The sequence below is a fragment of the Paucibacter sp. XJ19-41 genome, from assembly GCF_028462495.1.
Classification (GTDB): Bacteria; Pseudomonadota; Gammaproteobacteria; order Burkholderiales; family Burkholderiaceae_C; genus Roseateles_E.
Genome location: NZ_JAQOWX010000028.1, coordinates 1 through 52,513 on the forward strand (window position 1 = coordinate 1; position 52,513 = coordinate 52,513).

57 protein-coding genes, 1 pseudogene and 1 riboswitch are annotated in these 52,513 nt (G+C 68.1%); of the genes and pseudogenes, 24 read left to right on the forward strand and 34 right to left on the reverse strand.

Going from position 1 to position 52,513, the window contains the following annotated elements; genetic code table 11:
• From PO768_RS09670 to PO768_RS09695, 6 genes and pseudogenes are all read right to left on the reverse strand, one after another.
• Positions 1-210 (reverse strand): annotated as a pseudogene (locus PO768_RS09670) (GlxA family transcriptional regulator); the annotation flags it as partial.
• Positions 211-220: 10 nt separating this feature from the next.
• Positions 221-793, reverse strand: a complete 573-nt coding sequence (locus tag PO768_RS09675) for an isochorismatase family protein (protein ID WP_272645888.1) — start codon at positions 791-793, stop codon at positions 221-223.
• 101 nt (positions 794-894) lie between these two features.
• The gene (locus PO768_RS09680) at positions 895-1,440 is read right to left on the reverse strand and encodes a DUF1415 domain-containing protein (RefSeq protein ID WP_272645889.1); all 546 of its coding nucleotides are present in this window, start codon (positions 1,438-1,440) and stop codon (positions 895-897) included.
• A complete protein-coding gene (locus PO768_RS09685) occupies positions 1,437-2,519 on the reverse strand; it encodes a M14 family metallopeptidase (protein WP_272645890.1) in 1,083 nt (360 codons plus the stop codon). The genes PO768_RS09680 and PO768_RS09685 overlap by 4 nt, the downstream gene beginning before the upstream one ends.
• Positions 2,519-3,715, reverse strand: coding sequence for a M20 aminoacylase family protein (locus PO768_RS09690; protein ID WP_272645891.1), 1,197 nt, complete (start codon positions 3,713-3,715; stop codon positions 2,519-2,521). The genes PO768_RS09685 and PO768_RS09690 overlap by 1 nt, the downstream gene beginning before the upstream one ends.
• 93 nt (positions 3,716-3,808) lie before the next feature.
• Positions 3,809-4,927: an ABC transporter substrate-binding protein gene (locus PO768_RS09695; protein ID WP_336297758.1), complete on the reverse strand. Its 1,119-nt coding sequence runs from the start codon at positions 4,925-4,927 to the stop codon at positions 3,809-3,811.
• Between the two features lie 92 nt (positions 4,928-5,019).
• On the opposite strand from PO768_RS09695, the gene PO768_RS09700 reads away from it, so the two are divergent.
• The 3 genes from PO768_RS09700 to PO768_RS09710 are packed head-to-tail and all read left to right on the forward strand — an operon-like array spanning position 5,020 to position 8,438.
• Complete coding sequence (locus PO768_RS09700) at positions 5,020-7,074, forward strand: molybdopterin-containing oxidoreductase family protein (protein ID WP_272645892.1); 2,055 nt, start codon at positions 5,020-5,022, stop codon at positions 7,072-7,074.
• A complete protein-coding gene (locus PO768_RS09705) occupies positions 7,071-8,096 on the forward strand; it encodes an aminopeptidase (protein WP_336297759.1) in 1,026 nt (341 codons plus the stop codon). The genes PO768_RS09700 and PO768_RS09705 overlap by 4 nt, the downstream gene beginning before the upstream one ends.
• A 9-nt stretch (positions 8,097-8,105) precedes the next feature.
• On the forward strand, positions 8,106-8,438 hold the full coding sequence (locus PO768_RS09710) for a polyhydroxyalkanoic acid system family protein (RefSeq protein WP_137943704.1): 333 nt from the start codon (positions 8,106-8,108) through the stop codon (positions 8,436-8,438).
• A gap of 36 nt (positions 8,439-8,474) precedes the next feature.
• On the opposite strand, the gene PO768_RS09715 is transcribed toward PO768_RS09710, so the two are convergent.
• Positions 8,475-8,726 (reverse strand): acyl-CoA-binding protein, encoded by a 252-nt coding sequence (locus tag PO768_RS09715; protein WP_137943705.1) that lies wholly within the window; start codon positions 8,724-8,726, stop codon positions 8,475-8,477.
• 118 nt (positions 8,727-8,844) lie between these two features.
• On the opposite strand from PO768_RS09715, the gene PO768_RS09720 reads away from it, so the two are divergent.
• Entirely contained in the window at positions 8,845-10,248 is a 1,404-nt protein-coding gene (locus PO768_RS09720) for a wax ester/triacylglycerol synthase family O-acyltransferase (RefSeq protein ID WP_137943769.1), read from the forward strand.
• A 3-nt stretch (positions 10,249-10,251) separates the two neighbouring features.
• On the opposite strand, the gene PO768_RS09725 is transcribed toward PO768_RS09720, so the two are convergent.
• From PO768_RS09725 to PO768_RS09735, 3 genes are all read right to left on the reverse strand, one after another.
• Complete coding sequence (locus tag PO768_RS09725; protein ID WP_137943706.1) at positions 10,252-10,557, reverse strand: hypothetical protein; 306 nt, start codon at positions 10,555-10,557, stop codon at positions 10,252-10,254.
• A gap of 92 nt (positions 10,558-10,649) precedes the next feature.
• Positions 10,650-11,423 carry a hypothetical protein gene (locus tag PO768_RS09730; RefSeq protein ID WP_137943707.1) on the reverse strand — a complete coding sequence of 258 codons (774 nt, stop codon included), beginning with the start codon at positions 11,421-11,423 and terminating at the stop codon, positions 10,650-10,652.
• Positions 11,424-11,432: 9 nt separating this feature from the next.
• Positions 11,433-12,095, reverse strand: coding sequence for a TetR/AcrR family transcriptional regulator (locus PO768_RS09735; RefSeq protein WP_272645893.1), 663 nt, complete (start codon positions 12,093-12,095; stop codon positions 11,433-11,435).
• 102 nt (positions 12,096-12,197) lie between these two features.
• On the opposite strand from PO768_RS09735, the gene PO768_RS09740 reads away from it, so the two are divergent.
• The 17 genes from PO768_RS09740 to PO768_RS09820 all read left to right on the forward strand — a co-directional run bounded on the left by PO768_RS09740 (position 12,198) and on the right by PO768_RS09820 (position 22,869).
• Entirely contained in the window at positions 12,198-13,127 is a 930-nt protein-coding gene (locus PO768_RS09740) for an ABC transporter ATP-binding protein (protein WP_272645894.1), read from the forward strand.
• An 11-nt stretch (positions 13,128-13,138) separates the two neighbouring features.
• Positions 13,139-13,894 (forward strand): ABC transporter permease, encoded by a 756-nt coding sequence (locus PO768_RS09745; RefSeq protein WP_137943770.1) that lies wholly within the window; start codon positions 13,139-13,141, stop codon positions 13,892-13,894.
• 16 nt (positions 13,895-13,910) lie between these two features.
• Positions 13,911-14,174, forward strand: a complete 264-nt coding sequence (locus PO768_RS09750; RefSeq protein WP_137943710.1) for a BolA family protein — start codon at positions 13,911-13,913, stop codon at positions 14,172-14,174.
• Positions 14,175-14,273: 99 nt separating this feature from the next.
• Positions 14,274-14,912 carry an ATP phosphoribosyltransferase gene (gene hisG / locus PO768_RS09755; protein WP_272645895.1) on the forward strand — a complete coding sequence of 213 codons (639 nt, stop codon included), beginning with the start codon at positions 14,274-14,276 and terminating at the stop codon, positions 14,910-14,912.
• An 8-nt stretch (positions 14,913-14,920) separates the two neighbouring features.
• Positions 14,921-16,264, forward strand: coding sequence for a histidinol dehydrogenase (hisD, locus tag PO768_RS09760; protein ID WP_442953209.1), 1,344 nt, complete (start codon positions 14,921-14,923; stop codon positions 16,262-16,264).
• Between the two features lie 41 nt (positions 16,265-16,305).
• On the forward strand, positions 16,306-16,530 hold the full coding sequence (locus PO768_RS09765) for an addiction module protein (RefSeq protein ID WP_272645897.1): 225 nt from the start codon (positions 16,306-16,308) through the stop codon (positions 16,528-16,530).
• Positions 16,527-16,829: a type II toxin-antitoxin system RelE/ParE family toxin gene (locus PO768_RS09770; RefSeq protein WP_272645898.1), complete on the forward strand. Its 303-nt coding sequence runs from the start codon at positions 16,527-16,529 to the stop codon at positions 16,827-16,829. The genes PO768_RS09765 and PO768_RS09770 overlap by 4 nt, the downstream gene beginning before the upstream one ends.
• Before the next feature lie 71 nt (positions 16,830-16,900).
• A complete protein-coding gene (locus PO768_RS09775; protein ID WP_272645899.1) occupies positions 16,901-17,122 on the forward strand; it encodes a CopG family transcriptional regulator in 222 nt (73 codons plus the stop codon).
• Positions 17,119-17,559 carry a PIN domain-containing protein gene (locus tag PO768_RS09780; protein WP_272645900.1) on the forward strand — a complete coding sequence of 147 codons (441 nt, stop codon included), beginning with the start codon at positions 17,119-17,121 and terminating at the stop codon, positions 17,557-17,559. The genes PO768_RS09775 and PO768_RS09780 overlap by 4 nt, the downstream gene beginning before the upstream one ends.
• Positions 17,547-18,626, forward strand: a complete 1,080-nt coding sequence (hisC, locus tag PO768_RS09785) for a histidinol-phosphate transaminase (RefSeq protein ID WP_272645901.1) — start codon at positions 17,547-17,549, stop codon at positions 18,624-18,626. Before PO768_RS09780 ends, hisC begins: the two co-directional genes overlap by 13 nt.
• A complete protein-coding gene (gene hisB / locus PO768_RS09790; RefSeq protein WP_272645902.1) occupies positions 18,623-19,219 on the forward strand; it encodes an imidazoleglycerol-phosphate dehydratase HisB in 597 nt (198 codons plus the stop codon). Before hisC ends, hisB begins: the two co-directional genes overlap by 4 nt.
• Positions 19,219-19,956, forward strand: a complete 738-nt coding sequence (gene hisH / locus PO768_RS09795) for an imidazole glycerol phosphate synthase subunit HisH (protein WP_272645903.1) — start codon at positions 19,219-19,221, stop codon at positions 19,954-19,956. Before hisB ends, hisH begins: the two co-directional genes overlap by 1 nt.
• Before the next feature lie 74 nt (positions 19,957-20,030).
• Entirely contained in the window at positions 20,031-20,774 is a 744-nt protein-coding gene (gene hisA / locus PO768_RS09800) for a 1-(5-phosphoribosyl)-5-[(5-phosphoribosylamino)methylideneamino]imidazole-4-carboxamide isomerase (protein WP_137943716.1), read from the forward strand.
• Between the two features lie 7 nt (positions 20,775-20,781).
• Positions 20,782-21,543 (forward strand): imidazole glycerol phosphate synthase subunit HisF, encoded by a 762-nt coding sequence (gene hisF / locus PO768_RS09805; RefSeq protein WP_272645904.1) that lies wholly within the window; start codon positions 20,782-20,784, stop codon positions 21,541-21,543.
• Entirely contained in the window at positions 21,540-22,097 is a 558-nt protein-coding gene (gene rsmD, locus PO768_RS09810) for a 16S rRNA (guanine(966)-N(2))-methyltransferase RsmD (protein WP_272645905.1), read from the forward strand. Before hisF ends, rsmD begins: the two co-directional genes overlap by 4 nt.
• A gap of 13 nt (positions 22,098-22,110) precedes the next feature.
• Complete coding sequence (gene coaD, locus PO768_RS09815) at positions 22,111-22,608, forward strand: pantetheine-phosphate adenylyltransferase (RefSeq protein WP_262970149.1); 498 nt, start codon at positions 22,111-22,113, stop codon at positions 22,606-22,608.
• Positions 22,609-22,614: 6 nt separating this feature from the next.
• A complete protein-coding gene (locus PO768_RS09820) occupies positions 22,615-22,869 on the forward strand; it encodes a YfhL family 4Fe-4S dicluster ferredoxin (RefSeq protein ID WP_272645906.1) in 255 nt (84 codons plus the stop codon).
• Here the strand turns inward: PO768_RS09820 and PO768_RS09825 are convergent, their stop codons facing one another.
• Entirely contained in the window at positions 22,870-23,412 is a 543-nt protein-coding gene (locus tag PO768_RS09825; RefSeq protein ID WP_272645907.1) for a histidine phosphatase family protein, read from the reverse strand. It lies immediately after the preceding gene.
• Complete coding sequence (locus PO768_RS09830) at positions 23,405-24,193, reverse strand: adenosylcobinamide-GDP ribazoletransferase (RefSeq protein WP_272645908.1); 789 nt, start codon at positions 24,191-24,193, stop codon at positions 23,405-23,407. Before PO768_RS09830 ends, PO768_RS09825 begins: the two co-directional genes overlap by 8 nt.
• Before the next feature lie 149 nt (positions 24,194-24,342).
• Between PO768_RS09830 and PO768_RS09835 the strand changes: the two genes are divergently transcribed.
• The 3 genes from PO768_RS09835 to PO768_RS09845 all read left to right on the forward strand — a co-directional run bounded on the left by PO768_RS09835 (position 24,343) and on the right by PO768_RS09845 (position 27,347).
• Entirely contained in the window at positions 24,343-25,056 is a 714-nt protein-coding gene (locus PO768_RS09835) for a PEP-CTERM sorting domain-containing protein (RefSeq protein ID WP_272645909.1), read from the forward strand.
• Positions 25,056-25,514, forward strand: coding sequence for a hypothetical protein (locus PO768_RS09840; protein WP_272645910.1), 459 nt, complete (start codon positions 25,056-25,058; stop codon positions 25,512-25,514). The genes PO768_RS09835 and PO768_RS09840 overlap by 1 nt, the downstream gene beginning before the upstream one ends.
• A 75-nt stretch (positions 25,515-25,589) precedes the next feature.
• Complete coding sequence (locus tag PO768_RS09845) at positions 25,590-27,347, forward strand: monovalent cation:proton antiporter-2 (CPA2) family protein (RefSeq protein WP_137943725.1); 1,758 nt, start codon at positions 25,590-25,592, stop codon at positions 27,345-27,347.
• Between the two features lie 8 nt (positions 27,348-27,355).
• Here the strand turns inward: PO768_RS09845 and PO768_RS09850 are convergent, their stop codons facing one another.
• From PO768_RS09850 to PO768_RS09955, 22 genes are all read right to left on the reverse strand, one after another.
• Positions 27,356-28,690 (reverse strand): sensor histidine kinase, encoded by a 1,335-nt coding sequence (locus PO768_RS09850; protein WP_272645911.1) that lies wholly within the window; start codon positions 28,688-28,690, stop codon positions 27,356-27,358.
• Positions 28,683-30,233: a DUF3369 domain-containing protein gene (locus PO768_RS09855; RefSeq protein ID WP_137943727.1), complete on the reverse strand. Its 1,551-nt coding sequence runs from the start codon at positions 30,231-30,233 to the stop codon at positions 28,683-28,685. Before PO768_RS09855 ends, PO768_RS09850 begins: the two co-directional genes overlap by 8 nt.
• An 84-nt stretch (positions 30,234-30,317) precedes the next feature.
• Positions 30,318-31,358: a nicotinate-nucleotide--dimethylbenzimidazole phosphoribosyltransferase gene (gene cobT / locus PO768_RS09860; protein WP_272645912.1), complete on the reverse strand. Its 1,041-nt coding sequence runs from the start codon at positions 31,356-31,358 to the stop codon at positions 30,318-30,320.
• Positions 31,346-32,143, reverse strand: a complete 798-nt coding sequence (locus PO768_RS09865) for an ABC transporter substrate-binding protein (RefSeq protein WP_272645913.1) — start codon at positions 32,141-32,143, stop codon at positions 31,346-31,348. The genes cobT and PO768_RS09865 overlap by 13 nt, the downstream gene beginning before the upstream one ends.
• Entirely contained in the window at positions 32,140-33,591 is a 1,452-nt protein-coding gene (locus PO768_RS09870) for a cobyric acid synthase (protein WP_272645914.1), read from the reverse strand. Before PO768_RS09870 ends, PO768_RS09865 begins: the two co-directional genes overlap by 4 nt.
• Positions 33,588-34,562, reverse strand: a complete 975-nt coding sequence (locus PO768_RS09875; protein ID WP_272645915.1) for an aminotransferase class I/II-fold pyridoxal phosphate-dependent enzyme — start codon at positions 34,560-34,562, stop codon at positions 33,588-33,590. The genes PO768_RS09870 and PO768_RS09875 overlap by 4 nt, the downstream gene beginning before the upstream one ends.
• The gene (gene cbiB, locus PO768_RS09880) at positions 34,559-35,497 is read right to left on the reverse strand and encodes an adenosylcobinamide-phosphate synthase CbiB (protein ID WP_272645916.1); all 939 of its coding nucleotides are present in this window, start codon (positions 35,495-35,497) and stop codon (positions 34,559-34,561) included. Before cbiB ends, PO768_RS09875 begins: the two co-directional genes overlap by 4 nt.
• The gene (gene cobO / locus PO768_RS09885; protein WP_272645917.1) at positions 35,497-36,066 is read right to left on the reverse strand and encodes a cob(I)yrinic acid a,c-diamide adenosyltransferase; all 570 of its coding nucleotides are present in this window, start codon (positions 36,064-36,066) and stop codon (positions 35,497-35,499) included. The genes cbiB and cobO overlap by 1 nt, the downstream gene beginning before the upstream one ends.
• Positions 36,056-36,727, reverse strand: a complete 672-nt coding sequence (bluB, locus tag PO768_RS09890) for a 5,6-dimethylbenzimidazole synthase (RefSeq protein WP_272645918.1) — start codon at positions 36,725-36,727, stop codon at positions 36,056-36,058. The genes cobO and bluB overlap by 11 nt, the downstream gene beginning before the upstream one ends.
• Positions 36,728-36,731: 4 nt before the next feature.
• A complete protein-coding gene (locus tag PO768_RS09895; protein WP_272645919.1) occupies positions 36,732-38,825 on the reverse strand; it encodes a TonB-dependent receptor in 2,094 nt (697 codons plus the stop codon).
• Positions 38,822-42,805: a cobaltochelatase subunit CobN gene (cobN, locus tag PO768_RS09900; protein ID WP_272645920.1), complete on the reverse strand. Its 3,984-nt coding sequence runs from the start codon at positions 42,803-42,805 to the stop codon at positions 38,822-38,824. The genes PO768_RS09895 and cobN overlap by 4 nt, the downstream gene beginning before the upstream one ends.
• Positions 42,802-43,116: a DUF2149 domain-containing protein gene (locus PO768_RS09905; RefSeq protein WP_272645921.1), complete on the reverse strand. Its 315-nt coding sequence runs from the start codon at positions 43,114-43,116 to the stop codon at positions 42,802-42,804. The genes cobN and PO768_RS09905 overlap by 4 nt, the downstream gene beginning before the upstream one ends.
• Positions 43,113-43,577 (reverse strand): MotA/TolQ/ExbB proton channel family protein, encoded by a 465-nt coding sequence (locus tag PO768_RS09910; RefSeq protein WP_272645922.1) that lies wholly within the window; start codon positions 43,575-43,577, stop codon positions 43,113-43,115. The genes PO768_RS09905 and PO768_RS09910 overlap by 4 nt, the downstream gene beginning before the upstream one ends.
• Entirely contained in the window at positions 43,574-44,869 is a 1,296-nt protein-coding gene (locus PO768_RS09915) for a cobyrinate a,c-diamide synthase (RefSeq protein WP_272645923.1), read from the reverse strand. Before PO768_RS09915 ends, PO768_RS09910 begins: the two co-directional genes overlap by 4 nt.
• 8 nt (positions 44,870-44,877) lie before the next feature.
• Entirely contained in the window at positions 44,878-45,645 is a 768-nt protein-coding gene (locus PO768_RS09920) for an ABC transporter ATP-binding protein (protein WP_272645924.1), read from the reverse strand.
• Positions 45,642-46,637, reverse strand: coding sequence for a FecCD family ABC transporter permease (locus tag PO768_RS09925; RefSeq protein WP_272645925.1), 996 nt, complete (start codon positions 46,635-46,637; stop codon positions 45,642-45,644). Before PO768_RS09925 ends, PO768_RS09920 begins: the two co-directional genes overlap by 4 nt.
• Entirely contained in the window at positions 46,637-47,548 is a 912-nt protein-coding gene (locus PO768_RS09930) for an ABC transporter substrate-binding protein (protein ID WP_272645926.1), read from the reverse strand. Before PO768_RS09930 ends, PO768_RS09925 begins: the two co-directional genes overlap by 1 nt.
• Entirely contained in the window at positions 47,545-48,117 is a 573-nt protein-coding gene (gene cobU / locus PO768_RS09935; protein ID WP_272645927.1) for a bifunctional adenosylcobinamide kinase/adenosylcobinamide-phosphate guanylyltransferase, read from the reverse strand. The genes PO768_RS09930 and cobU overlap by 4 nt, the downstream gene beginning before the upstream one ends.
• 3 nt (positions 48,118-48,120) lie before the next feature.
• Complete coding sequence (locus PO768_RS09940) at positions 48,121-50,013, reverse strand: TonB-dependent receptor domain-containing protein (RefSeq protein WP_272645928.1); 1,893 nt, start codon at positions 50,011-50,013, stop codon at positions 48,121-48,123.
• A 74-nt stretch (positions 50,014-50,087) separates the two neighbouring features.
• Positions 50,088-50,325: riboswitch (cobalamin riboswitch) on the reverse strand.
• Between the two features lie 2 nt (positions 50,326-50,327).
• Complete coding sequence (locus tag PO768_RS09945; RefSeq protein WP_272645929.1) at positions 50,328-50,762, reverse strand: hypothetical protein; 435 nt, start codon at positions 50,760-50,762, stop codon at positions 50,328-50,330.
• The gene (pth, locus tag PO768_RS09950; protein ID WP_272645930.1) at positions 50,759-51,394 is read right to left on the reverse strand and encodes an aminoacyl-tRNA hydrolase; all 636 of its coding nucleotides are present in this window, start codon (positions 51,392-51,394) and stop codon (positions 50,759-50,761) included. Before pth ends, PO768_RS09945 begins: the two co-directional genes overlap by 4 nt.
• A gap of 41 nt (positions 51,395-51,435) precedes the next feature.
• Positions 51,436-52,506, reverse strand: coding sequence for a TolC family protein (locus tag PO768_RS09955; RefSeq protein WP_442953210.1), 1,071 nt, complete (start codon positions 52,504-52,506; stop codon positions 51,436-51,438).
• Positions 52,507-52,513: the final 7 nt, after the last annotated feature.

The window sequence follows — 52,513 nt, forward strand, 5'->3', positions numbered from 1 at the left end:
CGCCGCCGGCAGCGGCTCCAGCCCGGCGACCGCGAGGCCTACCGAGCTGAGGCATTGCGGCTGCGCCGCGATGAAGCGCAGCCGAAAGGCCGGCGGCCGGCCGCGCCCGGCCAGGGCCTGGTTGGCCAGCCGGAAGGCCTCGGCCGGCCCGGCCAGGTCCAGCAGCAGCGCGCGCGGCTGCACCAGCATCAAGACATCAATTGCGGACATGACCGCCAGCTTAACGCCCGAGCGCCTGCCGGGCCCGCTGCAGCGCCTGCTCGGCCGTGCAGACCTGGGCGAAGCGGTCCTGCAGCACGGTCTCGGTGCGCAGCTTCAGCTCGGCCGCGCTGAGCGTGGTACCGCTGGCGTGCGTCATCGCGAAGGTCAGCGTCGCCTCGCTCACATAGTCGACCAGCCAGCCCTCGTCGCTGGCATGGCGGGTGGTGGTCTCGCAGCATTGCTCGCTGCGGATGCCGCTGACGATCAGACGCTGGATGCCGTGCTGGTGCAGCCAGACCGCCAGGCCGGTGCCGACCAGGGCGCTGTGCCGGTGCTTGATGAACTCGGCGGCCGCCTCGTAGCGCGGCAGTTCTTCCAGCGGCGTGACCAGGCCCGAGACCAGCGCGAAGGCGTTGTCGGCGCGCTCCGGGCCGTCGCTGTGCAGGATGCGGACGATGGGCAGGTCCAGGGCCTGTGCGCCTTCTATCAGGCGGGCGTTGGCGGCCAGGAAGTCGGGCAGATCGACCCCGCTCCAGTAGGGGCGGTGGCGAAAGGATTCCTGGATGTCTATCAGCAGCAGGGCGGTTTTCATGACGGGCACTCCGATGGGTTTGAGTGCATCGATCTTGCCGCCGGGAGCCCACCGCGTCGCGCCGGGTCCGGACCGCCTGCGGTCAAATCAGGACATCATGATCAGGGCTTCAGCCCGAGCGCCTTCCAGCCGTCCAGACCGAGCTTCTCCAAGGTCGCCATATTGGCTTCGTAGATCGCATCGGTGTCGGCCATGGTGTCCACCGCGCGCTCGATGCTGCTCTCACGCAGGATGTGCAGGGTCGGGTAGGGCGCGCGATTGCTGTAGTTGCTGATGTCGTCCGGCGCGGTGCCATCGAACTGGTACTGGGGATGGAAGCTGGCGATCTGCAGCTCGCCGTCCAGCTCCAGGTCTTCGACCAGGGCATCGGCGGCGCCGATGAAGTCGTTGAAGTCGAGGAAGTCCTGCAGCACCTGCGGGTGTATCACCAGCGTGGTCTCGATCTCGTCGGGATCGCTGCGGCGCAGCAGCAGCAGCTCCTTGGCCAGCTCCTTCAGCAGTTCCTCGGGCGTGGTCGCGCTGCTAACCACATAGCGCAGCCGATTATTGACATGCACGCTCTTGGCGAAGGGGCAGAGATTCAGGCCTATCACGGCCTTCTCCAGCCAGGCGCGGGTGTCGGCTTCGATCGGTGCGGCGGTCGTCATGCGCTCAGCCCCCGGATCGCCTGGCGGGCGGCTTGCTGGGCCTGGTCCAGGATCTGTTGTTTCCACTCGTAGCTATCGATATAGAAGGCATCACGGATCTGGCGCTTGATCTGGGCGGCCTGCTCGGCCGGCGCCTCGGGATGGGCCTCCAGCCAGTGGTCGGCGCGCAGCGCGCCAATCATCTGATCCAGCGGCAGGGTGCCGTATTCCAGCGCGATGCCAGTGTAGGCGGCATCGGGGCAGGCATCGGCGACGGCGGTCCACATCAGGCCCACCAGCGGGGCCGAGCTGGAACTGCCGTCGTAGATCGAGGTCACCTCGGGGCCCCACCAGGCGCGTGCGCGCGCCAGCGCGGCCGCATCGTTCTTGCAGGCAAAGATGCGCTCGCCATGGCCGCTGGGGCCCAGGCCGGTGTGCAGATCGATCCAGGCGATCGCCTCGGCAGCCTGGCCCTGTTCTTCGAGCACATGGCGCAGGGTGACATTGCTCCAGGTCGGCGCATGGCCGCCGTAGAACAGGCCCAGCTCATGGGCGTACTGGCCGCTGGTGATCGAGGTCTGGAGCCCGCGCTCGCCGTGCCGGGCGGCATAGTCGGACAGTACCGCCTCGTCGGCCGGCGTCGGCGGCCAGTGCGCCGGGATCAGCGCAGCGGCGATCTCGTCGTAGCCGGCGTTGTGCGGTAGCGGCTGGTGGAAGTCGTGGAAGTTGCGGTTCAGGTCCACCCCCTCCTGTGTGACGCGGCGCCACCAGGAGAAGCCATGCGGGTTCAGCGCGTGGATATAGAGCACGGCCACGCCGCTGGTCTTGACGGCTTCATGCCAGTCCGGATCGGACAGCAGGCCGGTCTGCACGCCCGAGCCGCAAAAGCCCTCGACGCCGTGACAGGCGCTGCTGATGATCAGCAGCCGCTTCGCATCGCGCGGGCCCTGGCGCACCACATCCATGGCCAGGCGCTCACCGTCGCGACCCAGCAGCGGATGCCAGTGCGGCTCATTGTCCAGCCCGGCGGCCTCGACGGCGGCCAGGAACTTGCCGCGCGCCTCGGCGTAGCTCTGCGAAAAGAAGAGGGCAGCGGACATCAGGGCTTGGGCGAGTTCAACCAGGTTTCGGCCATGCGCACCCACATCGAACCGCCCAGCGGGATCAGCTCGTCGTTGAAGTCATAGCTGGGGTTGTGCAGCATGCAGGGGCCCAGGCCATGGCCGCCTTCGCGGTGCGTGCCGTCGCCATTGCCGATCAGGAAATAGCAGCCGGGTTTTTCGAGCAGGAAGAAGCTGAAGTCCTCGGCGCCCATGGTCGGCTCGAACTCCTGCACGTTCTGCGCGCCGACCACATCGCCCAGCACTGCGCGCACGAAGTCGGTTTCCTTTGCGTGGTTGATCGTCGGCGGGTCGTTGCGGTGGAAGCTGAATTCGCAAGTGGCCTCGAAGGCCTGGCAGGTGGCTTCGGCGATGGCCTTCATGCGGCGCTCGATCAGGTCCAGCACCTCCAGGGTGAAGGTGCGCACCGTGCCCTGGATCTCGCAGCTGTCGGGCACGACATTGGTGGCCTCGCCGGTGTGGATCATCGTCACCGAGATCACGCCGGCGTCGATCGGCCGCTTGTTGCGCGTGATGATGGTCTGGAAGGCCTGCACCATCTGGCAGGCCACCGGCACCGGGTCGATGCCGTTGTGCGGCAGCGCCGCGTGCGAGCCCTTGCCGCGAATCACGATCTTGAATGCGTTGCTGGACGCGACCACCGGGCCGCTCCTGACGGCGAACTGGCTGGCCGCCATGCCGGGCCAGTTGTGCGCGCCGAACATCGCCGCCCTCGGGACCTTGTCGAACAGGCCGGCCTTGATCATCACGCGGGCGCCGCCGCCGCCCTCTTCAGCGGGCTGGAAGACCAGATAGACGGTGCCATCGAAATTGCGGTGCTTGGCCAGATGCTTGGCGGCAGCCAGCAGCATCGCGGTGTGGCCGTCATGGCCGCAGGCGTGCATCTTGCCGGGGTGCTTGCTGGCATGGGCGAACTGGTTGTGCTCGGTCATCGGCAGCGCGTCGATGTCGGCGCGCAGGCCCACCGCGCGGTCGCTCGTGCCGTTCTTGATGATGCCGACGACGCCCGTCTTGCCCAGGCCCCGATGCACGGGAATACCCCATTCGGTCAGCGCACGCGCGATCACATCGGCGGTGCGTTCTTCCTGGAAACAGAGCTCTGGGTGGGCGTGAATATCTCGTCGCAGGGTCGCGATGCTTGGCGCATCGGCCAGGATTGAGTCGATCAACTTCATGGCGGCACTCCGTAGGATGGGAGGCGCGCGGCGGCAGGCCGGCGCCGGTGTCGGGTCAGTTTACCCGGGGGTGGCGCCGTCTGCAGCGGGGGCTCAGCGCCTGACCTTGCCGTCCCCGGTCAGCATCGACAGCTCGACAAAGCTGGATCCCACATGCTTGCCGGGGCCGAACTTCACCGTGAAGCCGCCGGCGTTGTAGTTCTGCATGCCCTCCAGCGCGGCCACCAGGCCCTCGCGGCTGGGCCGCCCCATGCGGCGCAGGCCTTCGCTGAACACCTTGGCGGCCAGAAAGCCCTCCATGCCGGTGTAGTTGGGGCGCAGATCGCCCCCGGCGCGCTGCACCGCCGTCTGGTATTCCTCGACGATGCCGATGGCGGAGCCGAAGGGGTAGGGCATGACCTGGCTGACGACCACGCCCAGTGCCTGCTTGCCCAGCTCGTCGGACAGCGACTGGGTGCCGACAAAGGAGACGTTGTAGAACACACCGCCATAGCCGGCCTTGCGGGCCTCTCGGATGAAGGCGGCGCAGCTCTTGTAGGCGCTGATCATCACGATGGCCTCAGGCGCGCCCGGCACCAGGGCCTTGACGGCGGCGGCCACATCGACGCTGTTGCGCTCCACCGTGCCGATGGCCTGGGGTTTCAGCGAACGGGATTGCATCGCCCGCTGCACGCCCTCCAGGCCGGCCCGGCCATAGGCGTCGTTCTGGTGGAACACGGCGATCTTGTTCAGGCTCAGCTGGGTCAGCTGCTTGACGATCAGTGCGGTCTCGTCGAAGTAGGAGGCGCGCACATGGAAAACCCAGCGGCTGGCCGGCTCGCGCAGCGCCTCGGCACCGGTGAAGGGCGCGAAGAAGGGGATCTTGTGCTGATTGACCAGCGGCAGCGCCGCCAGTGAGGTCGGCGTGCCGACATAGCCGAACAGCGCGAACACATCCTCGGCGATGAACTTCTCGGTATTGGCCTTGCAGCGCTCGGGCTCGTAGCCGTCGTCCAGCGTGCGCAGCTCGATGGGCAGGCCGTTGATGCCGCCGGCCGCATTGACGGCGTCGAAATGCAGCTTGGCGCCGGCCTGCATCTGCAGGCCCAGCTGGGCGGCGGGGCCGGTCAGCGGGGCCGACTGGCCGAGCACGATGCGGCGGCGCTCCTGGGCTTGCAGCCAGGCCGGCAGGGTCAGTGCGGCCAGGCCGGTGAGGCAGTGACGTCGTTGCAAATCGGCTCTCCTGAGGGGGATGAAGGGGTCAAAAATGGCAGGGCTCAAGGGTAGCGCCCATGGGGCTATCGGCTCTGTGCAATAGTTCGCGGATGAACTCGATTGCCGCTGCCTTGTCACCATCAGATACGACTACCGTGAAAGGTGCCTGCCCTCACGACTGCCCGGACACCTGCGCGCTGCGCATCACGGTCGAGGCCGGCCGCGTCATCAAGGTGCAGGGCCAGCCCGACCATCCGAGCACCCATGGTGCGCTGTGCACCAAGGTCTCGCGCTATCCGGAGCGGACCTACCACGCCGAGCGGGTGCTGCGGCCGCTGAAGCGGGTCAGCGCCAAGCATGAGGCGCCGCGCTTCGAGCCGGTCGAGTGGGGTCAGGCCTTGACCGACATTGCCGCGCGGCTCAAGGCCCTGCCCCCGCAGGCCGTGCTGCCCTACAGCTATGCCGGCACCATGGGCCTGTTGCAGGGCGAGGCGATGGCGGGGCGCTTCTTCAACAAGCTGGGCGCCTCCTGCCTGGACCGCACCATCTGCGCCTCGGCCGGCGCGGCCGCGCTGAGCGCGACCTATGGCCACAAGCTGGGCATGCACCTGCCCTATTTCGCCGAGAGCCGCCTGATCCTGATCTGGGGCAGCAACTCGATCGCATCGAATCTGCATTTTTGGACCTATGCGATGAAGGCCAAGCGCGAGGGCGCGAAGCTGATCTGCATCGACCCGCGCAAGACCGAGACGGCCGACAAATGCCACCAGCACATCGCCTTGCTGCCCGGCACCGACGGTGCGCTGGCGCTGGGGCTGATGCATGAGCTGATCGCCCATGGCTGGCTGGACCATGACTATCTGAGCGCCCATGTCGAGGGCTGGGACGAGTTGCGCGCCAAGGCCCTGGCCTGGCCGCCCGAGCGCACGGCGGAGGTCTGCGGCATCGGCGCGGACGAGGTGCGCGGCCTGGCGCGCGACTACGGGCACCGAAACATGGTCGAGGCGCCTGCCGCGATCCGCTTGAACTACGGCATGCAGCGCGTGCGCGGTGGCGGCAATGCGGTGCGGCTGATCGCCTTGCTGCCCTGCCTGACCGGGGCCTGGCGACACCGCGCCGGCGGCCTGCTGCTGTCGAGCTCGGGCTGGTTCGCGCCCTTCAAGAACCCGGCGCTCGAATGCCCCGAGCTGCGCGGCAGCGCGCCGGCGCGGCTGATCAATATGAGCACCATCGGCGACGATCTGCTGCGCGAGGGCTCCGACGAGTTCGGCCCGAAGATCCAGGCCCTGATCATCTACAACAGCAATCCGGTCGCGGTGGCGCCCGAGTCGCCCAAGGTGGTGGCGGGTTTTCAGCGCGCCGATCTGTTCACCGTGGTGCTGGAGCACTTCATGACCGACACGGCCGATCTGGCCGACTATGTCTTGCCAGCCACGACCCAGCTCGAGCATCTGGATGTGCACACCAGCTACGGCCATACCGATGTGCTGATCAATGAGCCGGCCATTGCGCCGCTGGGCGAGGCCAAGCCGAACCCGCAGATCTTCCGCGAGCTGGCGGCGGCGAGGGGCTACACCGAGGCCTGCTTCCTGGACAGCGACGAGGACCGGGCCCGCCCGGCCTTCACCGATGCGATCGACGTCGAGGCCCTGCGCGCGCAGGGCTGGCAATCGCTGCCGCTGGCCGAGGCGCCGTTTGCGCAGGGTCAGTTCCTGACCCCCAGCGGCCGCGCCCAGGCCGGCGGTGCCGACTATCTGCCCAATTACGAGAGCGCGGCCTCGACACCCGAACTGGCCGCGCGCTTCCCGCTGGCGATGATCTCGCCGCCGGCGCGCAACTTCCTCAACAGCAGCTTCGTCAACGTCAAGAGCCTGCGCGATATCGAGGGCGAGCCGCTGCTGGAGATCCATGCCGACGATGCGGCCGCACGCGGCCTGGCCGATGGCGCCGAGGTGCGGGTGTTCAACGAGCGTGGCAGCTACCACTGCATCGCCCGCATCAGCACGCGGGCGCGCCCCGGTGTTGTCAACGGTCTGGGCGTCTGGTGGCGCAAGCTGGGTCTGCGCGGCAGCAATGTCAACGAAGTGACGCACCAGCGCCTGACCGATCTGGGCCGGGCACCGAGTTTTTACGACTGCCTGGTCGAGGTGGAATCGGCGCGGTGAGGGCGGCGGCCTGCCTGGGCTTGATGGCCGCAGCGCTGCTGAGCGGCTGCGCGCAGATCGGCTATCTGGGTCAGGCGGTCGGCGGTCATCTGCGCCTGGTCGGGGCCGCCAGGCCAGTGCCGGAGCTGGTGGCGGATCCGGCGCTCGACGCTTCGCTGCGCGAGCGTCTGGAGTTAAGCCAGCGCATCCGCGATTTCGCCAGCCGCGAACTGGGCCTGCCCGATAACGCCAGCTACCGCCGCTACGCCGATCTGCGGCGCGGCGCGGCGGTCTGGAATGTGGTCGCGACGCCGGAGCTGAGCCTGCGCCTGACGACCTGGTGCTATCCGGTGATGGGCTGCGCCGGCTATCGCGGCTTTTTCGACCGGGCCGAGGCCGAGGCCTATGCGCAGCGGCGGCGCGCCGACGAAGGGTGGGAGGTGCTGGTCTATGGCGTGCCGGCCTATTCGACGCTGGGCTGGAGCCGGCTGTTCGGCGGCGATCCGCTGCTGAACACCTTCATCGCCTATCCCGAGGGCGAGCTGGCGCGCATGATCTTTCACGAGCTGGCGCATCAGGTCGCTTATGCGGCCGACGATACCGAGTTCAACGAGTCCTTCGCCACCACGGTGGAGCGCCTGGGCGTGCTGGCCTGGCTGGCCGGCCCCGAGCGGGCGGCGGCCCGCGAGCAGTATCTGCAGGGCGACGAGCTGCGCCGGCGCTTCCAAGCCGAAGCGATGGCCTGGCGACAGAAGCTGGAGGCCCTGTATGCCGGCCCGCTCGACGAGACGGCCAAGCGCACGGCCAAGGCCGAGCTGCTGCAGCAGATGCGCGCCGCGCCGCTGCCTGGCTACGAGGCCTGGTATGCGCGCGCCAACAACGCCAGCCTGGCCCTGCTGGCCACCTACCACCAGCTGAGCCCGGCTTTCGAGGCGCTGTTCGAGCGGCAGGGCCGCGACTGGCCGGCTTTCCATGCCGAGGTTCGGCGTCTGGCAGACTTGCCGAAGGCGCAGCGGCGCCAACAACTATTGATGAATCCCTAGGAGACCCCGATGGCCGATATCCGCATCCACCGCGATCATGAACTGGGCCTGAAAAAAGCCCGCGAGATCGCCTGGGCCTGGGCCGAGCAGGTCGAGGCCAAATTCGATATGGAGTGCGCGGTGCTGGAGGGCAAGACCAGCGACACGGTCACCTTCACACGCTCGGGCGTCAAGGGCGAGCTGATCGTCGCGGCCGACCATTTCGATCTGCATGCCAAGCTGGGCCTGCTGCTGGGGGCCTTCAAGTCCACCATCGAGGGCGAGATCCAGAAGGAGCTGGACGGCCTGCTGGCCGCCGGTGCTGCGGCAAAGACGGCAGCCAAAAAGAAAAAAGCGACCTGAGCGGTCGCTTGGCAATCGAGGTCCCGGGTCGGGGCCTTATTTCAGCGATTCGATCAAGTCGATGTACTGCTGCATGGCCTCTTCGCTGGCCGTGCCCTTCAGCTCGTTCCATGCGTCCCATTTGGCGCGGCCGACCATATCGGTGAAGCCGGGGCGGGAGCCTTCGACATCGCCGCTGCTGCCCTGCTTGTAGAGCGCGTAGAGCTTCAGCAGGGTCATATTGTCGGGGCGCTCGGGCAGGCTCTTGGATCCGGCCACGGCGGCTTCGAACTGGTCTTTCAGGCTCATCTTGAATGTCTCCTGCTTGGTGTTGATCGGGATGGACGCTGGCGATGTTAACCAGCATTGTCTGGGCACAGAACTCTAGAACATCAAGGAGACGGACTTGGCACAGCTGCATGAACGCATGTCGCGGGTGGATACCGCCTGGCTGCGCATGGATACCGACGCCAATCTGATGATGATTGTCGGCGTCTGGTATATCCGGCCCGGCATCACGCTGGCGGCGCTGCGCGAGCGGGTCGAGGCCAGGCTCTTGCAGTACACGCGCTTTCGCCAGAAGGTGGTCGAGGACGCGCTGGGGGCGCAGTGGGTGGAGGATGAGGACTTCGACATCGCCAACCATGTGCAGGCCGAGATCCTCTTGCCGCTGCGCGGCCAGAGCGCCGAGGCCGCGCTGCAGGCCCGGGTCGGCGAGCTGGCGGCCACGCCCTTGGACGCCGCCCGGCCGCTGTGGCAGTTCCAGCTGATCGAGGATTTCGAGGACGGGCAGAGCGTGTTGCTGGCGCGCATACACCACTGCATTGCCGACGGCATTGCGCTGATCGCGGTGATGCTGTCGATCACCGATGGCGGCAAGGCGCCGCCCAAGCGACAGCAGCAGCCGCGCGACGATCAGGACTGGCTGACCGACACCTTGCTGCGCCCGCTCAGCGATATGAGCATCAAGGCGATCCGCATGGCCGGCGCCGGCGCGGCCAAGGGCGTCGATGCCTGGATTGATCCGCCGCATCCGGTCGACAGCTCGATGGAGATGGCGCGCATCGGCTATCAGGCCGTCAGCGATATCGCGGCCTTTGCGCTGATGCCGGACGATTCGCCGACCCGGCTCAAGGGCAAGCCCGGCGGTGCCAAGCGGGTGTCCTGGGCCGATGGCCTGCCGCTGGACGCGGTCAAGGCGGTCGGCAAGGCGATGAATGCCTCGATCAATGATGTGCTCTTGTCCTGCGTGGCCGGTGCAATCGGCAGCTATCTGGCCGAGCGCGGCGAGGATCCGGCGGGCAAGGAGATCCGCACCATGGTGCCGGTCAATCTGCGGCCGCTGGAGAAGGCTTATCAGCTCGGCAACCGCTTCGGTCTGGTGCCGCTGGTGCTGCCGATCGGCATCGCCAATCCGGTCGAGCGGCTGTATGCGGTGAAGGCGCGGATGCAGGAGCTCAAGGGCAGCTTCCAGCCGGTGCTGGCCTTCGGCCTGCTGTCGGTCGCCGGGCTGCTGATCAAGCCGGTCCAGCATGCGATGCTGAACATCTTCGCGAAGAAGACCACGGCCGTCGTCACCAATGTGCCGGGGCCGGCCCAGGCTCTGAGCTTTTGCGGCTCCACGGTGACGCGGGTGATGTTCTGGGTGCCGCAGTCCGGCGATGTCGGCATGGGGGTCAGCATCCTGACCTATGCCGGCCAGGTGCAGTTCGGCCTGATCACCGACAGCACCCTGTGCCCCGACCCCGAGGCCATCGTCGAGCGCTTTGCGCCCGAGTTCAACAAGCTCTTGCTGCTTGCGCTGATGCTGCCTTGGGGCGACTGCGACTGAGGCTTACTTGGCCTTGGGGCGGCCGGCGGCGCTGGGGTAGGCCGCCATCACGCGGCCCGGGTCGGCCTTGTCCAGATAGGCGGCGTACTGCGACTCGGTGCAGGCCAGGCTCTGGCCGGCACGGTGCTCGCCCTTGTACTGGCCCTTGGCGTAGACGAAGTGGTGCTCGTCGGCGGCCGGGGTGCCGAGCTTGGCGCTGTAGCTGCTGGCGCAGTCGGCGCGCAAGGCCTGGATCTCTGGGCTGGAGGAGGCCCAGGATGCGGTGACGGCCAGCGGGGCCAGCAGCAGGGCGAGCAGGGTGTTCTTCATTTTGCGTTGGGGTGTTGGTGACGGAGCGGAGCTTAGCGTCAGGCTTTCGCGCCGGCCTCACCCTGCTTGCGGGGCGGGAAAGCCCGGAGTTTTCACTCGTCCAGCTCTTCCCGCGCCAGCTCGACGTCCAGACACTCCATCGCATCCAGCGGCTCGCAGGCCGCCGCGTCGGCATACAGCGTCTCGGCCTCCTTCATGCGCTTGTCGCCCTCCAGCATCACCAGGCCGTTGGCCCGTTCGATCATCGCGATCGCGCTGCTGGGATTGAGCTTGACGGCCTGGGCGAACATCGCCAGGCCGGTCGCAGCATCGGCGCCCTGGGTCTTGCCCAGCAGCTTGCCGACCTTGTCGATCACCTCGGCATGGAAGGCGCCCAAGGCGATATGGGCATCGGCATGCTTGGGCGCGAGCTTGATGGTGGTCTCCAGCGCGCCCTTGACCTTGCCGCCCAGGCCCTGGGCCAGGGCCTTGGTGACGCTGATGCCCTGGCCATAGCGACCCAGCGCGTAGGCCTGCCAGTACCAGGCGTTGGGATTCTTGGGCTCGTCGGCCTGCTGGGCCTCGGCCCGGCCCGCCACCTCCAGGAACATCTCCAGCTTGGTCTGTTCCTTCTTCTCCAGGTAGTTGGCGTAGATGGCCTGGGCCTTGTTGGCGACCGTGGTGCCTGCGGCGCCTGCGGCCAGCCCGGCTTCATAGGCTTTCTGGAATTCGCCGGCATGGAAATGGATCCAGGCCTGGACCACGGCCGCCTCCTTGGGCCAAGGCTCGGCGTCGCCGGCATGCAGGCGCGCCCAGTGCTTCTTCAGCGCCGCCGCGTCGTACTGGTAGGCGGTGTTGTCATAGGGGAAGGCGGTCCACTTGGCCATCATCAGCTCCTAGCTATCCATCTCTTGATACTTGCCCGCCAGGGCAAACAGATGCTCGCGCGAGTTGCTCTCCAGATAGGGCAGCAACAGGCTCAGCACATGGAAGGCGCCGCGCATCAGCGCCGCACCGGCCTGGGCCGGTTCCAGCGCGTTGCGCGGGTTGCGCACATATTCGTAGCTCAGCCAGTAACTCATCAGCACCACCATCGAGTTGGCCACCGGCGGGGCCTCGCGGGCCTCCATCTTCAGCGCGCCGCCGAACTGCAGCCCGGCCAGCACTGCGCGCATGGCCCGCGCCTTGCTCTCCAGCACGCTCTGGAAATGCGTCTCCAGCTTGCGATTCTTGCTCAGCAGATCGTTCAGGTCACGATAAAGAAAGCGGTGCTTCCAGATCAGCTCGATCAGCATATGGAAGAACAGCCAGGCGTCTTCGACATGGCGCACATTGTCGGCCGCGCCCAGCAGTTCGCCGAGCTCGCGTTCGTAGTTGCCGAACAGCGAGTTGATCAGCTCGTCCTTGGCTGGGTAGTGGTAGTAGAGATTGCCGGGGCTGATATTGAGCTCGGCCGAGATCAGCGTGGTCGAGACATTGGGCTCGCCGAAGCGGTTGAACAAGTCCAGCGTGACTTCGAGGATGCGTTCCGCGGTACGGCGCGGTTTCTTGGTGACCATGGCGTCGATTCTGGCATCAAGGCTTGTGCGCTTTGCGCAGCCTGGCCCCGGGCAAACCCTTTGCCGAGCGGGATTGGTGGGCGCTCCCTACAATGCGCGCCCATGCCTATCCAGCCCCTGCCGGCCGACCAGCCCGCCATCAGTTTCCAGAACGTCAGCAAAACATACCGGGGAGGGCAGGTCCGGGCTCTTGATGGCGTGTCCTTCGACATCCAGCCCGGCGAGTTCTTCGGCCTGCTGGGCCCGAACGGTGCCGGCAAGACCAGCCTGATCAGCATTCTGGCCGGGCTGTCGCAGGCCAGCGGCGGCGCGGTCAAGGTGCTCGGCCACGATGTGGTCAGCGACTATGCGGCGGCGCGCAAGGCCCTGGGCATCGTGCCGCAGGAGCTGGTGTTCGATCCCTTCTTCAGCGTCCGGGAGTCGTTGAAGATCCAGAGCGGCTATTTCGGTGTGAAGGGCAACGAGGCCTGGATCGACGAGTTGCTGGAGAACCTCGGCCTGGCCGACAAGGCCCATGCGAATATGCGCCAGCTCAGCGGCGGCATGAAGCGCCGCGTGCTGGTAGCCCAGGCCCTGGTGCACCGCCCGCCGGTCATCGTGCTGGACGAGCCGACCGCCGGCGTCGACGTCGAGCTGCGCCAGACCCTGTGGGCCTTCATCGCGCGCCTGAACCGCGAGGGCCACACGGTGCTGCTGACCACGCACTATCTGGAGGAAGCCGAGGCCCTGTGCCAGCGCATCGCGATGCTCAAGCAGGGCCGCATCGTCGCGCTGGACAGCACCTCCGAGCTGCTCAAGGGCAAGGCCTCGACGATGCTGCGCTTCAAGACCGATGCGGCGCTGCCGGCCGCGCTGCTCGATCAGTCGCGCGTCACCGGCCGCATCGTGCAGATCAAGGCCCATGACGCGGCCGAGGTCGAGACCATTTTGTCGACCCTGCGCGCGGCGGGCTGCCCGGTCGAAGACCTGGAGATCGGCCGCGCCGATCTGGAAGACGTGTTTCTGGAAATCATGCAAGGAGCCCATCAATGAGCGCCATCCGTTTGCAAGGCGCTCGGACGCTGTTCTACAAGGAAGTGCTGCGCTTCTGGAAGGTCAGCTTCCAGACCGTCGCCGCGCCGGTGCTGACCGCCGTGCTCTATCTGCTGATCTTCGGCCACGTGCTGGAGGATCATGTGAAGGTCTATGACTCGGTCGGCTACACCAGCTTCCTGATCCCGGGCCTGGTGATGATGAGCGTGCTGCAGAACAGCTTTGCCAACAGCTCCTCGTCCTTGATACAGAGCAAGATCACCGGCAATCTGGTCTTCCTGCTGGTGACGCCGCTGTCGCACTGGGCCTGGTTCGTTGCCTATGTCGGCGCGTCCATCGTGCGCGGCCTGGTGGTCGGGCTGGGCGTGATCGTCGTGACCTTCTGGTTTGCGCCGCCGGGCCTGGCCAATCCCCTGTGGATCGTCACCTTCGCCGTGCTGGGCGCCGCCATCATGGGCAGCCTGGGCCTGATCGCGGGGCTGTGGGCGGAGAAGTTCGACCAGATTGCTGCGTTCCAGAACTTCATCATCATGCCGATGACCTTTCTGTCCGGCGTGTTCTATTCGATCAAATCGCTGCCGCCGTTCTGGCAGGGCGTCAGCCATCTGAACCCTTTCTTCTACATGATCGACGGCTTCCGGCGCGGCTTCTTCGGTGTCAGCGATGTCTCGCCCTGGATCAGCCTGGGCCTGGTCGGCGTGAGCTTTCTGGCGCTCGCCGCCCTGGCGCTGGAACTGCTGCGCCGCGGCTACAAGATCCGCTCTTAGTAGAATCCTGCTCACCATGGCCGATCCCACTCCCCAAGAAGTTCAGCAATTCATCGCCAACGGCCTGCCCTGCCAAGCGCTGCAGGTCGAGGGCGACGGCCGGCATTTCTTCGCCACCATCGTCTCCACCGAGTTCGAAGGCCTGTCCCGTGTGCGCCGCCATCAGCGCGTGTACCAGGCCCTGGGTGACCGCATGCGCGAGCAGATCCACGCGCTCTCCATGAAAACACTGACGCCGGCCGAGCATGCTGCTTCCCCGGCCGAGCACCATCATTCCTGAGCGCCATCCGCTTTTCTGCAAGCGGGTGGCGGCGAGGCGCCGCTAGGTGAACCCGCTGCCGTCCCGCTGAACCCGATTCACAAGGACGACAGACGCACCATGATCACCCTGGCTCTCTCCAAAGGCCGCATCTTCGACGACACCCTGCCGCTGCTGCGCGCCGCCGGTATCGAGGTGTTGGAAGACCCCGAGACCTCGCGCAAGCTGATTCTTGCGACCAGCAACCCCGAGGTCCGCATCGTGATGGTGCGTGCCTCCGACGTGCCCACCTATGTCCAGCATGGCGGTGCCGATCTGGGCGTGGCCGGCAAGGACATCCTGATCGAGCATGGCGGCGCGGGCCTCTACCAGCCGCTGGACCTGAACATCGCGAAGTGCCGCGTCAGCGTGGCGGTGCGCCAGGGTTTTGACTACGCGGGCGCCGTCCGGCAGGGCTCGCGCATTCGCGTGGCCACCAAGTACACCGAGATCGCGCGCCAGCATTTCGCCGAGAAGGGCGTGCACGTCGATCTGATCAAGCTCTACGGCTCGATGGAGCTGGCGCCACTGACGGGCCTGGCCGACGCCATCGTCGATATGGTCTCCACCGGCAACACCCTGCGCGCCAATCAGCTGAGCGAGGTCGAGTTCATCATGGACATCTCGGCCCGCCTGGTCGTCAACCAGGCCGCGCTGAAGCTCAAGCGCGAACCGCTGCGCCGTCTGATCGACGCCTTCGCCTCTGCCATCCCGAAATGAGCCGCATGATGTCCTTGAAGCTCCGCCAACTGAATACCGCCAGCCCCGACTTCGAAGCCGAGTTCCAGCGTGTGCTGCACTGGTCGGCCGAGACCGATTCGGCCATCGAAACCCGCGTGGCCGAGATCCTGGCCGATGTGCGTGCCCGCGGCGATGCGGCCGTGCTGGCGTACACGGCCCGCTTTGACGGCCTGCAGGCCGACACGGTGGCCGCGCTGGAACTGACGCGCGAGGAATTGAAGGCTGCCTTCGAGGCCATCACCCCGGCCCAGCGCGGCGCGCTGCAGGCCGCTGCCGAGCGCGTGCGCAGCTATCACGAGCGCCAGAAGCAGGCCTGCGGCCTGAGCTGGAGCTATCGCGACGAGGACGGCACGCTGCTGGGGCAAAAAGTGACCCCGCTGGACCGTGTCGGCATCTATGTGCCCGGTGGCAAGGCCGCCTACCCGAGCAGCGTGCTGATGAATGCCATTCCCGCCCAGGTGGCCGGCGTGCCCGAGATCATCATGGTGGTGCCCACGCCAGCCCGCAGGGATGGCGCCTCAAACGGCGCCAAGGGCGACAAGAACCCGCTGGTGCTGGCCGCCGCCTATGTGGCGGGCGTGCACCGCGCCTTCACGATAGGCGGCGCCCAGGCCGTCGCGGCGCTGGCCTATGGCACGGCGACGGTGCCGCGCGTCGACAAGATCACCGGCCCCGGCAATGCCTATGTGGCCAGTGCGAAGAAGCATGTGTTCGGCCAGGTCGGCATCGACATGATTGCCGGTCCCAGCGAGATCCTGGTGCTGGCCGATGGCACGACGCCGCCGGACTGGGTGGCGATGGACCTGTTCAGCCAGGCTGAGCACGACGAACTGGCGCAGAGCATCTTGCTGTGCCCGGACGCGGCCTATATCGAGCAGGTGCGCGAGGCTATCGAGCGCCTGCTGCCGACGATGCCGCGCGAGGCGGTGATCCGCGCTTCGTTGGAAGGCCGTGGCGCCTTGATCCAGACCCGCTCTATGGACGAGGCCTGCGAAATTTCCAACCGCATCGCGCCCGAGCATCTGGAGGTGTCCAGCGCCGATCCGCATCGTTGGGAACCGCTGCTGCGCCACGCCGGTGCGATCTTCCTCGGCGCCTACACCAGTGACTCGCTGGGCGACTACTGCGCCGGCCCCAACCATGTGCTGCCGACCTCGGGCACCGCGCGCTTCTCCTCGCCGCTGGGGGTGTATGACTTCCAGAAGCGCAGCAGCCTGATCGAGGTCAGCGAGGCCGGCGCCCAGAAACTGGGGCCGATCGCGGCCGAACTGGCTTATGGCGAAGGCCTGCAAGGGCATGCACGGGCGGCGGAGATGCGGCTGAAGAACTGACTCGGCGGGGGTAGACTCTTTGCGCATACAGGAGCTGAGCCATGGCAGACCTCGTTTCTGAACTCGCGGCCCAAGGCCGCTCACTTCCCCCGGATGACCGGGTGCGGCTGCTCGATCTTCTTCTCGAGTCGCGTCAGGAAACAAGCGCTGTTGACGACGCATGGACCCAGGAGATTGAGCGGCGCGTGGCGTCGCACGACCGCGGCGAAGGGCGGCTGTATGAGTTGGACGAGGTGATGGCCGAAGCTGCACGCATCGCCCCTTGAAGCGCCTGCGCATCCGCGAGGAAGCCCGTGCCGAGTTCCTGCATGAGACCGGGTACTACGCAGCCAAGAGCGAAGCAGCAGGGCGGTGTTTCCGCGAGGCGGTCAATGCCTCGATGGGCCTGATTCGCCGTTTCCCAAGCGGCGGCGCGCCGGGGCCGGCGAATACCAGAAGGACGAAAGTCAAAGGTTTTCCTTTCACCATCGTGTATCGCGACGACCTGGCGGAAATCGTCGTTTTCGCCATTGCGCCGGACCGCCGGCAACCCGGCTACTGGTTGTTGAGGACGAGCACCTCCTGACTCAAGACGGTCTTAGGGGTGAAATGAACACGAACTTCGTGCAACACGAACTTCGTGTTAAATTTCGAACCATGAAGAACGTGACCGTCAGCATGGAGGACAGCGTCGCCGAATGGGCCCGGCTGGAGGCCGCGCGGCGCAATACCAGCGTGTCCCGCCTGGTCGGCGAGATGCTGGCCGAGAAGATGCGGCATGACGACGCCTATCAGCGCGCGCTGCAGGACTGGCTGCACCGCGAGCGCTCCTGGGTTTCGGACGGTACTGCCTATCCGGCGCGGAGCGCTGAAAAATGAAGCCCGTGTTTGTCGACACCTCGGTGCTGATACTCAGCGAGGACGGCGCCGATCCCGAGGCCCGGGTCAAGGCGCTGGCCTGGCTGATGCTGCTGTGGCAGCAGCGCGCCGGCCGGGTCTCGACCCAGGTGCTCAACGACTTCTACCGCCTGGTCACGACCCGCATCCAGCCGCCCATGCCCAATGGCGATGCCCGCGCCGAGGTGCGGCGCTACCAGCGCTGGAATCCCTGGGCCATCGACCATGCGACGGTCGAGAGCGCCTGGTCGATCGAGAGCCGCTTCGGCCTGGCCTATGCCGACGCGCTGATCGTCGCGGCCGCCAAGGCCCAGGGCTGCGAGCTGCTCCTGAGCCTGGAACTGCCGCATGAGCAGCAGCTCGATAGCGTACGAATCCTCAACCCCTTGCAGAGCGAGCCCAGCGCATGGACCGACTGACGCAACAAAGCCTGGCTCGCATCCGTGACGATGTGCGCGCCACCCAGGCCTATCCGGTGCAAAGCGCCGCCGGCCTGATCAAGCTGGACACGATGGAGAACCCGTTCCGGCTGCCCGAGGCGCTGCAGCGCGAGCTGGGCGAGCGCCTGGGCCGGGTCGCGATCAACCGCTACCCTGCGGCGCGCACCGGCGTGCTGGCCGCCGCACTGGCCGCGCATGCCGGCATGCCGGCGGGCTGCGCCATCACGCTGGGCAATGGCTCGGACGAGATCATCACGATGCTGTCCATGGCGATCAGCCGCCCCGGCGCGAAGATCCTGTCGCCGCTGCCCAGTTTCGTGATGTACGAGATCTCGGCGCGCTACCAGGGCCTGGGCTTTGTCGGCGTGCCGCTGACGGCCGATTTCGAGCTCGACGAGGCGGCGATGCTGGCCGCGATCGCGCAGCAGCAGCCGGCCCTGATCTATCTGGCCTATCCGAACAACCCGACCGCCAATCTGTGGGATGCCGGCGTTATCGAGCGCATCATCGAGGCGGCACCAGGCCTGGTGGTGATGGACGAGGCCTACCAGCCCTTTGCCGAGCGCGATGCGATGGGCCTGTTGGCCAGGTATCCGCATGTGCTGGTGATGCGCACGATGAGCAAGTTCGGCCTGGCCGGCGTGCGCATCGGCTACCTGATCGGGCAGCAGGCGCTGATCCAGGAAATCGACAAGGTCCGCCCGCCCTTCAATATCGGCGTGCTGAACGCCGAGGCCGGGCTGTTCGCGCTGGAGCATGCCGAGGTCTATGCGCAGCAGGCCGAGATCCTGCGCGCCGAACGCGAGCGCCTGCTGGCCGAGCTGGCGCAAATGCCCGGCATCCGGCCTTATCCGAGCCAGGGCAATATGATTCTGGCCAGGGTGGCCGACGCGGCACGCAGCTTCGACGCGATGAAGGCCAAAGGCGTGCTGATCAAGAATGTCTCGGCCATGCACCCGCTGCTGGCCAACTGCCTGCGCATCACGGTGGGCACGCCCGAGGAAAACGCGGCGATGCTGGCCGCACTGAAAGAGAGTCTGTCATGAGCGCCCCACGCATTGCCGAAGTCAGCCGCAACACCAAGGAAACCCAGATCAGGGTGCGCGTCAATCTGGACGGCAGCGGTGAGGCCAAGCTCAATACCGGCATCGGTTTCTTCGACCATATGCTGGACCAGATCGCCCGCCACGGCCTGATCGATCTGGACATCGAGGCCAAGGGCGACCTGCACATCGATGGCCACCACACGGTCGAGGATGTGGGCATCACCTTGGGGCTGGCCGTGGCCCAGGCCATCGGCGACAAGAAGGGCATCACCCGCTACGGCCACAGCTATGTGCCGCTGGACGAGGCGCTGTCGCGCGTGGTGGTTGATTTCTCCGGCCGCCCGGGCCTGCAGATGGACTGCAAATTCACCGCCGGCAGCATCGGTGCCTTCGACACCCAGCTGACCTTCGAGTTCTTCCAGGGCTTTGTCAACCACGCCCTGGTCAGCCTGCATGTCGACAACCTGAAGGGTCACAACGCCCACCACCAGGCCGAGACCATGTTCAAGGCCTTCGGCCGCGCGCTGCGCATGGCGATGACCCTGGATCCGCGCAGCGCGGGCGTGATCCCCTCGACCAAGGGGACCCTCTGATGGGCCAGGTCATCGGGCCGAGCGCCGGGCCGCCCCAAGCCGGCCCGAATCCCCTCGGGGGATCGGCGAACGTACCCGTTCGTCGAGGGGCTAACAGGACCGTTGCGGTTGTCGATTACGGCATGGGCAATCTGCGCTCGGTGTCGCAGGCCGTGCTGCATGTGGCGCAGGACTCGGGCCTGGACGTGGTGATCACCGCCAAGCCCGAGGAGGTCTATGCCGCCGAGCGGGTCGTGCTGCCGGGCCAGGGCGCGATGCGTGACTGCATGCGCGAACTGGCCGACTCCGGTCTGAAGGAGGCTGTGCTCGACGCCGCCGCGAACAAGCCGCTGATGGGCGTCTGCGTCGGCATGCAGATGCTCCTGGACCACAGCGAGGAACAGGACACGCCGGGCCTGGGTCTGATCCCGGGCCAGGTCAGGCGTTTCAGGCTCGAAGGCCAGATCCAGCCCGATGGCAGCCGCTACAAGGTGCCGCAGATGGGCTGGAACCGTGTGCGCCAGAGCCGGCCCCACCCGGTCTGGGCCGGCGTGCCCGACGAATCCTGGTTTTATTTCGTGCACAGTTTTTATGCGCAGCCGTTAGATGCGCACCACAGCGCGGGGGAAACCGAGTACGGCCTGCGCTTTACCTGTGCGGTGGCCCGGGATAATATTTTTGCTACCCAATTCCACCCTGAGAAAAGTGCCGCGCTCGGGCTTGCCCTGTATCGCAACTTCCTGCTTTGGAAGCCTTGAGGACATCCACGTCTTCTTCCCCTGCACTTGGTCTCGTCCCTCTTCTCCCATTTCTCACCACCCCTGCCTCGGCCATGCTGCTGATCCCTGCGATTGACCTGAAAGACGGCAAGTGTGTTCGCCTTGAACAAGGCGACATGAATGTCTCCACCACCTTTGGCGAGGACCCCGCCGCGATGGCCCGAAGATGGGTGGACGCCGGCGCGCGCCGCCTGCATCTGGTGGACCTCAACGGGGCCTTTGCCGGCAAACCGGTCAATGAACCGGCCATCAAGGCCATCCTGCGCGAGGTCGGCAGCGAGATCCCGGTGCAGCTGGGTGGCGGCATCCGCGACCTCGACACCATCGAGCGCTACCTCGATGACGGCCTGAGCTACATCATCATCGGCACGGCCGCGGTCAAGAACCCCGGCTTTCTGCAGGACGCGGCCACCGCGTTTGGCGGCCACATCATCGTCGGCCTCGATGCCAAGGACGGCAAGGTCGCGACCGACGGCTGGAGCAAGCTGACCGGCCACGAGGTGATCGATCTGGCCAAGAAGTTCCAGGACTACGGCATCGAGGGTGTGATCTACACCGATATCGGCCGCGACGGCATGCTGACCGGCATCAATATCGAGGCCACCGTCAAGCTGGCGCGGGCGCTGACCATCCCGGTGATCGCCTCCGGCGGCCTGTCGAATATGGCCGATATCGAGGCGCTGTGTGCGGTCGAGGACGAGGGCGTCGAGGGCGTGATCTGCGGCCGCGCCATCTACACCGGCGCGCTCGACCTGGCCGCTGCCCAGGTGCGCGCCGACGAGCTGAGCCGGGGCTGAGCGGGCGATGCTGGCCAAGCGCATCATCCCCTGCCTGGATGTGACCGGCGGTCGCGTCGTCAAGGGCATCAACTTCCTGGAACTGCGCGACGCCGGTGATCCGGTCGAGATCGCCGCCCGCTACAACGAGCAGGGCGCCGACGAGCTGACCTTTCTGGACATCACCGCGACCAGCGATGGCCGCGATCTGATCCTGCACATCATCGAGGCCGTCGCCAGCCAGGTCTTCATCCCGCTGACCGTGGGCGGTGGCGTGCGCGAGGTGGCCGATGTGCGGCGCCTGCTGAACGCCGGGGCCGACAAGGTCAGCTTCAACTCGGCCGCGATCGCCAATCCGCAAGTCATCCGCGATGCGTCCGAGAAGTACGGCGCCCAGTGCATCGTCGTCGCGATCGATGCCAAGCGCCGTGACGATGGGCAGGGCTGGGATGTCTACAGCCACGGAGGCCGCAAGAACACCGGCCTGGATGCCGTCAGCTGGGCCAGGCAGATGGCCGAGCACGGGGCCGGCGAGATCCTCTTGACCAGCATGGACCGCGATGGCACCAAGAGCGGCTTCGATCTGGCGCTGACTCGCGCCGTCAGCGACGCGATCAACGTGCCGGTGATCGCCTCCGGCGGTGTCGGCTCGCTGGACGATCTGGCCGACGGCGTGCAGCAAGGCGGCGCCGATGCGGTGCTGGCCGCCAGCATCTTTCACTATGGACAGCACACGGTCGGCGAGGCCAAGGCCTTGATGGCTGCGCGTGGCATTCCTGTTCGTCAATGAGTGAGGTTCGCATCATTGGCGGCCAGTGGAAGCGCTCGAAGCTTCCAGTGGCCACCAAACCGGGCTTGCGCCCGACATCCGACCGCGTGCGCGAAACGCTGTTCAACTGGCTGGGCCAGGACCTCGTTGGCTGGCGGGTGCTCGATGCCTTTGCCGGCAGCGGCGCCCTCGGCTTCGAGGCGGCATCGCGCGGTGCCGACGAGGTGTTGCTGCTGGAGCGTGACGCCGAGCTGGTGCGCAGTCTGAAGGCCAGCGCCCTGCGGTTGAAGGCCGAGCAACTGCGCGTCGAATGCACTGATGCACTGGGCTGGATGACCCGCTCGGCGCCGGCCCGTTTCGAGCTCGTGTTGCTCGACCCGCCATTCGGCCAGGAGTTGTTCGAGGCCGCCTTGTGTGCCGCCACGCCGCTGCTGGTGGACGGTGGCCTCATCTATCTGGAAGCGCCGGATCTGATCGCGGCGCCACCCGAACTGGGGCTCGACGTCTGGAAATCGGGCCGGGCGGGGGCTGTTTACTACCAGTTGCTGCGGCGCGGGGATAATCCGGGCGTCTAACCAGGAGCGCCGTTTGACCTCTGTGACTGTTCTCACCGCCGTCTATCCCGGCACCTTCGATCCGATGACGCTGGGTCATGAGGATCTGATCCGCCGTGCCAGCCGCTTGTTCGAGCGGCTGATCATCGCGGTGGCGGCTGGCCATCACAAGCGCACGATGTTCACGATCGAGGAGCGCCTGGCGATGGCCCAGGAGCTGTCGTCCAAGTACCCGAATATCGAGGTGATCCCCTTTCGCGGCCTGCTGCGCGACTTCGTCATCGAGAACGGCGGCAAGGTGGTGGTGCGCGGCCTGCGCGCCGTCAGCGACTTCGAGTACGAATTCCAGATGGCCGGCATGAACCGCCAGCTGATGCCCGATGTCGAGACCGTCTTCCTGACCCCCTCGGACCATTACCAGTTCATCTCCAGCACCTTTGTGCGCGAGATTGCCACCTTGGGCGGTGATGTTTCCAAATTCGTGTCACCCTCGGTGCGCGCGCGTTTGGAAGAGCGCATCAAGAAGGGGTAGGCCGCCATGGCTTTGATGATTACCGACGAATGCATCAACTGCGATGTCTGCGAGCCCGAGTGCCCCAACCAGGCGATCTCGATGGGCGAGGAGTTCTACAAAATAGCCCCTGACAAATGCACCGAATGCGTCGGCCATCATGAGGAGCCGCAGTGCGTGGCGCTGTGCCCGGTGGCCTGCATCCCGGTCAACCCGGCCCATATCGAAAGCCGCGAGACTCTGATGCAGAAGTATCTGCGGCTGACGGCCCAGGCCGCCTGATCAGACAAGCCGCCAGAGCTCGCCGTAGCGCGGTGCGGCCGGCCAGTCGGCGGCCGATGCCGGCGGCGGCTTGCCCTCCGACACCCAGCGTCTGGCCAGCATCCAGCCGCCGTGGCTGACCACCAGCGCCGGTGTCTGCGCCGACCACGCACCGGCCCTGGCCAGCAGCGCATTCAGCGCCTCGCCGCCGCCCGGCGCATAAGCACCGAAGTCCGCACACCAGGCATCGACTTCGGCCTGGCCGATGGCCTGCCAGGGCTGGCCCTCCCAGCGGCCGAAGTCCAGTTCCAGCAGGGCCGCATCGACCCGATGGGTCCAGCCCCAGCGCCGCAGCCAGGCGCCGACCTCGCGGCAGCGCCGCAGCGGCGAGCTGTGGATGCAATGCGGCAGGCGCTCGCGCCGGGCCGTGGCCTGGATGCGGCGGGCCAGGCGCTTGGCGCGGCGCCAATGCACCGGCAGATCGGTGCCGGCGCCGATGCAGCGTCCGGCGGCCCCTTCTGGCCGCGGATGGCGCCAGGCCCAGACCCGCTGGTCTTCAGACATGGGCCAGCCAGGCCAGCAGCGTGGCCAGCTCCACCACCTGTTGCGTGGCGCCCAGGTTGTCGCCGGTATAGCCGCCCAGGCGCCGGTTCAGCCAGGCCTGCATGGCCCGGGTCGCGACGGCGGCCGCCAGCACGGCCAGGACCAGCTGTGACAGCCACTGCGGCTGCTGCCAGGCGATCCCCAGGCTCAGCAGCAGCACCCAGAGCAAGGCGGTCAGCAGCGTCGCGATGCTGGCCTGGGTGGCCAGCGGCTTGGCTTTGGCATGATCCGCATCGCCGGCATAGGGCAGGGCGCGTATCAGCCAGACCGGCGCGGCCCGCGAGGCGCAGTGGGCCCAGACCAGGGCCGTCATCGCCAGCAGCCAGTCCTGCTCCACGAGAGAGACCAGCACGGCCGCCTTCAGCCCCAGCATCAGGATCAGCCCCAGCGCGCCATAGCTGCCGATGCGCGAGTCCTTCATGATCAGCAAGGCCTTGTCGCGGCTGACCGCGCCCCCCAGGCCGTCGCAGGTATCGGCCCAGCCGTCCTCGTGGAAGCCGCCGGTCAGCCAGACGCCGGCCGCCATCGCCAGGCCTACCGCCACGCCGGCCGGCCACAGCCATAGCGCGGCCCACAGCACCAGCGCGCTGAAGGTCCCGACCAAGAGGCCCACCAGCGGGAACTGGCGCGCGCAATGCTGCAGCCACAGCGGCTCGAAACCCACCCAGCGCGGCATCGGCACCCGGGTGAAGAATTGCAGGGCAATGAAGAACAGACGGAGTTCGTGGAGGACGAGGCGCATGCGCGGGCGAGAGCGGGGGGCCGGCCGATTATCCTCGGAGCACCTGGCGAGCGGCTTCGTTTCTCGGGATTGATGCCGGTCGGGCTCTTGGATAAGGTGGTGGCCGTGATGAAACCCTGTCCATCTGCATCCTGATGCCGGAGAACCCTATGAAGCCGCCCATTCTCAAATCAAGCCTCCGTCTGGCCGCTGCCGCCGCGCTCGCTGTGGCGCAGGCCGCCAGCTGGGCCGCCGACGGCTTTGTGACGACCAACGAGGCCAAGCTGGATGCGATCTTCTCGCAGGCAGGTTTTGCCGCTGCCGACAGGATAGACATTCGTTTCAACAGCCAGACAAGCATCATCGATGCCAGCCTGACCTCGATCGACAGCTTTGCCGATTGGAACAAGATGGCCGGGCTGGCCGTCAACCTCGATGCGCCCGTTGTCAATATGTTCTTTGTCGACAAGGTGCGCTGGTGCGGCGATCCGGGCAGCAATATCGTCGGCTGCGCGGACACGCCCGGCAACCTGATGGCGCTCGACTCCAGCTGGGCGGCCCATGCGAGCCTCGGCGGCAATCTGCTCGCTCATGAACTGGCCCACAACCTGGGGCTGGGTCATGTGCTGCCGAACAATGGCAGCAATCTGATGAACCCCACGCTGTCGACCAGCTTTGCGCTGACCGCCGCCCAGATCACCACCATCCTGAGCAGCGCCCTGGTGCAAAGCGATGCGCAGGGCAAGTTCATCACGATCCAGCCGATCGCCGTGCTGGCTACCGCGCCGGTGCCCGAGCCCGCCAGCTGGGCCATGCTGCTGCTGGGCGGCGTGCTGCTGGTCGGCGTGGCACGCGGGCGCCGCAGCGATCCAGGCCAGGCCTGATGTGGCCGGCCCGCTGGCTGAGCTGGCTGTCGCTGCTGTGGGGCGTCATCCTGGCCGCCGCTGAGCCGCTGCCGCGCCGCGATCTGGGCGATTTTTCGCTGCAGCTGCCGGCGACCATGGCGCAGCAGACGGGCGGCATCGACTCGAAAGCAGGCCGGCTGCATGGCGACGGCTTGCTGATCGACTACGACCTCGGCCTGTACAGCGATCCCCTGCTGAACCGCGACGGCGTCAGCGGCTACGAGGAGAAGCCGGTGCTGGTGGACGGCCGGCCGGCACGGCTGGTGCGCTGGCGGCAGCCGGACTCGACGCGCTATTTCATCGGCCTGCACCTGCCGGAGCTGCGCGTGACGCCGATGGGTCCGATCCGGCTGACCCTGCTGGCTCAGACCAGCGATGCGACCCGGCTTGACGACATCCAGACCTTGCTGCTGAGCTTGCGCCTGACTAAGCACTGATATCCCGCCATCGCGGCTGCAGGGAGAATGCGCAGGCTGATCCGGCGGATCGGCTTGACGTTCGAAAGGGAAGAGATGGCGGCAGAGGGAAGTGCAGGGGACCTGATCAAGGTCGTGACACTGCTGGGTGCGGCGGTGGTGGCGGTGCCGCTGTTCAAGCGATTGGGTCTGGGCTCGGTGCTGGGCTATCTGGCGGCCGGCCTGGTCATCGGGCCCTTCGGCCTGGGCCTGTTCAGCGATGCGCAGACGATTCTGCATATCGCCGAGCTGGGCGTCGTGATGTTTCTGTTCGTCATCGGCCTGGAGATGCGGCCCTCGCATCTGTGGGCCTTGCGCCGCGCCATCTTCGGCCTGGGCAGCCTGCAGGTGGTGGTCTGCGGCGCCTTGCTGACCGGGGTCGGCCTGGCCTTTGGTTTCCCGCTGGACGTGTCCTTTGTCAGCGCGATGGGCTTTGTGCTGACCTCGACCGCCATCGTGATGCAGCTGCTCGGCGAGCGCGGTGACAGCGCCGCGCCGCGCGGGCAGAAGATCGTCGCCATCCTGCTGTTCGAGGACCTGCTGATCGTGCCGCTGTTGGCCCTGGTGGCCTTTATCGCGCCGACCTCGGCCGCTGCGCCGGCGGCGGCCGGCTCGCGCTGGGGCGCGGTGCTGCTGGGCCTTGGGGCGCTGGCGGCCCTGGTGGCCGTCGGCCTGTGGCTGCTGAACCCGCTGTTCCGGGTGCTGGCGCGCGCCAAGGCGCGCGAGGTGATGACGGCCGCGGCCCTGCTGGTGGTGCTGGGCGCGGCCCTGCTGATGCAGCTCGGTGGCTTGTCGATGGCGCTGGGCGCCTTCCTGGCCGGGGTGCTGCTGTCGGAGTCGAGCTTTCGCCATCAGCTGGAGGCCGATATCGAGCCCTTCCGCGGACTGCTGCTGGGACTGTTCTTCATCGGCGTCGGCATGGCGCTGGACCTGGCGGCGGTGGCTCAGAACTGGCAGCTGATCATCGCCGGCGTGCTGGCGATGATGGTGGTCAAGACCCTGTGCATCTATGCGGTGGCGCGCCTGGCGCGGGCCTCGCACGCCGATGCGATCGACCGCGCGGTGCTGATGGCCCAGGGCGGCGAGTTCGCCTTCGTGCTCTATGCGGCGGCGCTGGCGGCCGGCGTCATCGATGCCGAGGTCAATGCGAACATGACGGCCATCGTCGTGCTGTCGATGGCGCTGACCCCGCTGACCGTGCTGGCGCTGCGCCGCCTGACGCCCAAGATCAAGCCCTCGATGGAGGGCATAGAGCGACCAGAGAACCTGGCCGCCAGCGTGCTGATCATCGGCTTCGGCCGTTTCGGCCAGGTGGCCAGCCAGGCGGTGCTGGCGCGCGGTGCCCAGATCACCATCATCGACAACGACACCGAGGTGATACGCGACGCCGCCGAGTTCGGCTTCAAGGTCTACTACGGCGACGGCGACCGCGCCGACGTGCTGCATGCGGCCGGCGCCCACCATGCGCGCGTGATCCTGGTCTGCATCAATGACAAGGCGGCGGTCAGCCGCATCGTCGAGCAGGCACGCATGAGCTGCGCCCAGGCCAAGCTGCTGGTGCGGGCCTATGACCGCGAGCATGCGCACGAGCTGCTGAAGGCCGATGTCGACTACCAGATCCGCGAGACCTTCGAGTCGGCCATGGCCTTGGGCCGCGAGGCGGCCCTGGCCACCGGCGCAACGCCGGACGAGGCCGACGAGGTGATGAGCGAGGTGCGCCGGCGCGATACCGAGCGCTTCGAGCTGGAGGCGGTCGGCGGCATCTTCGCCGGCCGGGCGATGATTCTGGGCAATGTGCCGGCCAAGGACGCCTGAGGCCGCGCTCAGACGCTGTTGCGCGGCAGCCTGATCACCAAGCCCAGGCCCGCGCCGGGTTCCGTATCCAGCTGCACCGAGCCGCCCAGGCGCTGGCTGAGGGTCTGCACGATGTGCAGGCCCAGGCCCGAGCCGCCGTCGCCGCGCTTGGTGCTGAAGAAGGGCTCGAACAGGCGTGGCCGTATCTCGTCGGGCACGCCGTTGCCGTTGTCGCGCAGGCGCAGCTCGACATCGTCCGTGCCCGCCTCGCGCAGCCGTATCGCGATGCGGCGCTCGGACCGGCCCTCGAAGGCATGGGTGATCGCATTGAGCAGCAGGTTCGAGATGATTTGCGACAGCATGCCGCCCGCCATGCGCACCGGCAGCCGCTCCGGCGCGTCCAGCAGCACCTCGACCTCGGCCTTGCGCAGCACCGGTTGATGGGTGCGGATGATGGCGCGCAGATAGTCGACCAGGTCCAGTGGCAGGGCCAGCTCGCTGCTCTGGTCCACCGCCAGGGTCTTGAAATTGCCCACCAGCGTGGCGGCCCGGGCCAGATTGCTGCACACCAGACCCGCCGCGCTCTCGATGCGCCGTGCCAGGCCCTGCAGCTCGCTGCGGCTGACCTTGTCGCGCGCCAGCATGGCCAGCATCTCGCGCGCGAACTCCTCCATGCCCGAGGCCGCCGTCACCGCGATGCCGATCGGCGTGTTGACCTCGTGCGCGACCCCGGCCACCAGGCCGCCCAGCGCGGCCAGCTTCTCGCGCTCCACCAGCGTGGCCGTGGCATGGCGCAGTTCCTCGGTGCGCGCCAGCACCAGGCCCTCCAGCTCGGCTTCGCGGTCCTGGTGCTGCAGCTCGGCGGCGCCGCGGGCCGCAAAGATCGACAGCAGGGACAGGGCCAGCAGATGCTTGTCGGCATCGATCTCGCGTTTGTCCAGCGCCACCAGAATGCCCAGGCTGGCGCCCGTGGTGCCCACCATGGGCATGCCCACATAGCTTTGGGCCCCCATCTCGCCAAGCAGATGGTCGTCCGGATAGGCCTGCTGCACGCCGCAGGCGTAGAAGCACATGCTCTGGTCGGCGACATTGCTGCAGGGCGTGCCCTTCAGCGAGTAGCTCATATTCGGCAGCCAGTCGGCACCACCCCAGACCGCCAGGGTCTGCACACCCTCGCCATCCTCGAACGGGATCAGCCGGCCGGCGATCACATAGGCCACATCCAGCGCGGCGGCCAGATCCTTGACCAGCACCCGGAAGAAGGCCTCGCCCTGCACGCGCGAGGTCGACAAGGTGATCGAGCGCAGCGCGGCCTCGGCCCGCCGGCGCTTCTCGGCTTCGCTGAAGCGTGGCGTCTCAGGCATCGGGGTAGCGCTCGTAGATGCTGCGCAGCTCGGGCAGGCGCTCCAGCAGCAGGCTCACCAGCTTGGGGTCGAACTGGCGGCCGGACTCGGCGCGCAGATAGTCGATGGCCTGCTCGAAAGGCCAGCGCTGCTTGTAGCAGCGGGTGCTGACCAGTGCGTCCATCACATCGGCCAGCGCGACGATGCGGCCGACGATATGGATCTGCTCGCCGGCCAGGCCGCGCGGATAGCCCTGACCGTCCCAGCGCTCATGGTGCTCGTGAGCGATGGTCGCGCCCAGCTGCAGGATGCGCTTGTCGCTTTTGCTGAGCAGCTCGTAGCCGATGCGGGCATGGGTCTTCATGACCTCCCATTCTTCCTCGTCGAGCTTGCCCGGCTTGTTCAGCACCCGGTCCGGGATGCCGATCTTGCCGACATCGTGCAGCGGCGCGGCCTGGCGCAGAAACTCCACATCCGAAGCCGCCAGGCCCACCGCATCGCCCAGCAGTGCCGACAGCTCGGCGACGCGGCGCACATGCGAGCCGGTTTCCTTGGAGCGCTTCTCGACCGCTTCGCCGAGGATGAAGACGGTGGAGCGCTGGGTTTCCTGGATCTCCTCGCGCAGCAGCAGGGTCTCGTAGGTGATCGCGACATTGGCGCAGAAGATTTCCAGCAGCTCGCGAGCCGTCTCGTCGACCGGCTCGGAAAACACCATATAGAGCAGGCTCTCATTGCCGGTGCTGCTGCGGTAGTAGCCGACGAAGTGGTAGTCGTCAAAATGGCTTTGCTGTGAACTCAGCGCCCGGTTCAGCGCGTCACGCACCTCGGTGGGCAGGGCGTCCAGTTCCTCCTCGACCAGCAGGCGTGAATACTCGGCGGTGGCCGCCAGCACCTTGAGCCTGCCCTCGACATGCGAGGCCGCATAGGCCGACACCCGGCTGGCGCTGAAGCCCTGGGCGTCCAGGCCCAGCAGATGCGAGACCTGCTCCAGCACCGCCGAGGCGAAGCGGCGCAGGTTCTGCGAGTCATAGACCTTGGTGATTGCATCGATGGAGCGGCGCAGCGCCTGGCGCGAGGCCTCGATGATCATGATGTCGCGGTAGCTGCGCAGCGCCGAGTAGAAGACCGTGATCAGCTTGCGCTTGGTCAGCTCGGTCTTTTCCTTGTAGTCATTGATGTCATAAGTCTTGATGACATGCTCTTCGGGCGCCTGGCCCGGCTGGCCGGTGCGCAGCACGATGCGCACATGGTGGTTCTGCTGCACCTCGCGGATATGGCGGGCCAGATCCAGCCCGGCATGCTCGCTCTCCATCACGACGTCCAGCAGTATCAGCGCGATGTCCTGGCGATGCGCCAGCAGCTCGCGGGCCTCGACGCCGCTATAGGCATCGAGGAACTGCAGGCGCCGGCCGGCAAACTCGAAGTCGGCCATCACCAGCTGGGTGACCTCGTGGACGGCCGGGTCGTCGTCGACGATCATCACGATCCAGGGCTCCAGCGTCTTGCTGGCCCGGCCCGTCGGCTGCAGCGGCGGTGATTCGTCCGCGAACACCAAATCCGTCATGGCGACCCTCCATCTCAGGTCGGACCATTATTAGTTTTGTCGCCAGCCGGCTGTCCAGCTAAAAAGACAGAACAATCACCGGCTTCAGTGTTTTTTCTCGCTGACCCCGGCCGATTCGAAGCTGGCCATCTCGGCCAGGATGCGGCAGGCGGATTCCAGCAGCGGCCAGGCCAGCGCCGCGCCCGAGCCCTCGCCCAGGCGCAGGCCCAGGTCGACCAGCGGCTCGGCGCCCAGCGCTTGCAGCATCAGCCCATGGCCGGCCTCCTGCGAGGCATGGGCGAACACGCAGCGTTCCAGCACGGCCGGCTGCAGCTTTGCCGCCACCAGCACCGCCGCGCCGCAGATGAAGCCGTCGACGACGATCACGCGCCGCTCCAGCGCCGCCTGCAGCACCGCGCCCACCATCATCGCGATCTCGAAACCGCCGAAGGCCGCCAGCGCCGCCAGCGGCGTGGCCGCCTCGCCATGGCGCTGCAGCACCTGGCGCAGGATGTCGGTCTTGTGCTGCAGCTGTGCATCGTCAAGACCTGTCCCCCGGCCGGTGCAGTCGGCAATCGGCAGGCCTTGCAGCCGCGCCAGCAGCAGGGCCGCCGCCGAGCTGTTGCCTATGCCCATCTCGCCCAGCAGCAGCACATTGCCCGGCTGCTTGTGCAAGAGGTTCTTGCCGGCGGCAATCGCGGTGGCGCACTGGTCGGCGCTCATCGCCGGGCCGGCCAGCGCATCGGCCGTGCCGGGCGCGATCTTGGCGATGATCAGACCCTCGCGCGGTGCGAAGTCGTGGGCCACGCCGGCATCCACCACGCTCAGGGCCAGGCCGTGCTGGCGCGCCAGCACGCTGACCGCCGCGCCGCCGGCCAGGAAGTTCTCGACCATCTGCCAGCTGACATCGCTGGGATAGGCCGACACGCCGCGCGCCGCCAGGCCGTGGTCGCCGGCGAACACCATCAGCTGCGGCTCGCGCAGTTGCGGTGTCTCGCTGCCGAGGATCAGGCCCAGGCGCAGCATCAGCGTCTCCAGCCGGCCCAGGGCGCCCAGCGGCTTGGTCTTGATGTCGATGCGGCGCTGCAGGGCGGCGGCGAGGGCGGCGTCGTGCAGAGGGGCGATGGTGGGGATCAGGTCTTGCATGCGAGGGCCTCGGCGGTGGTCTGGATGGCGGCCTGCAGTTGGCGGGCGCCGCGTTCGATGGCGGCCGGTCCTGGGGCCAGGATGTCGGCGGACTTGATTTCGGCGAGCCGGGCATTCAGCGCGGCAAAGCCAGGGCGGGCCAGCACCTTGTCGGGCACGAAGCGCTTACCGCACCAGGAGCCGAGGATCAGCTGGGGCGTGGCGGCCAGCACCGTGTCGGCATCGACGATGCGTTGCCGCGCGAAACCGGCGCGCGAGCGTTCGGCGAACACGTCCACGCCGCCGGCCATAGCGATCAGCTCGCTGACCCAGCCGATGCCGCAGATCATGGGCTCGTCCCATTCCTCAAAATACACGCGCGGCCGGCAGGGCAAGGCGGCTGCAGTGGCTGCGATCTCGTCCTGGCAGGACTGCAACTGGCGGTTCAGCGCCAGCGCCTGCTGAGGGCGGCCAACCAGCTCGCCCAGGCGCAGCACCATGGCATGGATGCCGGCAATGCTGCGCTGGTCGAACCACAGTGTGGCCAGTCCGGCGCGCTCGCATTCATCGAGCAGCGGGCGCTGCAGGTCCGAGAAGCCGATCACCAGATCCGGCTGTACCGCCAGCAGGCGTTCGACCTTCATGCTGGAAAAGCCGCTGATCTTGGGCTTCTCGGCGCGCGCCTCGGGCGGGTGCACGGTGTAGCCGGAGATGCCGGCCACATGGTCCTGGGCGCCGAGGCGGTACAGCACCTCCACGGCCTCGGTGGACAGGCAGGCGATGCGCTGTGGGATCGGGTCGCTCATCGGATCAGCGCCATCAGCCGGCCCGGCTCGAAATGCGTGTCGATGTAGTCGGCCAGCCCGTCGAACACGCTGTCCAGTGTTGGCAGGCCCAGACCGAACAGCGCGGCCATCACGGCCGGCTGTTCGAACAGGCCGTGGGCATAGCAGCCCAGCACCGATCCCTGCTGCCAGCCGATCGCTTCGCCGGTGTCGCTGCGCACCGCCACGCGCGCCGTCGGCAGCGAGGGATGCTGGGCCGTGCGGCCGTGGTGGATCTCGTAGCCCTGGGCTTGGACGCCGCTCAGGGTCTGCCAAGTCCCGTCGAGTTCTGCCTCGAATCGCAGCTCGGCCGGGCGCAGCAGCTTTTCGCGCTCGAACTGCGTCACCAAGGGCAGCAGGCCCAGTCCCGGTGCATTGCCGTCCAGGCCGTGCGGATCCAGCAAAGCTTCGCCCAGCATCTGCAGGCCGCCGCAGATGCCCAGCACTGGCTTGTTCGCGGCAGCATGGCGGGCGACCACTTCATCGATCTTTTGGGCGCGCAACCAGGCCAGATCGGCGGCCACGGCCTTGGAGCCCGGCAGGATGATCCAGTCGGCACCGGCCAGCTCGGCCGGCGTGCGGGCCCAGACCAGGCGCACGCCGGGCAGGCTGCGCAGCGGCTGGAACTCGTCGAGATTGGACAGCCGCGGGTAGGCGAGGATGGCGATGTTCAAACCCGACCCCGATGGGCGCTCGTCATACACACCGTCCTCCTCGGGCAGGCCGTGGCCGCGCCACATCGGTAGTACCGCGACGGTGGGCACGCCGGTCAGCGCCTGCAGCTGCTCAGGCCCCGGCGCCAGCAGCGCGGCATCGCCGCGGAAGCGGTTCAGCACAAAGCCCTTGATCAGCGCGCGCTCGTGGGCCGGCAGCAGCTGATGGGTGCCGTACAGGTGGGCAAAGGCGCCGCCGCGGTCGATGTCGGTCACCAGCAGGCAGGCGGCTCTGGCCTCCAGCGCGGTGCGCATATTGACGTAGTCGCTGCTGTGCAGATTGATCTCGGCCGGCGAGCCCGCGCCCTCGATCACGACCACATCGTTCTCGGCCAGCAATTCGTGCAGCGCCGCCCGTGCCGTGGGCCAGATCTTCTCGCTGCGGCCGCGCCAGGGCATCGCGCCCAGCTCGGCGCTGACCTCGCCCATCAGCACCACCTGGCTGCGTGTGTCGGCCTCGGGCTTCAAAAGCACTGGGTTCATCCGCACCTCGGGCGTGCGGCGCGCGGCCAGCGCCTGGAAATACTGGGCGCTGCCGATCTCGCCCATGCGCCCGTTCAGGCCGGGCACGACCCGCGCGTTGTTGCTCATGTTCTGCGCCTTGTAGGGCGCCACCTTGAGCCCCTGGCGGGCATACCAGCGGCACAAGGCCGTGGCCAGCCAGCTCTTGCCGGCGCCACTGGTCGTGCCCAGAACCATCACAGCCTTGGCCGTCATTGCGCGATCACTTTCTTCAATGCCAGCTGCGATTGTGGCGGCAGGGTCGCGACGCGCACCCAGCCCGGCAGGCCGAAGGAGCTGGCGTCGCGCAGCTTGATGCCATGGGCGCGCAGGTCCTCGTGGTCCAGCGGCACGGCCGGCCGGGCCAGCCAGAAGGGTGTGCAGCTCTCGCGTTGCTGCCAGCCCAGGGACGCCAGCATCTCGCGCTGCTGCACGCTCCAGCGCCGCAGCTGGGCGCGCGAGTCGGCCAGCCAGGCCTGGATCTCGGGGCGGTGCAGCTGCATCAGCAAGACCTGGCCCTCAGCAGACAGCACCCAACTGGCCGCCAACTGCTGCACGCGATGGCTGAAGGCATAGTCCTCGGCGGCGATCAGATAGGCGGCGCGCACGCCAGTGTGGCCCAGCGCCTTGTTGGGGCAGTGCAAAGTCCAGCAGTTCGACGGCAGCGCCGGCGCCGTGCCGGCCAGGCGCAGCGGCTCATAAGCGCGGTCCAGCACGGTCAGCGCGGCGCGCGCGGCGACGGCCGCGATCTGCGCGCTGGCCAGGCTCTCGCCGGTCGGGTTGCAGGGCTCGCAGATCCAGACCATGGCCTCGCTGCCGAGCTCTTGCAGGAGCTGCGTGACATCCGCATAGGAGCGCACGCGCAGGCCCAGTGCCTGGGCCGCCGCCGCATAGTCGCCGAAGCCGGGCGAGGGCACCCAGACCTCGCGCAGCCCCTGCAGCAGCGCGGCCAGGCTCAGCCGGCGTATTGCCTCGGCGCCGCCGGAGGCTGGCAGGATGCGTTCGGGCGATACACCATGGGCGCGGCCCAGCTGCTCGCGCAGCGCCAGGTAGTGCGGGTCCGGGTAGCGGCACCGGTCGGCCGCTTGCAAGGCCGCGCTCAGCGATGCCGGCACCGGCAGCGGGTTCGCATTGGTCGAGAAGTCGTGCAGCAGGGGCGGGCCGCTGTCACTGCCACCGTGGGTCATGTCGGCAACCTCAGGCTCAGGGCCGCGAAGGCCAGCAGCAGCGCACAGCCCAGCATCGCGCGCCGGGCCAGGCCGGCCGCACGCCGCAGATCGGCGCCCTGCGGCGCGGCGCCGCCCTCGTTGAGGCTGTAGACGCCCGGCTTGGCCAGGCGCAGATTCAAGCGCAGCGCCATCGCCGCCATCGGCCAGCCGCTATTGGGCGAAGGCGTGCGCGGCGCCTCGCCAGCCAGACGCAGCAACAGCGCCGGGCGCAGGCCCATCAGCGCCAGCGCGGTGATGCGGGCCGGGATCCAGCTCAACACATCGTCGGCGCGCGCGGCCCACTTGCCCGACCACTCACGGTGATCGCGATAGCCCCACATCGCATCGGCGGTGTTGGCGAAACGATAGACCGCAGCGCCAGGGAGGCCCGCGATCACGAACCAGAACAGCGGCGCAACGACCGAGTCGTTGAGGTTCTCGGCCAGGGTCTCGATCGCGGCCTCGCGCACCTCGGCCGCATCGAGCGCGGCGGTGTCGCGGCTGACCAGGCGCGAGAGTTGGGCCCGCCCGGTCTGCAGCGATTCGACCAGCGCGCGCTCCACCGCCAGGACCTCGTCGACCAGCATGGCCCAGGCCAGCAGCGGCTTTAGCAGCAGGCCCAGCCCCAGTGCGCTGCCCAGCAGGGCCGGCCAGGAGGTCCAGGGCTGCAGCCCCTGCAACAGCGCGATCTCCAGCCCCAACGCCAGCGCCGCGACGAGCAGCGCGCCCAGCAGCCAGACCAGCGCACCGCCGGTAAAGGCTTGGGCCGGTGGCATCGCGGCCAGCCGCGTGCCGAAGGCATTGAGATAGCGGCCGATGCCCACCACGGGATGCGCCCAGGCCGGTGGCTCGCCGAGCAGACGGTCCACTAGCAGCGCGATCCCCATCGCCAAGGGCAGCAGCAGCGAGATCATCAATCTTCGATGCCGCGCTGGGCCGGCACGCCGGCCTTGAAGTGATGCTTGACCATGGCCATCTCCGTGACCGTGTCGGCCAGGTCAATCAGCTCCTGCGGCGCGCCGCGGCCGGTCAGTACCACATGCACATGGGCCGGCCGCTCGCGCAAGCACTGCAGCACCGGCTCCAGCGCGACCCAGCCATAACGCAGCGGATACATGATCTCGTCGAGCACGACCAGAAAGGTCTCGCCGGCGCGTATCGTCGCCTCGGCTTGCGCCCAGCCATCGCTGGCCAGCTCGGCGCTGTGGTCCAGATCCTTGCTCTTCCACGAGAAGCCGTCGCCCAGGCCGATGATGGGCACGCCCAGCTGCTCGAACACCCGGTGCTCACCGAAGCGGGCGCTGGGCACCTTCATGAACTGGTAGATCTTGACCGTCTTGCCGCGGCCATGCGCGCGCAGCGCCAGGCCGAAGGCGGCCGTGCTCTTGCCCTTGCCGGGGCCGGTGTGGACGAGGATCAGGCCGCGGCGCTCGCCCGTGGGAATGATGCGTTCGCGGTCGACCGGGGGCTTCTCAATTTCCATCTTTTTGCTCACTCCAAGAGTCGTTCATCAGCAACTCGTCCAGCGGCCGGCGCTGGCGCCAGTCTTCGAGCTCCAGCATCGGCGCCTCGTAAAAGCTGTCGACCGGTCCCAGGCTCAAGAGGCCCAGCGGCTGCGCGCCCTCGGGCAGGCGCAGCAGCGCGGCCAGCTGGCGCGGCTCGAACATCGAGACCCAGCCCAGGCCCAGGTTTTCGGCGCGGGCGGCCAGCCAGAGGTTCTGCACCGCGCAGCCCAGCGAGGCGATGGCCATCTCGCGCGGCATGCTGCGCCGGCCGAAGACGGTGCCGTCATCTGGCGGCAGCACGATGGCCAGCAGCTCGGCACAGTCGCGCAGGCCCTCGACCTTCAGGCGCAGGAACTCGTCGCTGCGCGCACCCAACGCAGCCGCCGTGGCCTGGCGCTCGGCCTCGACCACGCTGACGATCTGTGCGCGCAAACCTTCGGCGCTGATGCGCAGCAGCCGCCAGGGCTGCATCAACCCGACCGACGGCGCCTGGTGCATGGCTTCCAGCAGGCGCTGCAGCTGATCCTCCGGCAGCACCTGACCCGGCTTGAAATGTCGGGTGTCGCGGCGCAGCGCGATGGCGCGGTAGACCGCGTTGCGCTCGGTCTCGTCAAACGGGTGCTGGGCGTCGGCGCTCATGGGTTCAGAAGCTGCCGCGCAGGCTGAGGCGCAGCGCGCGCGGCTCCATCGGGTGCACCAGGCGGCCGTTGATGCCCTCGCCACCGTCACCGCAGCCCGGCCCCTCGGCCCGGGTGCAGGCGGCACCCCAGTACTCGATGTCATTGGACTTGGTGTCGAACAGGTTCAGCACATCCAGCCCCAGCTGCCAGTGCTCGCTGAGCTGGTAGCCCAGGCGCCAGTTGGCGGTGAACACCGCGCGTGACTTGCGCGAGCCGGTCTCCTCCAGCGCATAGGCGCCCAGATAGCGCAGTTTCAGCCCGCTGGACCAGGGGCCGCCGGGCTGCCAGTTCAGCGACATCGAGGCCGACACCGGCACCGCGTTCGGCACCTCGCGGCCGCTGCCGAACTCGTTCTCCACCGACTGCACAAAGCGTGCGCGCGACCAGGCGATGTCGGCGTCGATCAGCCAGTCGCGGCCGATCTGCACATCGTTGGACCATTCCAGGCCGAGGCGGCGCGAGGCGCCGCGCGCCTCGGTGACGCCGGCGTCGCCGACGAAGACCAGCTCGGAGGCCAGATTGGCCTGCCACAGCGCCAGGCTGCTGGTCCATTGGGGGGCGAGCTTGGTGCGCAGGCCCAGCTCGGTGCTGGTGGTGCGCGCCAGCAGCGGCAGGCGCTCGTTGGCGCTGCCGTCGGCCGGGTTGATGGTGGTGGTGGCGCCGCGCACATCGTTGGAGCGGAAGGCGCGGGCCCAATGGGCATAGAGCTCGGTGTCGGCGCTGGCACGCGCGATCAGGCCCAGCTTGGGGCTGAATTGGGACTGAGTTGCGCGGCCGCCGTTGTCGATATTGAACTCGCCACCCGTGGGCGTGACGCGCGCGCGCAGCGTGTCCCAGCGCAGGCCGGCCACGCTGCGCAGGCGCTCGCCCCAGCGGCTCTCCAGCTGCGCGAAGGCGCCGAGGCTGCTCTGCTTGACGCGGTCCTCGCGCACCGTGTTGACGCGCTGGCGCTCCACCGTCTGGTACAGGCCGACACCGGCGATGCGGTCATGGCGCCATTGCAGGCCCCAGCTCAGCGCTTGGTCGGCCGGCAACCAGTTCGCCGGCAATTGCTGGCGGATGTCGCCGCCATAGACACGGCGATGGTCCTGCTGCTCCATCTGGTCGCCCTCGGGCCCGCTGATGAAGCCGGAGAAATTGGAGAACAGGTTCAGCCGGTAGTCGATGGCCCACAGGTGCCCGCGCCACTGGCCGCTATCGCCCTGCTTGTAGGCCCAGCCGGCGCTGAGGCTGCGGCGGTGGGTGTGGCCGCCGTCGCCAGCTTGCAGCGCGCCATACCTTCCAATTTCGGGGCCGTTCTCGCCGCCGATGATCGCGCGCTCGGGCACATGGTCGGTGGCCAGCCAGTCCGCGCTGTAGCTCAGCGCATTGAGATTGATGCCGTTGTGCTCATCGCCCCGGCTCAGGCGCAGCACCAGATTGCGGCGGCTGATGTCCTCGGGCTGTTCCCAGGGGCCGTCGTAGCGCGAACCCTCGGCGGCGCCCAGCAGGGTCCAGTCGCCGCCGATCTTCGTCGAGCCGGCGGCCAGCCCGCGCCGGTAGCCATGCGGGCCGGCACTCAGCAGCGCATAGGGGCGCTCGACCGCGTTCATATAGCCGATGCGGGCGGCGCCGGTGGTGGCGAAATCGCCGTCCTCGGCATCGAAGGCGCCCTTGCGGTAGCGCAGGCTGTCGACCAGCTCTGGGATCAAAAAGTTCAGGTCCATATAGCCCTGGCCATGGCCATGGCTGGGCATATTGACCGGCATGCCCAGCACGAAGCCGGCGAAATCGCTGCCATGGTCCAGATTGAAGCCGCGCAGGAAATACTGGTTGGCCTTGCCGTCGCCGCTGTGCTGCGTCACGGTCATTCCGGGCATGGCCTCCAGCAGCTCGGCCGGCCGCAAGAGCGGGCGCAGCGCCAGGCGCTCGACGCCCAGTTCGCCCTCGGAGGCGCTGCCGGCGGCGCCCAAGGCGGCGCGGCCGTGCACCTGCACGGTGTCGAGCTGCTGGGTGGCCTGCTGGGCATGGGCTGCGGTGGCCAGCATGGCGGCCAGGGCAATGGCTGTCTGTTTCATAAGGCGGAGCGAGCGGGGAAGTGAGTATTGGATCGGCGCGCCTGCCAGACCGCGCCCAGACTCATCAGCAGCGCCATCGTGACCCAGGCCAGGGCCTGCGAGAGCTGGTTCTGCAGCTGGGGCGGGGCCAGGTCTTGCTGTTGCGGCGGCTGTTGTTCGAGCAGCAGGCCACGCGTGCTGGGTGGTGGTGCGGCCTCGGCAGGAGCCGGCGCGGCGGGCGGTGCGGCACCTTGGGACACCGGCGTGTGCAGCTGGTCGGCCGCCCATTGCCGCACCGCCGCCAGCTCCTGGTGCAAGCTGGCCTCGCGGCTCAGGCTCTGGTAGCTGGCGGCCAGTTGCTCGCGGGTCGCGGCATCGGGCTTCCAGTAGCCCAGGCGCTGGGCCTGGATCAGGCGTTCCAGCGCCTGCGCATAAGCCTGCTTGTTCTGCTTCAGCCACTCGGGCAGACCGAGCTGCTGCTTGTCGCGCACCAGGGTGTCGTACAGGCTCTGCCAATGATCGGGCCGCACGGTGCCCGGCGCGATGGCCTGCCAGCCAAAGGTGTATTGCACGGCTTTGAGCACCTGCAAGGTGCCGGCCCAGCCCTCGGCCTGCTGGGCCTTCAGCCAGCCAGGGTGCAGATAGCGCGACTGCATTTCCATCGCCAGACTGCTGGCCGCGCTCTCGGTGTGCAGCTCACTGGCGTCCTGCAGCTGGCTGACATGCAGGCTCAAACCCTCCTTGCGACCGGCCGCCTTGGCGGCGGCAGACAGGCCGCCGAGGTATTGGAAGGGGTCGTCCGAGCTCAGCATCGCATACAGATGCGAACTGCGCGACATCAGCGCCGCATCGGTCTGTTTCAGATGCGCACCGAGGGCTTGCGCGGCGACGGCCGGCCGGCTCAGGCGCAGCGGCTCGCCGTTGACATAGGGCTGGCTCATGCGCTGCAGAAAGAGCTGGCCCAGCCGTGCGTCGTCGGCTTTCAGACCGTTGTCCTGGGCGGCTTCCGAGATGCCGGTGCCGTAGTCGCCGCTGGCATTCCCGAACACCCGCGCCTGGGCCAGGGCCTGGGCCTCGGTCTTGCTCAGGCCCTGGCGGCGCAGCTCGGCAGCCACGGTGGCGGTGTTGCGCGCGACGACGTTGCCGGGCTCGGCGGCCGCAGCGGCCGCGACTGCCTGGTCCAGCAGATTCATCAGTGCCGGGAACTGGTCGCGGTAGGAGCCGGTGATGCTCAAGAGCACATCGACCCGCGGCCTGCCTTTCAACTCAGACAAGGGCAGCAGCTTGACGCCGGTGGGCCGGCCGCTGTCGTCCCAGATGGGTTGCACGCCCAAAGCGGCCAGGGCCTGCGACTCCATCAGGCCCTGATGCCTCAGCGTCTCGCCTGCCCATAGCGACAGCGCCAGACGCTGCGGCGGCTTGCCCGCCTTGGCTTGTTCCTCGTACCACTGCGCGAACAGGCGCTGCGCTACTTCATAGGCCTGCTTGGTCGGCAGCCGGCTCGGGTCCAGGCCGGTCAGGTTGCGGCCGGTGGGCAGGCTGTCGGGGTTGCGCAGCGGGTCGCCACCATAGGCCGCAGGCAGGAAGCGACCCCGCAGCGCGGCCAGCAGGCCCGGCAGCTCGCCCTCGGTGGCCAGGCGCCGCTCGAGCTCCTGGGCTCGTTCGGCCAGCGCCAGCAAGGCGGGCGTGTCGATGGGCTTGCGCGCGGCGCGGTTCGGGACGTAGCCCTCGGGCTCCGGTGGGCGCAGGTCCAGGATGCTGGCGGCCTGCGCGTCCTTCAGTGCGACATGGAGCCAGCGTCCCGGCCGCGATGTCGCGATGCCCTCGTGGCTGATCAGAAAGGCCTCGTCGATGTCCTCGCCCAGCGCTTCGATCAGCGGCTGGCGCAGCATCTGCAGAATCGTCGTGTGGCGGGCGTTCTCGTCCGGCACCTGGCCGAACACCGCCAGGCCCTTGGGCTGGGAGCTTTGCGCCAGCCGGTCCAGCCAGGGATGCAGCAGCTCCAGGAACCCGCTGAAATCTTCGGCGATCTGCTGGGCGGTCCAGCCCAGGTCGCGGTGCAGCTGGTGCTCGACAAAGGCGCTGACCATCTGGCGCTCCAGCGCCTGCCGCGTCGGGCCGGCATCCACGGTCTCCCACTCGTGCATCAGCTCGTGCATATGTGCCATGCGGGCATTGAAGCCGGCCGGCGCGAAGCTGGGCGTGCGGTGGCTGACCATCAGCGCACGGCCGCGGCGCTTGGCCGTCAGGCCCTCGCCGAGGTTGTCGACGATATAGGGGTAGATCACCGGCACATCGCCCAGCGGCAGCAAGGCCTCGTCATGGATGTCCAGCGCGCGCAGCTTGCCGGGCGCCCATTCCTGCGTACCGTGGGTGCCGAAGTGGATCAAGGCGTCCGCCTGACGAGCCCATAGGTAGGTGGCCAGGTAGTGATGCGAGATCGGCGTCTTGTTCTTGTGCATGAAGGGGTCCTGGCCCCGTCTCAGCGTCTCCTCGCGTGGCGGCTGCGGCAGCACGCTCAAGCTCCCGCGCTGCAGGCGCGGAATCACGAAGACCGGGCGGCCTTCGTGGCCGACGATGTAGCGGCTGCGTGCCGGCTCGCCCCACTGGCTGTTGATGCGCTGCTGCAGCGCCGCCGGCAAGGTTTTGAACCAGGCCTCGTAGTCGGCCAGCGGCAGCGCGGCTGCCTGGTCGCGCGCCAGCAGGGCCTGCAGATCGGCACTGGGATAGTAGGCCGCGATCAGGGGCTTGAGCTGCGTGATCCACTCGGCCTCGGGCAGCGGCGGCACGCCGTAGCCGGCCTCGCGCAGGCCTCTGGAGACGCGCTCCAGGCTGCGCGGCACATTCAGGAAACTGGCGCCGAAATGATCGCCGCCCGGCGGGTAGTTGTAGACGAAGGCGACCAGGCGCTTGCTCGAAGCGGGCTTGGTCTGCAGCGCGATCAAACGCCTGGCCTTGGCGATCACCGCCTCGGCCTGGCGCGCGATCAGCTGGGGCTCTTTGCCCTTGTTCGCATGGGCGACCACCATCAACGGGTCGATCGCGCCGGCGCCCTCTGGCTGGGCGAAGTAAAAGGGCAGATCGCTCATGGCGAGGCCGGTCTCGCTGGCTTCCCAGTCGGCCGTGCCGCCGCTGCGGTAGGGCAGGGTCTGCAGCAGCGGCGCGCCCCAGCGGTCGAACAGCGGCTGCAGGCCGCCGGCCTGGGGCAGCAGCGCGTGGTTGACGATCACCGACGCATGCAGCTTTCCGCCCGGCAGTTCCATCAGCGGCGCCAGCGAGTCACCGGCCAGGTGGGAACTGAAGACCGCATAGGCCAGCAGGCCCTGGCGGTCGAAGCGGCGCAGCCAGTCGTCGACCCAGGCGGTGGCGCCCTGTACAAAGTGGTAGCGGTGCAGCAGTAGCGCGACGGCCGGGCGTTTGTCGCCTTGGGCCTCGGCCCAGCGTGCCAGGTCTTGCGCGTTCGCGAACAGGCCTGGCGCGCCCGGGAGATAAAGGCCGCGCTGCGGCAGCAGGGTCGGTGCCGGCAGATCGGGCGCACGCTGGCCGGCCAGCTGAGCCTTGACCAGGGCGAAAGCGTGGCGAGTGTTGGCGATACCGCCGGCCTGCAGATAGGCGCGCAGCGAGCGCTCGCCGGCCGCAGGCTCGCCGGCCGTGATCCAGACCGGCGTGGCGATGGCCTCTTGCTTCAGCGCTGGGCCTAGCATGGCTTGCAGCTTGGCCTCGACGCTGGCATGGGGCGCGTCGATCCAGACCAACTGGGCCTGGCTCAGCGCCTGTGCCAGTTCGCGCGCCTGCGCGGAGTCCAGCGCCGTGCTGCGCAGCGGGTAGTCCAGCGCCTTGACGGTGAAGCCGGCGGCCGCTGCTTCACGCTCAATCAGGGCGCTGCGCGCGGCCGGCGTCACGTCCAGCGTGATCCACAGCAGCTGGCCCGGCTTAGCGCCGGCGGCCCAGGCGGGCGCCAGCAGCAGGGTTAGCATCAAGACCAGGCAGGCCCGGATCACGGCTTGTCACCCTCGGGCACATAGATGATGTTGCCGTCCTTGAGCTTGTAGGCCACGCCGGCTCGCACGCCCTGGCCCTCGCTGCTGCCGCCATTGCCTTTGTAGCGGATCTCCTTGCCGTTCTCGCGCACGACGATTTCCATATCCGGCTCACCGGGTTTCTTGATGATGGTGACGTTCTTGTTTGCGTCCTGCTGCAGCGCGACCGCAGTCAGCAGCGCGACGACCAGCACCAAGAACACATCGACCAGATTGACGGCCGACAACATCGGGTCGTCGTCCTCCTCGCCGAGGATGGAGAGGTGTTTCATGCCAGGCCTCTCGAAGTGCGGATGGCGACAAGCTCACTCATCAGCCAACGACGTCGTACCGAGTACGCGACCAGGCCGACGGCCGCCGCCGCCAGCGCCAGTACGACGCCGGCGAAAGCGCCGCTGAACACCGCCAGCGCCTGCTGACCCTGGCCGGCGGCCACGCTCTGCAGCGCCGGGCCCAGCGGCACCATCGTCGCTATCAGGCCCAAGAGCGGGCTGACGCGGCCCAGCAGGCGCAGCGGCTCCAGCTGGCGCACCACCTGCAGCTCGATCTCTTCCAGCGGCTTGTCGGCGTGGGCGTGCAGGGTCCGGTAGTTCGGTGAGCGCCAGCGCTGCGCGGCCTCCATCAGCGTGGCGCCAACCACCCACAGCGCGTAGATGAAACCGAGGCCGACGAGCACGAGAACCGGCCACAGCAGGGCCTGGGCGATCTGGGCAAAACCTTGTTCGAGCATCATGAGGAGAAGAAGGCGGCGATGGCCTCGGGGTTGGAGGGGAAGTAGTGGTGGACGTAGCTGGCGCGCAGGCTGCCCTGCGCATAGAGCGCTTCGGTGGCCTTGCCGGCGTTCGGGTTGCTGGCATGTGCGATCGGCACCAGCGGCGTGTTGAGGGTGGAGTAGTGGAAGGTGTGGCCCCGCAGCTCACCCTCGGGCCACTCGATCTTCTGCATCCCCAGCGCGGCCAGGCGCTTTTGCATCTGCGCACGGCCCGGCATCAGTCCGGCCATTGGGTGGTCTAGGCCCTCGGCGTCCGTCAAGAGCTCGGCCAGCGCCAGCATGCCGCCGCATTCGGCCAGCAGCGGTTTGCCGGCCGCTAGATGAGTGGCCAGATCGGCGAAGAAGCTCGCATGGGCGCCCAATGCCGGTGCATGCAGCTCGGGATAGCCGCCGGGGAGCCACAGCGCATCGCAGGGTGGCAAGGCCTGACCCTCGATGGGCGCGAAAGTCAGGATCTCGGCGCCCAGCGCGCGCAGGCAGTCGAGATTGGCCGGGTAGATGAAGGAGAAGGCGGCGTCCTGGGCCACCGCGATGCGCCGTCCTTTAAGCAGCGGCGGCGCCGACCCGATCTCGGGCTCGGGCTCGAAATCGAAGCGCACCGGCCGGAACTCGAAGTCGGCCGAGGCCTCGCCCCAAGCCTTGGCCCAGCTGTCCAGCTGCGCGTCGAGCTCGGGCAATTCGAGTGCTTGCACCAGGCCCAGATGCCGCTCGGGCAGGGCCAGGTCTTGCCTGCGCTGCAGCGCCGCGACCAGGGGCAGGTCCTCGGGCAGACCCTCGGCCACCATGCGGGCATGGGCCGGGCTGCCGACCCGGTTCGCGACCACGCCGCACAGGCGGATGTCGCGGCGGAAGGTCTGCAGCCCCACGGCCAGCGCAGCAAAGGTCTGGGCCATCGCCGAGGCGTCGATCACCGCCAGGACCGGCAGGCCAAAGGCGGCGGCCAGGTCGGCGCTGCTGGGCGCGCCGTCGAACAGCCCCATCACGCCCTCGACCAGGATCAGGTCGGACTCTGCTGCGGCCTGGGCCAACAGGCCCTGGCAGTGCGCGAGCCCGCCCATGAAGAGGTCCAGCTGATAGACCGGGTGGCCGCTGGCGCGCTCCAGCACCATGGGGTCCAGATAGTCCGGGCCGGTTTTAAAAACACGGACGCGCTTGCCAGCATTTCGGGCATGGCGCGCGATCGCGGCGGTGACGCTGGTCTTGCCCGATCCGGAGGACGGGGCACTGATCATCAGGGCGGGGCAGCTGTTCATCATTCTTCTCATGCGTTCAAGGCCAGCCAGCGGTCCTGCACCTGCAGTATCAGCAGGCGCTGCTGAAAGACCTGCTGCAGCGCGGCGTGGGTGGCGGCGGCCTCGGGCGGGCCCTGGTGGACGATGCGGCCGGCGTCCATCACGACGACGCTGTCGGCCTGCAGCGCGATATTGAGTTCATGCAGGACCGAGACCACGGTCACGCCCTCGGCGACGAGCCCGCGTACGATCTGCACCCAGTCGCTCTGGTGCGGCGGGTCCAGATGGGCCAGCGGCTCATCCATCAGCAAGGCCTGCGCCCGCACGGCCAGCGCACGCGCCAGCAGCACCCGCTGGCGCTCACCGCCGGAGAGCTGGCCCAGCGGACGGGCGCGCCAGTCCCAGCTCTGGGTCATGCGCATCGCCTGCTCGACGGCCGCGTGGTCGGCGCTGCTGGCCGGCGCCAGCCAGGGCTGGTGCGGCAATCGGCCCAGCATCACGACGTCCAGCGCGCTGAGCTCGTCGGCGCTGGCCTCGTTCTGGCCCAGCCAGGCGACCTGGCGGGCGCGTTCGCGTGCCGGCCAGCTGTGCCAGGGCTGGCCTCGCAGCTGCAGCGCGCCGTCGAAGGGCAGCAGGCCGGTCAGCGCGCGCAGCATGGTCGACTTGCCGGCGCCATTGGGGCCGACCACCGCCGTCCAGGCGCGCGCCTGCGGCGCAAATTGCAGCGGCTGCAAGATGGTGCTGCCGCCGAGCTTCAGCGAGCGCAGATCCAGGCTCAGCAAGGACGCAGCGCTCATGACCGCCTCCCCAAGCCTGAGGAACGCCGGTGCATCAGGTACAGCAGGTAGCTGCCGCCCAGCAGCGCGGTGATGATGCCCACCGGCAGCTCCTGCGGCGCAATCACCCAGCGCGCGCCGATATCGGCCGCCAGCAGCAGCATGCCGCCGGCCAGCGGGCTGAGCAGCAGGAGGCTGCGATGCGTGACCGGCCCCCAGCTGCGCACCAGATGGGGGGCGACCAGACCAACAAAGGCGATCAGCCCGCATTGTGCAACGGCCGCCGCCGTGGCCAGGGCCAGCACCGCGATCAGCAGCACCCGCACCAGGGCCAGACGCACGCCCAGCGAATGCGCGGTGGCCTCGCCCAGGCTCAGCGCGTCCAGGCTGCGGCTGCAGCCCAGGGCCACCAGCAGGCAGGCCAGCAGGGTCGCGGCCATGATCATCACGGCACTCCAGCCAACAAAGCCGGTGCTGCCCAGCATGAAGGCCTGCATGGCCCGCATGATGTCGGGGTTCATCAGGGTCAGCAGGGCCGAGCCCGAGCCCAGCACCACGCCGACGACAACGCCGGCCAGCAGCAGTCTCAGCGTCTGCTCGACGCCGCGCGCCAGCAGCAGGGTCAGCAGCACTGCGCCCACCGCGCCAACAAAGGCTGCGCCCGTCATGCCCACCCGCAGCGCGAGCGCGGTGGCGGCCGGCGAGAAGCCGACCATGAAGAGCAGCACGGCCACGCCCAGCGAGGCGCCGGCCGAGCAGCCCAAGAGATAGGGGTCGGCCAGCGGATTGCGGAACAGGCCCTGCGCCACCGCGCCGGCCAGCGCCAGCAGCGCTCCGGCCAGCCAGGCACCCAGCGAGCGGGGCGCGCGGATGTCCCAGAGGATTTGCTGCATCACCGGGTCCTTGTCGACCCAGGGGCTCCAGCCGGTGCTGCCTATGGCCAGGCCCAGCGCCAGCAGCGCGGCGCTGCCGAGCAGCAGCATCAAGAGCCACAGGCCATGGCGAGCGCTCATCAGCGCATCCCTCCCGGGGGCGCATTGAAGGGCACGGTGGGCAGGGCCACCGGGCCGACGGCGGCCTCGCGCAGGCAGCGGGCCATCAGCGCGGCGGCCTCGTCCATGCGCGGGCCTGGGCGCACCAGCACATCAGATTCGGCCGGCACCCAGACGCAGATCTTCTTGTTTCTGACCGCCTGGATCGCACCCCAGCCGGGGCGCTGTGGCAGGCCCGACGCACTGCGCTGGCCCACCATGATGACCTGCGGGTCGGCGCGCACGACGAACTCGGGATTTAGCTTGGGGAAGGGCCCCAGCTCGGCCGGCACGATATTGCGGCCGTGCAGCCGGCTCAGGATCTCGCCCATGAAGGAGGCTGTGCCGGCCGCATAGGGCGCAGAGTCGACCTCGTAATAGATGCGCAGGCCGCGCGCAGCTGGCGGCAGGCTGGCCGCGCTGTGGGTGATGGCGCCGTCGATGCGGTTCCAGATTCGGCGCGCGTCGTCAGGCTTGCCCAAGAGCTGCGCGATCTTGTCCAGCACCCGTCGCACATCGCCCAGACTCTTTGTCTCCAGCGCGATGACCTTGATGCCCAGCGCCTCCAGCCGGTCCATCAGGCGCGAGGACATGCCCAGCAGCACGACATCGGGCTTCAGTGCCACCAGGGCCTCGATGCTGGTGTCGTCCAGCCCGCCCAGCTTGGGCAGGGCGCGGGCGGTGGCCGGGTAGTTGGAGAAGCGGTCGGTGCCGACCAGGCGGGCGCAGTCGCCCAGCTCGCAGACCGTCTCGGTCAGCGAGGGCAGCAGGCTGACGATGCGCCTGGGCACCTCGGTCAGCGTGACGGTTTGGCCGCGGTCGTCCTTGACGGTGATCGCTGCCTGGGCCAGCCCCGCCAGCACCATCAGCATGCTTGCCAACAGACGTTTCATAGCCTTCCTTCTTCTTTCTCCACCGCTCGGGTCCAGGCCTGGCCGGCCACCATCAGGGTCAGGTCTTGACAGCGCCGGGCCACGGCCTGGTTCAGACGGCCCAGTTCGTCGACATAAAAGCGCGCCGCACTCGACATCGGCGACACACCCCAGCCCACCTCGTTGGAGACGAATAGCACCGGCGAAGGCAGCGTCGGCAGCAGGTCCAGCAGGCGCTGGCGTTCGAGCTGCCAGCCGGCCAGGTCGGGCTGGTCGTCCATAGGCATCAACCAGTTGGTCAGCCACAAGGTCAGGCAGTCGACCAGGATCAGCCGCCCGGGGGCGGCGATTGAGGCGAGCCCCTGAGCCATTGCCAGCGGTGCTTCTATCGTGTCGAAGCCCGCCGGTCGGTCTTGTTGATGGCGCGCGATGCGCGCGCTCATTTCGGTGTCAAAAGCCAGCGCCGTGGCCAGCACCGTGACCTTGTGGCCGGGCACGGCCGCCAGCCAGGCCTGCGCCAGCCTTTCGGCATGGCGCGACTTGCCGCTGCGCTGGCCGCCGACGATCAGGTGGTGCTGGGCGGCGCTCATGGCTTAGAGCTCCGGGGTGTAGCGCAGACCGACGAAGAACTGGAAAGGCGCATTGGCATAGCCGCGCGCGGTCTCGTACTTGCGATCGAAGGCGTTGTCCAGCTTGAGCTGCAGGCGCAGCTGCTGATTCAGGCTGTACTGCGCATCCAGGTCCAGCGTGGCATAACCGCCCAGCTGGATACCGGTGTTTAGGTTGTCGGTGCGCTTGCCGCTGGCCAGGATTTGGGCGCCCAGGGCCCAGCCGGCCACGTCGGTCTCTGCGCGCAAGCTGCCATGGGTTTTGGCGCGGCGGGCCAGCACCTTGCCGTAGTTCTTGTGGCCTGCCAGCTCTGTGACGTCCTTGGGCGATTGCAGGTCCAGAGATCCGGACAGACGCACCACGCCGAAACTCGTGTTGCCCTTCAGGCTCAGGCCTTGCAGGCGGGCCTGGCCGACGTTTTCGTAGCAGCCGAACCCGTCCCGGCAGGGACCGGGTGCGCCGAAAATGATCAAGTCATCGACCAGGTTGCGGTAGGCCGTCAGGCTGGCGCCATGGACGCCTTGTGTGAAGTGCAGGCCGATCTCGGCGTTCTTGCCCTTCTCGGGCTCCAGATTGGGTTTGCCATACTGGCTGAAGCGCTGGTAGAGAGAGGGGGCTTTGAAGGCCGTGCCGTAGGAGCTGAGCAGGCGCCATTGCGGGCTCAGCTGGTAGCCGGCAGCGAGCGTGCCGGTGTTGGCGCTGCCGAACTCGCTGTCGCGGTCATGGCGCGCATGGGCTTGCAGCGACAGCGGGCCGGCGGACCAGAGATAGCCCAGCCCCACGGCATCTTGGTGGCGGTCGGCCTTGCCGCCGGCCACACTGGTGTTCAGCAGCTTGTCCTCGCGGCGCTCGAGCGAGCCGTTGAGCTGGCCGCCTCCCATCTTGAGGCCGGCGCTGAGCGCGATGGAGCGGGTGCGGGTTTCGGTCTTGTAGACGCTGGGCTTGGTTTCGTAGTTGTCGGTGGATTCGCCGATGCTCAAGCTGGTGTCCAGCGCCGTGCTCCACTGCGCGGTCCAGGCGGCGCGCAGCGCGCGGGCGGCGTTGATATTGCGGTCGTCGACCTTGGGCTTGGCCGTGGCGTCGTACTGGCTGTTGATATGGCTGTCGATGCCGATCAGGTCGACGCGGTGAGCCTTGTTCAGCTGCGCGCCCAGGCGCAGGCTGGCGCTGCGGCTGCGGTAGCCGTCGATATCGGGGCTGTAGCCTGGATCGCCGATCACCGGTCGGGTGTTGAAGCCATCGCTGCGCTCGCTGGCGACGGAGAGCGCGTAGTCGAAAATGCCGTTCAGGCCGCTGATGCTGGCGTCCAGCTTTGCCAGGCCGTTGTTGCCGCCGCCCACACCCAGCTCCAGCAGCGGTGCGCCCTCGCCCTTGCGGGTGAAAATCTGCACCACGCCACCGATGGCATCGGAGCCGTAGATCGCGCTTGCGGCGCCACGCACGATCTCGATGCGCTCGATCTGCGCCAGGGGCAGCGACTGCCAGGATGCGCCGTCGGTGCGCTGCGAGTCGTAAGGCACACCGTCGATCAAGACCTTGGTGTGGCGGGTTTCGGCGCCGCGCACGAACAGGCTGGTGTTGGCACCGGGGTTGCCGTTGCGGACCATCTCGAAACAGGCCTGGCTGCGCAGCAGATCGGCCAGGCCGCCAAAGGCCTGGCGCTCGATGTCGGCGCGGGTGATCACGGTGGCATCGGCCAACACCTGGCTCAGCGCCTGCGGGCTGCGGGTGGCGGTCACGAAGACCGGGTCGAGACCCTTGCGGCCGGCGGACTGGGCGTGGGCCTCGGGCAGGGCCGCCAGCAGCGCCAGGGCAAAGGGAGTCATGCGCAGCAGTGCGCTCGTCGCGCGTGCGGGACGCCGAACAGAAGTATTCATTTATGGACCAACAACAGTACATCCAGGACGCCAGCTTCCCCGCGGGTCCTGTGGAACGACGGCCCGGCCAACGCCGGGACATCACTTGTTGGCCGGTATCCGGGCTGGTGGATGCAAGCTCTGAGTCCTTCCCAGCGCCTCAAGCGCCAGTGGAGCGAGTACAGAACCGGAAGCCGCGCTAGGCGACTTCGTCCACTTACCGTTGCGGGGACAGCTCAGGTTAGGTTTACCTCGGCGAGGCGCGCCCTTCTGATTCCCGTTTAACTGCGCAGCCATGACGGCTGCACGAGCACCAACGCCGTGGATTCTAGCGGCTAGCGTGGTGCCGAGGCGGCGCTGCTCTTGGGCCGCTTGGGTTTCTTGGTCTTGGGCTTCTTGGTCGACGGCGGTTTGTCGCCCTCCGCCTTGCTCAGCACCGGCTCGGGCCGAGCCAGGCCATCGATGCCGACAGGCCCACCCTTGGGATGGCTGGCCTCGAAACGCTGGCGCTCACGCTCGAGCTCGCGGGCCCGCTTGGCATCGGCGCGCTGGCGCTGCAGGGCCTCGCGCTGCGCGGCCGAGGCCGGCTGCTCGTATTCGACGGCCCGGTGGGTGCCGGCCTTGCCGTCGGGGCAGGGCGAGTCGCGCAGATCGCGGCCCTCGGGCCCGCAGCGATAGACGCCGGTGCTGCGGGTTTCGGTCTGTGCCGGCACGCCGCTGACCACGGCCATCAAGGCGATGGTGCAGCAGGTGAGCGGCAGGGCGTTCATGATGATGCAGGCGCGGTGGGTGGCGTGTCCGGTTTGGGTGGCTTGGGCCTGGGCGGCTTGGCATGTATCTTCATCATGGCCCGCTCCAGTTCGCCTTTCAACATCAGATCGACGGATTCCAGCGACTTGGTGATGCAGTCCTCGATGGCCTGGCGTTCGGCCAGCGGCGGCTTGCGCAAGACATAGCCGGCCACCTCGGCCTTGACGCCGGGATGGCCGATGCCCAGCCGCAGCCGCCAGAAATTGGCCGAGCCCAGGCAGGCCTGCATGTCCTTGAGCCCGTTGTGGCCGCCGTTGCCGCCGCCTTGCTTGAACTTCATCTGGCCGGGCTCGATATCGAGCTCGTCATGGATGGCCAGGATCTCCTCGGGCGCGATCTTGAAGAAGCGCGCCAGCGCGGCCACCGATTTGCCGCTGAGGTTCATATAGGTCATCGGCTCCAGCAGCCAGATCGGCCCGGCCGCGCCAGGCGCGTTATTGATGCGCGCCACCAGGCCGTGATAGTTGCGGTCCACCGCCAGCGTGCCGCCGAGCTTGCGGGCCAGGTCATTGACCCACCAGAAGCCGGCGTTGTGGCGGGTGTCCTCGTATTCGGGGCCTGGGTTGCCGAGGCCAACAAAGAGTCGAATCATGGGCGGGATTATCCCTGCCCATGACCCGAGCCCGGCCGCGCTCAGCCGCCCCAGCCGCCGGCCAGCGCCTTGTAGACGCCCACCAGCGAGGTGGCGGCCGCCGTCTGCGACTGGGCCAGCCGGTCGCGCGCCGACAGCAGCTCGCGCTCGGCATCGAGCACCGCGAGGAAGTCGCTGACGCCGACACCGAAACGCTCGCGCGCGATCAGCGCCGCGCGCTCGGCGGCGCGGGCCGCGTCGAACAGGTGCTGCGCCTGCTGCTGGCTGCGGCTGTAGCCGGCCAGCGCACCCTCGGTCTCCTCCAGCGCACCGAGCACGGTGCGCTCGTAGCTCAGCAGCGCCACCTCGCTGCGCGCATCGGCGGCGGCGATCTGGGCCTTGATGCGGCCGAAGTCCAGCAGGTTCCAGACCAGCTGGGCGCCGAGGTTGTAGGCGTAGGAGGCGCCGTCGCCCAGATCGCCCAGGCGCGAGGCGTTCTGGCCCAGCGTGCCGCCCAAGGTGATGCGCGGGAACAGATCGCTGCGGGCCACGCCGGCGCGGGCCGCTGCGGCTGCGGCCTGAGCTTCGGCGGCCTGCACGTCGGGGCGGCGGCGCAGCAGGTCCTGCGGCGCGCCGATGCCGCCCAGCGCCACCGTCTTCAGGCCCGGCAGCGGCTTCACCTCGCTCAACTCCTGATCCAGCGCGGTGGGCGGCTGGCCGCTCAGCACGGCCAGGCGGTAGCGGCTGCGCAGCAGGGCGGTTTCCAGCGCCGGCACGCTGGCGGCGGTGGACTGCAGCAGCGCGCGGGCGCGCTCGCTGTCCAGCGCCGTGCCGCGTCCGGCGTCCTGGCGGGCCAGCACCAGNTAGCGGCTGCGCAGCAGGGCGGTTTCCAGCGCCGGCACGCTGGCGGCGGTGGACTGCAGCAGCGCGCGGGCGCGCTCGCTGTCCAGCGCCGTGCCGCGTCCGGCGTCCTGGCGGGCCAGCACCAGCTTCAGCGCGGCCTCCTGGGTTTCCAGCGAGGCACGGGCCACACGCAGCTGCTCCTGCAGGCCGCGCAGCTCGAAGTAGTTGCGCGCCACCTCGGCGGCCAGGCTCAGCTGGGCCGCACGCAGCCCGGCCTCGCCGGCCAGCACGCCGGCC

Excerpts from the sequence above, each read along its gene's own strand:
- PO768_RS09775 (WP_272645899.1), top strand. The coding sequence starts at position 16,901 with ATGAAGAACGTGACCGTCAGCATGGAGGACAGCGTCGCCGAATGGGCC.
- PO768_RS09675 (WP_272645888.1), bottom strand. The coding sequence starts at position 793 with ATGAAAACCGCCCTGCTGCTGATAGACATCCAGGAATCCTTTCGCCAC.
- PO768_RS09875 (WP_272645915.1), bottom strand. The coding sequence starts at position 34,562 with ATGACCCACGGTGGCAGTGACAGCGGCCCGCCCCTGCTGCACGACTTC.
- PO768_RS09840 (WP_272645910.1), top strand. The coding sequence starts at position 25,056 with ATGTGGCCGGCCCGCTGGCTGAGCTGGCTGTCGCTGCTGTGGGGCGTC.
- PO768_RS09845 (WP_137943725.1), top strand. The coding sequence starts at position 25,590 with ATGGCGGCAGAGGGAAGTGCAGGGGACCTGATCAAGGTCGTGACACTG.
- cbiB (WP_272645916.1), bottom strand. The coding sequence starts at position 35,497 with ATGATCTCGCTGCTGCTGCCCTTGGCGATGGGGATCGCGCTGCTAGTG.
- PO768_RS09740 (WP_272645894.1), top strand. The coding sequence starts at position 12,198 with ATGCCTATCCAGCCCCTGCCGGCCGACCAGCCCGCCATCAGTTTCCAG.
- PO768_RS09940 (WP_272645928.1), bottom strand. The coding sequence starts at position 50,013 with ATGAATACTTCTGTTCGGCGTCCCGCACGCGCGACGAGCGCACTGCTG.
- PO768_RS09920 (WP_272645924.1), bottom strand. The coding sequence starts at position 45,645 with ATGAGCGCTGCGTCCTTGCTGAGCCTGGATCTGCGCTCGCTGAAGCTC.
- PO768_RS09710 (WP_137943704.1), top strand. The coding sequence starts at position 8,106 with ATGGCCGATATCCGCATCCACCGCGATCATGAACTGGGCCTGAAAAAA.
- PO768_RS09855 (WP_137943727.1), bottom strand. The coding sequence starts at position 30,233 with ATGACGGATTTGGTGTTCGCGGACGAATCACCGCCGCTGCAGCCGACG.
- PO768_RS09720 (WP_137943769.1), top strand. The coding sequence starts at position 8,845 with ATGTCGCGGGTGGATACCGCCTGGCTGCGCATGGATACCGACGCCAAT.
- PO768_RS09700 (WP_272645892.1), top strand. The coding sequence starts at position 5,020 with ATGAACTCGATTGCCGCTGCCTTGTCACCATCAGATACGACTACCGTG.
- hisH (WP_272645903.1), top strand. The coding sequence starts at position 19,219 with ATGGGCCAGGTCATCGGGCCGAGCGCCGGGCCGCCCCAAGCCGGCCCG.
- PO768_RS09850 (WP_272645911.1), bottom strand. The coding sequence starts at position 28,690 with ATGCCTGAGACGCCACGCTTCAGCGAAGCCGAGAAGCGCCGGCGGGCC.
- hisB (WP_272645902.1), top strand. The coding sequence starts at position 18,623 with ATGAGCGCCCCACGCATTGCCGAAGTCAGCCGCAACACCAAGGAAACC.
- PO768_RS09750 (WP_137943710.1), top strand. The coding sequence starts at position 13,911 with ATGGCCGATCCCACTCCCCAAGAAGTTCAGCAATTCATCGCCAACGGC.
- pth (WP_272645930.1), bottom strand. The coding sequence starts at position 51,394 with ATGATTCGACTCTTTGTTGGCCTCGGCAACCCAGGCCCCGAATACGAG.
- PO768_RS09780 (WP_272645900.1), top strand. The coding sequence starts at position 17,119 with ATGAAGCCCGTGTTTGTCGACACCTCGGTGCTGATACTCAGCGAGGAC.
- PO768_RS09685 (WP_272645890.1), bottom strand. The coding sequence starts at position 2,519 with ATGTCCGCTGCCCTCTTCTTTTCGCAGAGCTACGCCGAGGCGCGCGGC.
- cobU (WP_272645927.1), bottom strand. The coding sequence starts at position 48,117 with ATGAGCGCCGCCCAGCACCACCTGATCGTCGGCGGCCAGCGCAGCGGC.
- PO768_RS09825 (WP_272645907.1), bottom strand. The coding sequence starts at position 23,412 with ATGTCTGAAGACCAGCGGGTCTGGGCCTGGCGCCATCCGCGGCCAGAA.
- bluB (WP_272645918.1), bottom strand. The coding sequence starts at position 36,727 with ATGAGCGCCGACGCCCAGCACCCGTTTGACGAGACCGAGCGCAACGCG.
- PO768_RS09915 (WP_272645923.1), bottom strand. The coding sequence starts at position 44,869 with ATGAACAGCTGCCCCGCCCTGATGATCAGTGCCCCGTCCTCCGGATCG.
- hisC (WP_272645901.1), top strand. The coding sequence starts at position 17,547 with ATGGACCGACTGACGCAACAAAGCCTGGCTCGCATCCGTGACGATGTG.
- PO768_RS09895 (WP_272645919.1), bottom strand. The coding sequence starts at position 38,825 with ATGAAACAGACAGCCATTGCCCTGGCCGCCATGCTGGCCACCGCAGCC.
- PO768_RS09865 (WP_272645913.1), bottom strand. The coding sequence starts at position 32,143 with ATGAGCGACCCGATCCCACAGCGCATCGCCTGCCTGTCCACCGAGGCC.
- hisF (WP_272645904.1), top strand. The coding sequence starts at position 20,782 with ATGCTGGCCAAGCGCATCATCCCCTGCCTGGATGTGACCGGCGGTCGC.
- hisA (WP_137943716.1), top strand. The coding sequence starts at position 20,031 with ATGCTGCTGATCCCTGCGATTGACCTGAAAGACGGCAAGTGTGTTCGC.
- PO768_RS09910 (WP_272645922.1), bottom strand. The coding sequence starts at position 43,577 with ATGATGCTCGAACAAGGTTTTGCCCAGATCGCCCAGGCCCTGCTGTGG.
- PO768_RS09925 (WP_272645925.1), bottom strand. The coding sequence starts at position 46,637 with ATGAGCGCTCGCCATGGCCTGTGGCTCTTGATGCTGCTGCTCGGCAGC.
- hisD (WP_442953209.1), top strand. The coding sequence starts at position 14,921 with ATGTCCTTGAAGCTCCGCCAACTGAATACCGCCAGCCCCGACTTCGAA.
- PO768_RS09725 (WP_137943706.1), bottom strand. The coding sequence starts at position 10,557 with ATGAAGAACACCCTGCTCGCCCTGCTGCTGGCCCCGCTGGCCGTCACC.
- cobO (WP_272645917.1), bottom strand. The coding sequence starts at position 36,066 with ATGGAAATTGAGAAGCCCCCGGTCGACCGCGAACGCATCATTCCCACG.
- PO768_RS09905 (WP_272645921.1), bottom strand. The coding sequence starts at position 43,116 with ATGAAACACCTCTCCATCCTCGGCGAGGAGGACGACGACCCGATGTTG.
- PO768_RS09765 (WP_272645897.1), top strand. The coding sequence starts at position 16,306 with ATGGCAGACCTCGTTTCTGAACTCGCGGCCCAAGGCCGCTCACTTCCC.
- hisG (WP_272645895.1), top strand. The coding sequence starts at position 14,274 with ATGATCACCCTGGCTCTCTCCAAAGGCCGCATCTTCGACGACACCCTG.
- PO768_RS09945 (WP_272645929.1), bottom strand. The coding sequence starts at position 50,762 with ATGAACGCCCTGCCGCTCACCTGCTGCACCATCGCCTTGATGGCCGTG.
- PO768_RS09820 (WP_272645906.1), top strand. The coding sequence starts at position 22,615 with ATGGCTTTGATGATTACCGACGAATGCATCAACTGCGATGTCTGCGAG.
- PO768_RS09715 (WP_137943705.1), bottom strand. The coding sequence starts at position 8,726 with ATGAGCCTGAAAGACCAGTTCGAAGCCGCCGTGGCCGGATCCAAGAGC.
- PO768_RS09835 (WP_272645909.1), top strand. The coding sequence starts at position 24,343 with ATGAAGCCGCCCATTCTCAAATCAAGCCTCCGTCTGGCCGCTGCCGCC.
- rsmD (WP_272645905.1), top strand. The coding sequence starts at position 21,540 with ATGAGTGAGGTTCGCATCATTGGCGGCCAGTGGAAGCGCTCGAAGCTT.
- PO768_RS09870 (WP_272645914.1), bottom strand. The coding sequence starts at position 33,591 with ATGACGGCCAAGGCTGTGATGGTTCTGGGCACGACCAGTGGCGCCGGC.
- PO768_RS09830 (WP_272645908.1), bottom strand. The coding sequence starts at position 24,193 with ATGCGCCTCGTCCTCCACGAACTCCGTCTGTTCTTCATTGCCCTGCAA.
- PO768_RS09680 (WP_272645889.1), bottom strand. The coding sequence starts at position 1,440 with ATGACGACCGCCGCACCGATCGAAGCCGACACCCGCGCCTGGCTGGAG.
- cobT (WP_272645912.1), bottom strand. The coding sequence starts at position 31,358 with ATGCAAGACCTGATCCCCACCATCGCCCCTCTGCACGACGCCGCCCTC.
- PO768_RS09730 (WP_137943707.1), bottom strand. The coding sequence starts at position 11,423 with ATGGCCAAGTGGACCGCCTTCCCCTATGACAACACCGCCTACCAGTAC.
- PO768_RS09930 (WP_272645926.1), bottom strand. The coding sequence starts at position 47,548 with ATGAAACGTCTGTTGGCAAGCATGCTGATGGTGCTGGCGGGGCTGGCC.
- PO768_RS09735 (WP_272645893.1), bottom strand. The coding sequence starts at position 12,095 with ATGGTCACCAAGAAACCGCGCCGTACCGCGGAACGCATCCTCGAAGTC.
- PO768_RS09690 (WP_272645891.1), bottom strand. The coding sequence starts at position 3,715 with ATGAAGTTGATCGACTCAATCCTGGCCGATGCGCCAAGCATCGCGACC.